Origin of the sequence: uncultured Draconibacterium sp. (assembly GCF_913063105.1) — a bacterium.
Classification (GTDB): domain Bacteria; phylum Bacteroidota; class Bacteroidia; order Bacteroidales; family Prolixibacteraceae; genus Draconibacterium.
Window position 1 is genome coordinate 115,343 of record NZ_CAJXYQ010000009.1, and the last position, 46,429, is coordinate 161,771.

At 41.2% G+C, this 46,429-nt stretch carries 38 protein-coding genes (1 of these 38 only partly in view); 21 read left to right on the forward strand and 17 right to left on the reverse strand.

The genetic code is table 11. From position 1 onward, the window contains the following. Together pta and QZ574_RS10965 are read left to right on the forward strand one after the other, a co-directional pair. Positions 1 to 247: the 3' end of a phosphate acetyltransferase gene (pta, locus tag QZ574_RS10960; RefSeq protein WP_297089527.1), read on the forward strand. 1,847 nt of this gene lie to the left of the window's left edge; the window shows 247 of its 2,094 coding nt (coding positions 1,848–2,094); its start codon lies off the left edge, out of view; it ends in the stop codon at positions 245 to 247. Positions 248 to 343: 96 nt separating this feature from the next. Continuing rightward, entirely contained in the window at positions 344 to 1,540 is a 1,197-nt protein-coding gene (locus QZ574_RS10965) for an acetate kinase (RefSeq protein ID WP_297089528.1), read from the forward strand. An 82-nt stretch (positions 1,541 to 1,622) separates the two neighbouring features. Here QZ574_RS10965 and QZ574_RS10970 read toward each other — a convergent pair whose 3' ends face one another. The 12 genes from QZ574_RS10970 to QZ574_RS11025 all read right to left on the reverse strand — a co-directional run bounded on the left by QZ574_RS10970 (position 1,623) and on the right by QZ574_RS11025 (position 20,164). Then, positions 1,623 to 4,688 carry a PAS domain S-box protein gene (locus tag QZ574_RS10970; protein WP_297089529.1) on the reverse strand — a complete coding sequence of 1,022 codons (3,066 nt, stop codon included), beginning with the start codon at positions 4,686 to 4,688 and terminating at the stop codon, positions 1,623 to 1,625. 123 nt (positions 4,689 to 4,811) lie between these two features. Next, positions 4,812 to 5,222: an STAS/SEC14 domain-containing protein gene (locus tag QZ574_RS10975; RefSeq protein ID WP_297089530.1), complete on the reverse strand. Its 411-nt coding sequence runs from the start codon at positions 5,220 to 5,222 to the stop codon at positions 4,812 to 4,814. Between the two features lie 127 nt (positions 5,223 to 5,349). Then, positions 5,350 to 8,493: a PAS domain S-box protein gene (locus QZ574_RS10980; RefSeq protein ID WP_297089565.1), complete on the reverse strand. Its 3,144-nt coding sequence runs from the start codon at positions 8,491 to 8,493 to the stop codon at positions 5,350 to 5,352. 188 nt (positions 8,494 to 8,681) lie between these two features. Further along, on the reverse strand, positions 8,682 to 10,697 hold the full coding sequence (locus tag QZ574_RS10985; RefSeq protein ID WP_297089531.1) for a transketolase: 2,016 nt from the start codon (positions 10,695 to 10,697) through the stop codon (positions 8,682 to 8,684). Between the two features lie 205 nt (positions 10,698 to 10,902). Further along, positions 10,903 to 12,075 (reverse strand): phosphoglycerate dehydrogenase, encoded by a 1,173-nt coding sequence (locus tag QZ574_RS10990; protein ID WP_297089532.1) that lies wholly within the window; start codon positions 12,073 to 12,075, stop codon positions 10,903 to 10,905. A 320-nt stretch (positions 12,076 to 12,395) separates the two neighbouring features. After that, positions 12,396 to 13,025, reverse strand: a complete 630-nt coding sequence (locus QZ574_RS10995) for a Crp/Fnr family transcriptional regulator (RefSeq protein WP_297089533.1) — start codon at positions 13,023 to 13,025, stop codon at positions 12,396 to 12,398. Between the two features lie 247 nt (positions 13,026 to 13,272). Continuing rightward, positions 13,273 to 14,436, reverse strand: a complete 1,164-nt coding sequence (gene dnaJ, locus QZ574_RS11000; RefSeq protein WP_297089534.1) for a molecular chaperone DnaJ — start codon at positions 14,434 to 14,436, stop codon at positions 13,273 to 13,275. 18 nt (positions 14,437 to 14,454) lie between these two features. After that, positions 14,455 to 15,045, reverse strand: coding sequence for a nucleotide exchange factor GrpE (locus tag QZ574_RS11005; RefSeq protein WP_297089535.1), 591 nt, complete (start codon positions 15,043 to 15,045; stop codon positions 14,455 to 14,457). A 168-nt stretch (positions 15,046 to 15,213) separates the two neighbouring features. After that, entirely contained in the window at positions 15,214 to 15,726 is a 513-nt protein-coding gene (locus QZ574_RS11010; RefSeq protein WP_297089536.1) for a TlpA disulfide reductase family protein, read from the reverse strand. An 85-nt stretch (positions 15,727 to 15,811) separates the two neighbouring features. Then, entirely contained in the window at positions 15,812 to 17,116 is a 1,305-nt protein-coding gene (gene murA, locus QZ574_RS11015) for a UDP-N-acetylglucosamine 1-carboxyvinyltransferase (protein ID WP_297089537.1), read from the reverse strand. 24 nt (positions 17,117 to 17,140) lie between these two features. Next, positions 17,141 to 17,722 carry a DUF4290 domain-containing protein gene (locus tag QZ574_RS11020; protein ID WP_297089538.1) on the reverse strand — a complete coding sequence of 194 codons (582 nt, stop codon included), beginning with the start codon at positions 17,720 to 17,722 and terminating at the stop codon, positions 17,141 to 17,143. Between the two features lie 117 nt (positions 17,723 to 17,839). Beyond that, positions 17,840 to 20,164, reverse strand: a complete 2,325-nt coding sequence (locus QZ574_RS11025) for a UvrD-helicase domain-containing protein (protein ID WP_297089539.1) — start codon at positions 20,162 to 20,164, stop codon at positions 17,840 to 17,842. Between the two features lie 322 nt (positions 20,165 to 20,486). Here QZ574_RS11025 and QZ574_RS11030 point away from each other — a divergent pair, with 322 nt between their 5' ends. Then, positions 20,487 to 21,776, forward strand: coding sequence for a gliding motility-associated C-terminal domain-containing protein (locus QZ574_RS11030; protein WP_297089540.1), 1,290 nt, complete (start codon positions 20,487 to 20,489; stop codon positions 21,774 to 21,776). Positions 21,777 to 21,786: 10 nt separating this feature from the next. Here QZ574_RS11030 and QZ574_RS11035 read toward each other — a convergent pair whose 3' ends face one another. Together QZ574_RS11035 and QZ574_RS11040 are read right to left on the reverse strand one after the other, a co-directional pair. Next, positions 21,787 to 22,074: a DUF1330 domain-containing protein gene (locus QZ574_RS11035; RefSeq protein WP_297089541.1), complete on the reverse strand. Its 288-nt coding sequence runs from the start codon at positions 22,072 to 22,074 to the stop codon at positions 21,787 to 21,789. Between the two features lie 44 nt (positions 22,075 to 22,118). Then, complete coding sequence (locus tag QZ574_RS11040; protein WP_297089542.1) at positions 22,119 to 23,033, reverse strand: hypothetical protein; 915 nt, start codon at positions 23,031 to 23,033, stop codon at positions 22,119 to 22,121. 372 nt (positions 23,034 to 23,405) lie between these two features. Here QZ574_RS11040 and QZ574_RS11045 point away from each other — a divergent pair, with 372 nt between their 5' ends. Then, positions 23,406 to 24,011 (forward strand): hypothetical protein, encoded by a 606-nt coding sequence (locus QZ574_RS11045; RefSeq protein WP_297089543.1) that lies wholly within the window; start codon positions 23,406 to 23,408, stop codon positions 24,009 to 24,011. Between the two features lie 145 nt (positions 24,012 to 24,156). On the opposite strand, the gene QZ574_RS11050 is transcribed toward QZ574_RS11045, so the two are convergent. Next, positions 24,157 to 26,313 (reverse strand): elongation factor G, encoded by a 2,157-nt coding sequence (locus QZ574_RS11050; protein ID WP_297089544.1) that lies wholly within the window; start codon positions 26,311 to 26,313, stop codon positions 24,157 to 24,159. Between the two features lie 578 nt (positions 26,314 to 26,891). Here QZ574_RS11050 and hemA point away from each other — a divergent pair. The 12 genes from hemA (at position 26,892) to QZ574_RS11110 (ending at position 37,934) form a co-directional block, all read left to right on the forward strand. After that, on the forward strand, positions 26,892 to 27,767 hold the full coding sequence (gene hemA / locus QZ574_RS11055; protein WP_297089545.1) for a glutamyl-tRNA reductase: 876 nt from the start codon (positions 26,892 to 26,894) through the stop codon (positions 27,765 to 27,767). Further along, positions 27,754 to 28,005: a DUF2061 domain-containing protein gene (locus QZ574_RS11060; RefSeq protein WP_297089546.1), complete on the forward strand. Its 252-nt coding sequence runs from the start codon at positions 27,754 to 27,756 to the stop codon at positions 28,003 to 28,005. Before hemA ends, QZ574_RS11060 begins: the two co-directional genes overlap by 14 nt. Positions 28,006 to 28,011: 6 nt before the next feature. After that, positions 28,012 to 28,461, forward strand: a complete 450-nt coding sequence (locus tag QZ574_RS11065) for a bifunctional precorrin-2 dehydrogenase/sirohydrochlorin ferrochelatase (protein ID WP_297089547.1) — start codon at positions 28,012 to 28,014, stop codon at positions 28,459 to 28,461. A gap of 9 nt (positions 28,462 to 28,470) precedes the next feature. Continuing rightward, positions 28,471 to 30,267 carry an assimilatory sulfite reductase (NADPH) flavoprotein subunit gene (locus QZ574_RS11070; protein WP_297089548.1) on the forward strand — a complete coding sequence of 599 codons (1,797 nt, stop codon included), beginning with the start codon at positions 28,471 to 28,473 and terminating at the stop codon, positions 30,265 to 30,267. Positions 30,268 to 30,389: 122 nt separating this feature from the next. Next, the gene (gene cysI / locus QZ574_RS11075; RefSeq protein ID WP_297089549.1) at positions 30,390 to 32,090 is read left to right on the forward strand and encodes an assimilatory sulfite reductase (NADPH) hemoprotein subunit; all 1,701 of its coding nucleotides are present in this window, start codon (positions 30,390 to 30,392) and stop codon (positions 32,088 to 32,090) included. Position 32,091: 1 nt separating this feature from the next. Next, positions 32,092 to 32,802 carry a uroporphyrinogen-III synthase gene (locus QZ574_RS11080; RefSeq protein ID WP_297089550.1) on the forward strand — a complete coding sequence of 237 codons (711 nt, stop codon included), beginning with the start codon at positions 32,092 to 32,094 and terminating at the stop codon, positions 32,800 to 32,802. Then, positions 32,771 to 34,078: a glutamate-1-semialdehyde 2,1-aminomutase gene (gene hemL / locus QZ574_RS11085; RefSeq protein ID WP_297089551.1), complete on the forward strand. Its 1,308-nt coding sequence runs from the start codon at positions 32,771 to 32,773 to the stop codon at positions 34,076 to 34,078. Before QZ574_RS11080 ends, hemL begins: the two co-directional genes overlap by 32 nt. Before the next feature lie 62 nt (positions 34,079 to 34,140). Continuing rightward, positions 34,141 to 34,980, forward strand: a complete 840-nt coding sequence (locus QZ574_RS11090; RefSeq protein WP_297089552.1) for an NAD(P)H-binding protein — start codon at positions 34,141 to 34,143, stop codon at positions 34,978 to 34,980. Further along, positions 34,962 to 35,702: a uroporphyrinogen-III C-methyltransferase gene (cobA, locus tag QZ574_RS11095; RefSeq protein WP_297089553.1), complete on the forward strand. Its 741-nt coding sequence runs from the start codon at positions 34,962 to 34,964 to the stop codon at positions 35,700 to 35,702. The genes QZ574_RS11090 and cobA overlap by 19 nt, the downstream gene beginning before the upstream one ends. Next, the gene (hemC, locus tag QZ574_RS11100) at positions 35,699 to 36,595 is read left to right on the forward strand and encodes a hydroxymethylbilane synthase (protein WP_297089554.1); all 897 of its coding nucleotides are present in this window, start codon (positions 35,699 to 35,701) and stop codon (positions 36,593 to 36,595) included. The genes cobA and hemC overlap by 4 nt, the downstream gene beginning before the upstream one ends. Continuing rightward, a complete protein-coding gene (hemB, locus tag QZ574_RS11105) occupies positions 36,595 to 37,581 on the forward strand; it encodes a porphobilinogen synthase (protein ID WP_297089555.1) in 987 nt (328 codons plus the stop codon). Before hemC ends, hemB begins: the two co-directional genes overlap by 1 nt. Positions 37,582 to 37,640: 59 nt before the next feature. Next, positions 37,641 to 37,934: a hypothetical protein gene (locus QZ574_RS11110; RefSeq protein ID WP_297089556.1), complete on the forward strand. Its 294-nt coding sequence runs from the start codon at positions 37,641 to 37,643 to the stop codon at positions 37,932 to 37,934. 70 nt (positions 37,935 to 38,004) lie between these two features. Here the strand turns inward: QZ574_RS11110 and QZ574_RS11115 are convergent, their stop codons facing one another. After that, the gene (locus tag QZ574_RS11115) at positions 38,005 to 38,508 is read right to left on the reverse strand and encodes a hypothetical protein (RefSeq protein WP_297089557.1); all 504 of its coding nucleotides are present in this window, start codon (positions 38,506 to 38,508) and stop codon (positions 38,005 to 38,007) included. A 48-nt stretch (positions 38,509 to 38,556) separates the two neighbouring features. Further along, positions 38,557 to 39,081, reverse strand: a complete 525-nt coding sequence (locus QZ574_RS11120) for a hypothetical protein (RefSeq protein WP_297089558.1) — start codon at positions 39,079 to 39,081, stop codon at positions 38,557 to 38,559. 181 nt (positions 39,082 to 39,262) lie between these two features. Between QZ574_RS11120 and QZ574_RS11125 the strand changes: the two genes are divergently transcribed. From QZ574_RS11125 to fusA, 5 genes are all read left to right on the forward strand, one after another. Then, positions 39,263 to 41,452: a peptidase domain-containing ABC transporter gene (locus QZ574_RS11125; protein ID WP_297089559.1), complete on the forward strand. Its 2,190-nt coding sequence runs from the start codon at positions 39,263 to 39,265 to the stop codon at positions 41,450 to 41,452. 6 nt (positions 41,453 to 41,458) lie between these two features. Continuing rightward, positions 41,459 to 42,763 (forward strand): HlyD family efflux transporter periplasmic adaptor subunit, encoded by a 1,305-nt coding sequence (locus QZ574_RS11130; RefSeq protein ID WP_297089560.1) that lies wholly within the window; start codon positions 41,459 to 41,461, stop codon positions 42,761 to 42,763. Positions 42,764 to 43,197: 434 nt separating this feature from the next. Continuing rightward, the gene (gene rpsL, locus QZ574_RS11135) at positions 43,198 to 43,572 is read left to right on the forward strand and encodes a 30S ribosomal protein S12 (RefSeq protein WP_297089561.1); all 375 of its coding nucleotides are present in this window, start codon (positions 43,198 to 43,200) and stop codon (positions 43,570 to 43,572) included. A gap of 134 nt (positions 43,573 to 43,706) precedes the next feature. Then, positions 43,707 to 44,183, forward strand: a complete 477-nt coding sequence (gene rpsG / locus QZ574_RS11140) for a 30S ribosomal protein S7 (protein ID WP_297089562.1) — start codon at positions 43,707 to 43,709, stop codon at positions 44,181 to 44,183. Between the two features lie 59 nt (positions 44,184 to 44,242). Then, positions 44,243 to 46,354, forward strand: a complete 2,112-nt coding sequence (gene fusA / locus QZ574_RS11145) for an elongation factor G (RefSeq protein ID WP_297089563.1) — start codon at positions 44,243 to 44,245, stop codon at positions 46,352 to 46,354. Positions 46,355 to 46,429: the final 75 nt, after the last annotated feature.

The following is a 46,429-nucleotide window of genomic DNA, read 5'->3' on the forward strand; positions in this document are numbered from 1 at the left end:
GAGTGTTGGTAAAAGCAAATTGCCCGATTCGCAGGTTGCCGGGCAGGCCAATGTTTTGATTTTCCCCGATTTGAATACCGGAAATAATACTTACAAAGCTATTCAGCGCGAAACCGGAGCGTTAGCCATTGGCCCAATGTTACAAGGCTTAAATAAACCGGTTAACGATTTAAGCCGTGGTTGCACTGTTGATGATATTTTTAATACAGTTGTAATTACTGCCATTCAGGCGCAGGAAGGGTTTTAAAAGCGTAAAATCAACTGATTTACGATAGTGGGCAAGGTGTTGGCAGAACGGTTCAACTGCTTGTTCATTACCAAACTTTTAACGATATATTTTAAAATGAATATTTTAGTAATTAATGCAGGTAGTTCGTCAATTAAATATCAGCTTATTGATATGAATACTGAGCTGCCATTATCGAGTGGAATTGTTGAACGCATTGGTCTTGAAATGGGGGTTATTAAACACAAAACCTTTACCAGTGGTGCAGAAGAAAAAACAATTGAAGAATTTCCGATTCCGGATCATGGTGTTGGTTTGAAACGTGTTTCGGAGTTACTTATGGATGCCGACAAAGGCGTAATTAGTGACCCTTCAGAAATTAAAGCTGTTGGACACCGCCTTGTACATGGTGGCGAAACTTTTACCCAAACCGTTGTAATTACCGACGAGGTAAAAGCTAAAGTTAAAGAATTGTTTCCGTTGGCGCCTCTGCATAACCCGGCAAACCTTATTGGCGTTGAGGTAGCAGAGAAAGTATTTCCTAACGCCACGCAGGTTGGTGTTTTTGATACTGCTTTTCATCAATCAATACCTGAGAAAGCTTTTCGTTATGCCTTGCCCGAAAAATTTTACAGCGAATTGCGCATTCGTAAATACGGCTTTCATGGAACATCACACAAGTTTATTTCCGAAAAAGCAATTGAATACCTCGGAAATCCTGATGCAAAAATCATTACTATCCACTTAGGCAATGGTGCATCAATGGCAGCAGTAAAAGGCGGCGTTTGTGTTGATACAACCATGGGAATGGGACCTCTGAGTGGATTAATAATGGGAACCCGATCGGGAGATATTGATCCGGCAATTATTTTTTACCTGGCACAGCAAAAAGGGTATTCTGTTGAGGAAATTTCTGATTTGTTAAATAAGGAAAGTGGCATGAAAGGCCTCACCGGTTTAACCGATATGCGCGATGTGGAAAAACGCCAGCGTGAAGGGGCACCTGATGCTGTTCTTGCCTTGGAGATGTATGCCTATCGCGTAAAACATTTTGTAGGAAGTTATGCCGCAGCAATGAACGGTGTTGATGCTATTGTTTTTACCGCCGGAATTGGGGAAAACGATACTTCTATCAGACGAATGGTGTGCGAAGATATGGATTACCTGGGAATAACCTGGGATGAAGAGAAAGATAAAAACCGTACAGACAGCCTACACGAGATTAACACTGCAGGTGCTAAAACAAAGGTGTTAATTATTCCAACCAACGAGGAGTTGGAAATTGCCAAACAATCGTTGGAGCTTGTAAAATAACCGGCTCATCAAAAAAAACAGAAAGGAAGGCGTGTTTACTAAGCACGCCTTCCTTTTTTTTAGCGTGAGCAAGTTGATAAGCTTACACCAGTTTTTTTATTATTTCTAATAAATCGTCTTTATTAATCGGTTTGGTTATGTAGTCATCACAACCAATTTGTATAGCCTTTTCGGCATCGCCGGCAAGGGCAAATGCAGTTTGAGCAATAACCGGGATTTTTGGGTTAATTGCTTTAATTTGTTTTGTTGCTTCAAAACCATCTAATACGGGCATTTTTATATCCATTAAAACCAAGGCAATTCCTGGCGTGCTTTTAAATATCGAAACAGCATCTAAGCCATTTGCCGCGTTAATTACCTTGTAACCGTTTTTTTCTAAAATTAGTTTTAAGAAATGAAAACTTGTCAGGTCGTCTTCGGCAATTAAAATGGTATTATTTGTTGTTTGAATGAGGTTCTTTTCTTCTGAAGATTTAGCCATTTCTTTTTTTGTTTCAGTTACTCTTTCTGCCGGTTTTTCTGTGTGCTGGTTATTAACCGTGAAATAAAAGGTGCTGCCTTTGCCGTATTCCGATTCAACCCAAATGCTACCACCCAGAATTTCGGTGTAGGCTTTGCAAATAGCAAGTCCGAGCCCCGATCCCTCGTAACCACGGGTAATTTCAATATGCCCCTGGGTAAATCGATTAAAAATGGCATTCAGTTTGTTTTTCTCAATACCTTCGCCTGTATCTTTTACCCAAAATTTTATTGTGTCGTTAAGGGGTTCACAACCAGCCTCAATTTTTCCGGTATGTGTAAACTTTATTGCATTTTTAATCAGGTTCGATAAAATAGATTCCAGTTTGTTTTTATCGGTATAAATGTGGGTTTTGTCGCTTATGCACGTTTCATAATTTAAATCGAGGCCTTTTTTATCTGCTTCTGGTTTAAAGAAATGAATTAAATCGCTAAGTATTTCGCGAAAATCGAGCCATTGAAAATGAGTAGGGGTATCGCCTGCTTCAATTTTTGAAAACTCGATAATATCGTTAATTGTTGAAAGTAAACGATTGCCACTTTTTTGCACAGTAAGCGAGTAATCCTCTCGTTGTTGGTCGCTTAGGTCAGGTGATTGCAATAACTCGATGAAGCCAATAATTCCATTCATCGGTGTTCTGATTTCGTGGCTCATATTAGCCAGAAAAGCCGATTTTAAGCGATCAGATTCTTCCGCTTTTTCTTTAGCTTGTTGCAGGGCTTTTTCTGTTTTTTTGATATCAGTCATGTCGCGAAATTCAACAACCCGTACCTGTTCTCCATGGTAAGGTATCATACGGGCTTCCAACCGGGCCGGGTATCTTTCGCCGTTCTTCTTTAAACCTGTTACCTGATAGGGTTTTTCATATTCACTCAGAATATTGTTCATTACTATTTCGCGCGATTCTTCAGCAACAAGAAGCTCAATGCCATTGGCACCAACAAGTTGCTCGTAGCTGTAACCCGAAATTCGTGACAAGCCATCGTTACAGTCGAGAATAATACCTTTTTTGTGAATGGCAATTCCTCCAAACGATGCATCATGCAACAGTTTAAAACGAGCTTCATTCTCTTCGGCCTCTTTTTTGGCTTTTATTAGTTCTTTTTCGTAATGCACACGTTTTGATATATCCCGGTTGTTCCCCCGTCTGCCCAGGTATTTCCCTTCTTCATCGTACACCGGAATACAAAAATGTTCAATCCAAACAGGATGACCATCTTTGTGAATAATCTTAAAATCACTGGTGTGTATTGGCTCTCGCGAATGAAGAATTTCTTCATGGTGCTCCTGTATTATTTCACTATCATCAGGATGAACTATTTGGTTTATTAAGTCGGGATTATCGTAAAATGCACTGGGAGGGTATCCGGTAATTTGCTCGCAGCCATTTGAAATAAATTGAAAATGGTTATCGGCATCTAACCAATATTCCCAGTCTTTGGTATTATCGGCCAGTATTTTAAATTTTTGCTCGCTTGCTTTTAGCTCATTCTCAGCTTGTGTTCTTGAGGTTATATCATGAAAAACACAGTAGGTTTGTTTGAAACTTCCGTCGGGTTTATAGCCAATGGTGCCATCTAATGAGATGTTGATGTAATGCCCTTTTTTATGTCGGAGTTTAAATGGTATGTTGTTCACATATCCGCGTTTTAAAAACATCGGAAAATTCAGGTCGTAATGGGCTTTCCAGTCAGGGTGCAGAAAATCGCGATAGTTTTTACCAATTACTTCGTTACGTTGATAGCCCAGTGTTGAAAGCCAGGCCGGATTTACATCGTAGAAATTTCCTTTATCGTCTAAACTTTGATAAGGGAGTGGAGCATGCTGGTATAAATTTCTGAACTTTTCTTCCCTTTTCTTTAAAAGCTCCTTTTCTTCGGTTTTTTCTGTAATGTCGTGAAACAATGTGGCAAAGTACCCTGGTTTTATTCTGGTAGCAGAGATGTGAAAATGCTTACCCATTGGTTCAAAAGAGGCTTCAAAATCGATTGGTTTGCCTGTTTTGGCCACATTTGCGTATTCTTTGAGATGAGGGGCCGGATTATACTTGTAGAGTTTACTGGCCAGTTGGCCTGCTGCCTCTTCCTGTTTGATGCCCAATATTTTTTCGTAAGCTTTATTTACCTCAAGTATTAGGTAGTCGTTTGGGTGCCCATCTTTGTCTTCAATTAGTTTATGTATGGCACAACCTTCACTCATATTTTCGAATAGAAAGCGAAATTTTTCCTGGTTCTCCCATGAATCTTCAAAAAGTGGCTTTTTATGTGTTACATCGCGTCCAATGCCCATAATACCTGATAAATTCTGGTTGGTATCGTATAAGGGATAAAAAGTGATCCGGAAATGATTTATATTGTTGTTTTCGAGCCTGGCTTCAACCTCTTGTTCCACAGTTTCGCCAGAACTTAATTTCTTAATCATGTGTTTTAGCCAATCTTGCTGAACATCAAGAGACAGTAAATCAAAAATATTTTTACCTAAAACCTGTTCTGCCGGGCATTGAAAGAGTAGCTCCGCGCTGGAATTACATGTGGTAATCTTTCCTTGCAAACAGGTTGCAATAATTGGCTGATTTATGGAGTTTAACAGGTAATCGGAAGGTACTTTAATGGGATCCTTTTTTGCCATAATTTAGGTTTTAGATATAACACAGGTGCCAATTCTTTTACAATGTTTTTCAGTGAATTAGAATTAGTTTATGAAGTTAGCTATTTTAATGATTGCACGGAAATAGAACTCATTATTTGATTGCTATTTTTCTTCATCTCCAGGCGAGTAAAATTTTCCTTTTTTTAACCACTCTAAAGCCGCTTTGTCAGTGGAAAAACAGCGGTATTTATAGCTTTTAAGCGGTGCCACCATTTGCTGAAAAATTACGCCCATTGCTGTTTCAAAAGGAGTATCTACCAGATCGGCATGCCGAACTTCTCGTCGGTTTCTGGTCAGTTTTTTTATTTCTAAAAAGAATTCCCGCATTTCACCTAATGAAATTTCCAGCTGCGAGTTGCGCGAATCTTCCAGGATGTAAACCGTATCAAATTTTCCAAATTCATTTAATAGCTTGTGCAATACCACTTTGGTTTCGGAGTGAGTAATTTTGCCTTCTTTGGTTATGTAAATAATACGGTCATCGGGATTGTATTTTATTTCCAGGTTCTTCATGCACCAATAAATTATAATCTGCAGTTAAAAAAGCGTAGATTAAAGCTAATAAAATTAACCGAAAATAGCGCAGCTATTTATATCTGTATTTATAATGCTTGCGAAAATGCCGTTTGTAAGCCAGTCGTTAATTGAATAATCTTTGAATGGATTCAAAAAGGCGGTGTTTATGAATTGGTTTCGAAACAAAATCGTTGCAACCCGATTTTTGTGCTTTTCGAATATCTTCGGGCTGGGCAAATGCCGATTGGGCAATAATTTTTACGTTATTGTTAAAGGCCCTGATTTTTTCGGTAGCATTGAAACCATCAAGTATTGGCATTTTTATGTCCATTAGTAACAGGTCAATATCCGCATTTTCCTGAACGAGTTGAACAGCCTCTTGCCCGTTGTTTGCAATTATTATTTCTGATGCAATTTCATTAACCAGAAGTTTTAATAATTCAATTGATATAGGGTCGTCTTCTGCTATCAGAATCTTTAGTTTTTTATTAATTAAGGTGCTGAAATTTTGCCGGAAGTCGTTCTCCGAAATTTTTGTTTCGTTGGTTGTGAGTACAATGGGCAACGAAACATTAAAGGTAGTGCCTTCTCCAACATTCGACTTTAAATTTATACTACCGTTTAACATTTCGGTGTACGATTTTGTAATTGAAAGTCCTAATCCTGAACCCTCAAAAACTCTAGAATCGGCTACATCTGCCTGTACAAATCGGTCGAATATGGCTTGCTGACGGTTTTGTGGTATCCCCACTCCTGTATCGTGTACGTAAAAATGAATGGATTTATTACTTAATGTATAGCCAAACTCTATAGTTCCGGAGGCGGTAAATTTATAGGCATTTTTAATGAGGTTGGTTAAAATAGAGTTGAGCTTGTCTGGGTCGGTATGTAAAAGACTAACCGGTACTCCATTGTTTTCATTTACCTTAAAATCAATCCCTTTTTTGTGCATTGATGGTTGAAAAAACACATAAAGCTCGTTGATTAATGCCGAGAGGTTTATGTCTTGCATATTCAGGTTAACCATGCCTGATTCAATTTTCGATATGTCAATAATATCGTTAATTGTGCTAAGCATACGGTCGCCACTGGTTTGAATTACATTAATAAATTCATGTTGCTGCTCTGTAGTCAGGTCAGGCTCTTTCAACAGTTCGGTAAAGCCAAGAATGCCATTCATTGGGGTGCGTATCTCGTGGCTCATGTTGGCTAAAAACGAAGATTTTAACTTATCGCTTTGCTCCGCTTTTTCTTTGGCTTCCCGAAGCTCTTTTAAGGTTTGTTTTTTTTCGGTTATGTCTTCTTTAACGGCAATAAATTGTGTAATCCGTTTTTGCTGGTCGAAAATTGGCGATATGTTGGCTTGCTCCCAGTAGCGTTCTCCGTTTTTTTTCTTGTTTAAAAACTCACCAAACCAAATGTTTCCTGCTTTTATGGTTTGCCACATCTCTTTATAAAATGCCTTGTCTTGCTCGCCTGATTTTAAAATTCTTGGGTTTTGACCAAGTACCTCAGCTTTATGGTAACCCGATTTTTCTTCAAAAAATGGGTTTACATACTCGATGTTACCATCGGCATCGGTAATAACAATGCTGGCGGGGCTCGATTCTATTGCCTTCGATAACATTTCGTTGGCACGTTCAAGCGTTTTTCTTCTGGTAATATCGCTAATAAATCCTTCGAGCAAAATTTCCTTATCGTTGTATATTGCTTTGCCCCTTTCCCAAACCCATTTCTCGGTATCGTTTTTAGTTTTTATGCGGTACTCAAGCTCATAAGACTTTTTTTCAGCAATTGAATCTTGAATCGTATTCCAAACATATTTTTTATCATCCGGGTGAATAAGGTCATCATATCTTACTGTGCCATTTGTTAATTCTTTCGGATGATATCCAAACAGGCTAAAGCATCCTTCGCTCATAAAATTCATGCTCCAGCTTTCGTCGTTTTTGCAATTGTATGCCACCCCGGGCAGATTATCGAGCAGGCGGTTCAATTGTTCCCTGCTTTCTTTTACAGCTTCCTGAAGAAAATAGCGTTCTGATATGTCGCGAACTGCAGCAATTCTAACATTTTTCCCTTTAAAAGGAATGCTGCGTGCTTCTATCTCAGCGTATCCAATGGTTCTGTCTTTTTTTCGCGCTGAAACCACAAATGGTTTGGGAATGTCTTTTTGCAAACTCTCTAATGCCTTAGGCCAATCTTTTTCGAGAATAAAATCTGATAAAAGATTTTTGCCAATAAGCTCTTCGCGTGAATAGCCTGTAATACGCAGTAAGGTTTCGTTTATTTCAAGAATTTTTCCATTATCGTGTATAATAATACCTTCAAATGAGGCTTCAGACAGAAACCTGAAGTGGGCTTCTCTTTCCTTTAGCTTTTCGAGCGTTTTTTTTAATTCCGAGTTGTCATGAAGCATTACCTGCAGTGCAGGACTGTCATCGAAACTGGTGCTAACTACGGTAACATCAACAGGCACCAAATGCCCGGGTTTTGTTAGGGCCACCGATTCGTAGTTCAATTGTTTTTCATCGCCATGTAGTCTTTTGGCGTGAATTTCTTTAACTTTTGCTCTTTCTTCGGGGGCAACAAATTTAGTAAAATCTTGTCCCAGAAGCTCTTCTTTTGAATAGCCTGATAAAATGCAGAGCGATTGGTTAACAAATTTTATCTCACCATCCTGTAAAATAAATAATGCATCGTTTAGCGAGTTAATCAGGTTGCGGTAGCGTATTTCACTGGTTTTAAGTTCATCATCCTTGTATATTCTGCCCAATGCCATACCAAGGTTGTTACAAATATCGGTAAAGGTAAGTTCCTCTTTTGGATGTTCAGCTTCTTTGGCAGGTATGGCAGCGCATAATAATCCATGTACCTTTTTATCATCGGCAATTGGTGCCAGAAAAGAAGTCCATACATTTGTATCAATATCAGCAGTAAATTCTGCCGGAATATTTGTTGTAACTGTTTGATTTAGTTGAGTAACACCGGCTACAAGTTTTTCGAAAAGTTGACTCTTATTTACCAGGCGCTGGATTTTGTTTATCTGATTGTTTTCTCCGGCACCGGCAAATGATGTTAACACTTTGTCATCGTCGAATAATGCTATCCATGCTAAGTGATAACCCCGTGTATTAACCAAAATACTGCACGTGTTAGTTATAATAGGTTCGGGCTTTTTTTCAGAAAATACCAAACGGTCTATTTCACGCGTTGTGTCAATAATTTTATGGAGGTGGATAATCTTTTGGTCAGCCTGGTTTATCATCACGTTTTCACCTTTTTTTTAAGAATTGAGTACTTCTTCCCGTTCTCTGAAGAGGGCACAATATAGTAAAATTGGCGCATAAATAGGTGGAGTAAATTCGTAATTGAAAGCAAAATACGGGATTATAAAAACCAAAAAAAAGGCGCCTCAATAAAGCGGCGCCTTTTACATTTTTATGTTTTTGCAAATTATGCTAATAGTTCTTTTACCTGGTTGTACACATTTTCTCCGGTGTAACCAAGTTTGTTATCCAAAACTCCAGCCGGAGCAGAGAATCCGAATGACTCAAGACCGAAAACTTTTCCATCAGGTCCTACAAGTCCTTCCAGGGTTACAGGTAATCCGGCAGTAAGTCCAAATTTTGTAACACCGGCAGGTAAAACTTCTGCCTGGTATGCTGCACTTTGTGTGCGGAACAAACCTTCTGAAGGAACTGATACAATGCGGCTTTTTACGCCATCTTTTGCCAGTAATTCGGCTCCGGCAACCAGGGTGCTCACTTCTGAACCACTTGCCAGAAGAATTACATCGGGTGTACCTTCACAATCCTGAAGGATATACGCTCCTTTTTTGGCTCCCTGGGCTGTCTCGTAAGTTGTTACGTCTTTTATGCCTTGTCGCGACAGGATAAGCGCCGTTGGTGTATCGGTGTTTTCCATAGCCATAGCCCAGGCCACAGTTGTTTCGTTACCATCGGCAGGGCGAAGCACCAACATCGAGTTTTTGTGGCTGTGGTTTTGTAATTTCTCCATCAAACGTATTTGAGCTTCCTGCTCAACCGGCTGGTGGGTTGGTCCGTCTTCACCAACACGGAATGCATCGTGTGTCCAAATAAATTTAACCGGAAGTTCTTGCAAGGCTGCAATACGAGCTGCCGGCTTCATATAATCGCTGAATACAAAGAAAGTTCCACATGCCGGAATTATACCTCCGTGCAGTGCCATACCATTCATTATAGAAGCCATGGTTAGCTCGCAAACGCCAGCTTGTAAAAATTGTCCGCTAAAATCACCTTTTTTAAAGGCTGTAGTATTTTTTAAGAAACCGTCGGTTTTATCAGAGTTCGAAAGGTCGGCTGATGAAACCACCATGTTTTCAACTTCGTTGGCAAATACCGAAAGTACAGCTGCTGAGGCACCACGTGTAGCAACACCTGCTTTTTGTTCTATTTTGCTGTAATCAATTTCAGGAATTTCGTTGGCAAAGAAAGCTGTAAGTTTTGCTGCTAATTCAGGATTGGCAGCAGCCCATTTTGATTGCTCTTCTTTTTTTGCCGCTGCCGCTGCAATTAATTCTGCTTTACGTTTCTCGTAAAGTTCTTTAACATCATCAAAAATTACAAATGGGTTTTCCGGATTGCCACCCAGATTTTCGATGGTTTTAGCGAACGATGCTCCCGCGCCACTTAAAGGCTGGCCGTGTGTAGAGCATTGACTTTCGAAACTTGCACCTTCTTCGGTTACTGCACCTTTACCCATAATTGTTTTACCAATAATAAGGGTTGGCTTTTCTGTTTCGGTTTGTGCTTCTTTTAATGCTGTGCGAATGGCATCGGCATCGTTACCGGCGATGGTAACAACTTTCCAGCCCCAGGCTTCGTATTTTTTTGCGGTATCTTCAGTAGTAACTTCTTCGGTTTCTGTCGACAGCTGAATGTCGTTTGAATCGTAGAACATAATCAGGTTGCTTAATCCCAGGTGACCGGCAATTCGCCCTGCACCCTGCGAAATTTCTTCCTGAATACCACCGTCAGAAATAAATGCATATGTTTTGTGTGCCATCCACTCGCCAAAGCGGGCTACCAAAAAGCGTTCGGCAATGGCAGCACCAACCGCCATAACGTGTCCTTGTCCGAGCGGACCTGATGTGTTTTCAACCCCGCGTTCAACATCAACTTCGGGGTGGCCGGGTGTTACACTTCCCCACTGACGGAAATTGGCAACATCTTCCATACTATAAAAACCTGCCAGTGATAAAATGCCGTAAAGCATTGGAGACATGTGTCCCGGATCAAGGAAAAAACGATCACGGTTACTCCATGTCATGTCTGATGGGTCGTAATTCAAGAATTCGGAATAAAGAATGTTGACAAAATCTGCTCCACCCATTGCTCCTCCGGGGTGGCCCGATTTGGCTTTTTCAACCATTGCTGCAGCTAATATTCGAACATTATCAGCTGCTCTTACTTCAATACTTTTGCTCATTTTTGTAATTTTAATTCAATTTACTTAGGCAGGACAGGAGTGCCAAAAATAGTAAAAAAGAAAGACTTAGAATGAAGGCTAAACGCTTATTAATGTTAATTTAGCAATAAGTGGCTGCTTCAATTATTAAAACAAAAAAAGGAGAATAAGATTTTTCATCCTATTCTCCTTTGTGGTTGTTTTATTTTGCTAAGTATTGGCCGGTTTAGGCATTTATGATGCGAACCATAAAAATACCATCGATAGCCAAAAGCTTTTCTTTTACGCTTTCCTCAACTTGCTTACTATCAACATCAATAATGTTGTAAGCGATGTCGTCGCGTTTTTTGTTGAGCATATTGTCGATGTTTAGTCCTTCAGCAGCTAAAACGCTTGAGATTTGACTAACCATATTAGGTACATTTTTATTTCCAATCAAAATACGGCTTCCTCCGTTACGCTCCAACTCGGCAGCAGGGAAGTTAACCGAATTCTTAATGTTCCCGTTCTCAAGGTAGTCGCGCATTTGCTCTACGGCCATAATTGCGCAGTTGGTTTCCGATTCTTTAGTTGAGGCTCCTAAGTGAGGAATTGAAATCACATTGTCCATTTTAAGGCAATCTTCATCAGGGAAATCGGTAATGTATTTTGCTACTTTTCCCGATGCAATTGCTTCTTTCAGGTCGGTATGATTTACCAATCCTCCGCGGGCAAAGTTCAGTATTTTTACGCCATCTTTCATCATGGCAAACTTGTCTTTATTGATGTAGCCTTTTGTGTCGGGAAGCAAGGGGATGTTTATGGTGATAAAATCGGCTTGTTGCAGCAGTACCTGAATGCCTTCAACCACTTTCACTTCGCGACTTAATTTTAACGCATGCTTAACCGACATGTATGGATCGTAACCAATAACATTCATGCGCAAGGCCGATGCTGCGTTGGCTGCAAGTACGCCAATGGCTCCCAAACCAATTACCGCCAGTGTTTTTCCTTTTATTTCTTCTCCTGCAAAGTTTTTCTTGCCCTGCTCAACAAGCGCAGGAACTTCATCGCCTTTCCCGATTAACGTTTTTGCCCAGTTGGTGGCTCCAATATAATCGCGCGAAGCCATTAGCATTCCGGCAATAACAGCTTCTTTTACGCCGTTGGCATTAGCCCCGGGTGTATTAAACACCACAATTCCTTTATCGGTACACTTGTCAATGGGGATATTGTTTACGCCTGCTCCGGCTCTGGCAACTGCTTTTAACGATGATGGTAATTCCATATCGTGCATTTTAAAACTGCGCAGTACGATGGCATCCGGATTAGGAAGTTCGCTTGCTATTTCATAATTGTCGAGCGGAAAAAGTTTAAGACCATCAGGGTCAATCTTATTCAGAGTTTGAATTTTAAACATGAAGCTTTCTTTTTAATTGATATTCTCTGTAGCTGAAAATAATATCCTTTCGACTATGGATTTGGATATCATTTGTTTTAGTGACAAATATCAGCATTATATCTATAAATTATAAGCTGTTGGCGCGATTAGTTTTCAATATGAAATTAACATTAATGAAATGAACAAAAAAAAGCCAGACTCTCCAGCCTGGCTCATCAACCTTCAACTACTAACCGATTTTATAACCCAAAAAATTATGAAACAATAGTTATGAACTATTTCATTAGATTTATGCTTACAAAAAAACGATTAATCTACCTACCGGTCTGTAATTTTTGTCACAAAAGACCCGAAAAATCAATAAAATTTCTTGAAAGTGAAACTTTACCTTCATTTTCCAGCTTTTTCAAGAGGCGAGAAATTACTTCTCGTGATGAATTGAGTTGAAGAGCCAGATCCTGATGAGTGCCGGAAAAGGTGTGTTCTCCTGATTTGTTATGCCTGTCGACGAAATATTTAACCAAACGTTCGTCGAGTTTTAAAAATGCTACCGCATCCAGCGTGTTAATTAATTCGCGAAAACGATTCTGAAAGGTCTGCATCACATATTGTTTCCACAAGGGATATTTGGTGGTCCAGGCATCAAGCATTTTTACCGGAATAAGGAGTACCTCGGTTTCTTCTTCGGCAACTGCGTTTACTTCGCTGGTTTGGCGAGCCATACAGCAGGTTAACGACATGGCGCACACTTCGTGTGCCTGCAAATAATACAACAGCAGTTCGTTTCCTGCTTCGCTGGTTCGCGATACCCGGATAAGGCCTTTGAGAACCAGTGGGAAACTGGAAATAAACTGTCCTTCACGAATTAAGGTCTCGTGTTGGTTAAACTTCTTCCGAACAGCAATTTGTATAATTTCTTCTAATAATTCCGGTTCAAGAAAATTGTATTGTGCGTAAAAATCTTCCATGTTAATAGTACAACTTTCAACAAATTTAGTGTAGTGGCTCATTATTCCAAAAAAAAATGATTAAATCCCACGCTTGCCTAACTTTTTTCAAAAAAATACTGACCATAAGCTCATTGTTGGTTTGCTTATCCAGGTGTCGCTGATTTTTTGTTGGGAATTATACTTCTTTTGCCAATTTTTATCAAAAAAAAAGATTCCATTTTGCGATATGGAATCTTTTTCTTTCAGAGCTATCTTGTGTATTTTTCTATTCAAACATGTCGCGCATTTTCTCGAAAAAGGACTTTTCCTGAGCAGATGGTCCTCCCTGGAAACCTGGAGAATCCTGTAGTTTTTCCAGGGCTCGTTTTTCTTCGTTACTCAGTTTTTTGGGTATCCAAACATGTACACGAACCAACAAATCGCCACGTCCGTAGCCGTTAACATCGGGAATTCCTTTTCCGCGCAATCTCAAAATCTTTTCAGGTTGTGTTCCGGCTTCAATTTTCACTTTCACCTTGCCGTCAACTGTTGGTATTTCGGCCGTGGTTCCCAGTGTAATTTCAGGGAACGAAAGGAATAGGTTGTAAATTAAGTTGTTACCGTCGCGTACCAGCTCGTTGTTGTCGTCCTCGGTAATAACTACCAGCAAGTCGCCGTTAATGCCGCCACGTCGTCCGGTATTTCCTTTTCCCGAAACATTTAACTGCATTCCTTCGCCAACACCTGCCGGTATTTTAATATTTATAACTTCCTCTTCACGAATTACGCCCTCGCCTGCACAGTGGTTACATTTGTCGGTAATCATTTTACCTTCGCCCTGGCATGTGGGGCAAGCCGAGGTGGTTTGCATTTGCCCAAGCAGGGTATTTTGTACACGTGTTACCTGACCTGCGCCACCACAAGTGCCACAGGTTGAGTACGATGAGCCATTTTTTGCGCCTGTTCCGTTACAATGTTGACAGGCCACATATTTTTTTACTTTTATTTTTTTCTCAACGCCGTTAACAATTTCTTGCAGGTTGAGCTTTACTTTCACGCGTAAATCCGACCCCCGGCTTACTCTTCGTCCGCCACGGCCACGGCTGCCGCCGCCACCAAATCCGCCAAATCCGCCAAAATGGCCGCCAAATATGTCGCCAAATGCCGAGAAAATATCTTCAATATCCGAAAATCCACCACCACTAAATCCTCCGCCTGCAGCACCACTCATTCCGGCATGGCCAAATTGGTCGTAGCGCTGTTTTTTCTCGGGATTACTAAGCACTTCGTAGGCTTCAGCAGCTTCCTTAAATTTCTCTTCTGCTTCCTGGTTTCCCGGATTTTTATCGGGGTGGTATTGGATAGCTTTTTTGCGGTAAGCCTTTTTTATCTGATCGGCTGAAGCATCTTTGCCTACTTCCAATACTTCGTAATAGTCTCTTTTCGCCATTTTTTTCCTCTCTATAGATTATTCTCCGATTACGACTTTGGCAAATCGGATAACCTTTTCATTTAAGCAATAACCTTTCTGAATAACATCAACCACTTTCCCTTTTAATTCCTCGTTTGGTGCAGGAATTTTTGTAATGGCTTCGTGTAAGTCTACGTCAAAATCTTCGTTTTGGGCTTCTATTTCTTTTACATTGTTTTGTTTCAGGAATTCCTGGAACTTGTTGTAGATTAGAATTGTACCCTGTTTGCCGGCATCGTCTTCCGCCAGTTCTTTCATCGAGTCGAGTGCACGTTCGAAGTCATCAACAACCGGAAGAATATTCACTAGTACCGTTTCTCCGCCCGATTTAATCAGGTCGGCTTTTTCTTTTAGGGTTCTTCTTCTGAAATTATCAAACTCGGCTTGCAAACGAAGGTGTTTGTCTTGTATTTCCTGAAGCTTTTGACCCAGCTCTTCCAGTTGTTCTTCTTTTTTATCTTTTTTAGATTTTTTCTTCTTCCCCTTTTTGTCTTCTGCATTTTCATCCTGCACTGTTGCAGTATCTTCTGGTGCTGAAGCGTTATCTGTAACTTCCTCAGTTTCCTGATTTATTTTTTCCTCTGCCATCTTACTTTATTTTTCAGTATAAATAATTAACTGTAAGCATTTTTTATGCTACGCTGACATAGCAAAAATTTTGCCATGCAAATATAAACGACAAATTGGCACCCGAATCAGATATCGAGTGCCAATTTGAACGATTTATATAATTTTTAAACTAGGGTTTACCCTAATCTACTTCAGGTATTTTTTTAGTGCCGCTTCAAGTGCCGGGCCGCGCAATTTTTTTGCGATGATAACCCCGTTTTCGTCAATTAAATAGTTGTCGGGGATACCTCGTACCTGGTAAACCATGCGGTATTTCGAGTTCCATTTTTTGAAATCGCAAATGTGCGAAGGCCAGTCCAGTTTATCTTTTTCTATGGCTGCTTTCCAGCTATCGGCCGAGCTGTCGAGCGATACGCCAAATACGGTAAAACCTTTGCCGTTGGTAAATTTGGCGTCTTTGTATTTATTGTAGTTGGCCACAACTGTTGGGTTTTCTCTTCGGCAAGGACCACACCAGCTGGCCCAAAAGTCGATTAATACAACTTTGCCTTGCAAATCAGATAGTTTAATGGTTTCGCCGTTTGGCCCCGTTCCGATTAGCTCGGGTGCTTTGTTGCCAATATTTAAACCAAGTTGCTGGGCATTTATAAACGTGGTGCCCATAAAAATGATTGCTGCCAGTAAAATAACTTTCTTCATATTTTGGATTTTGATGTTTCTAAAAATTCAAATATAAAATATTAAGTAGTAACACAATGCGCTGATGAATGTTTTAACACGGCGTTTACATTCTTGAAATGTTTGCTCCAAGTGCGTTTAGTCTGCCATCGATATTCTCGTAGCCACGGTCGATTTGTTCGATGTTGTCGATAGTGCTAATGCCTTTTGCCGACATGGCAGCAATAAGCAGGGCAATACCGGCACGTATATCGGGCGATACCATTTTAGTGGCTCGAAGGGCATGTTTGCGGTCGAGGCCAATAACGGTTGCCCGGTGCGGATCGCAAAGAATGATCTGCGCACCCATGTCGATTAATTTGTCGACAAAAAACAGGCGGCTTTCAAACATTTTCTGGTGAATAAGCACACTGCCTTTGGCTTGAGTGGCAACCACCAGGAAAACACTTAGCAGGTCGGGGGTTAAACCCGGCCATGGGGCATCAGCAATGGTCATTATTGATCCATCGATATATGATTCAATTTCGTAATGTTCGGTGTCTTTTACAAGTAGGTCGTCGCCTGCCTGTTGAACGTTAATGCCAAGTCTTCTGAATGATTCCGGAATGATTCCGAGGTGTTCGATACCTACATTTTTAATGTTGATCTCGGAAGCGGTCATGGCAGCTAAGCCGATGAAACTTCCAACTTCAATCATATCGGGCAATATCTGATGGGTACATCCTTTTAACGAGGAAACCCCTTCAATAGTAAGCAGATTAGAACCAATGCCAGATATTTTTGCCCCCATGGAAACCAGCATCTTGCACAATTGCTGCAAATAGGGTTCGCAGGCTGCGTTATAAATTGTTGTTGTACCGCTGGCTAAAACAGCAGCCATTACAATATTTGCGGTTCCGGTAACCGAAGCCTCATCCAGTAGCATGTATGCTCCGCTTAGTTTGTCGGCTAAAACGGTGTACCATTTGTTTTCGCGATCGAACTCGAAGCGGGCGCCCAGTTTTTGCAAGCCAATAAAATGGGTATCAACTCTGCGCCGTCCAATTTTATCGCCGCCCGGTTGGGGGATAAAACCTTTTCCGAAACGGGCCAGCAGTGGACCAATAATCATTATAGATCCCCGCAAAACAGCTGCCTGTTTGGCATACTCCGGGCTTTTTAAAAAATCGATATCAACCTGCGATGCATTAAAACTAAAATGGCCTTTGGCAAGGCGCTCTACCACAACTCCCAATCCCTTTAAGATTTCAATTAGTTTCAAAACATCACGTATCTCCGGGATGTTTTTTATAATCGTTTCATCAGGACTTAATAATGTGGCACAAATAATCTGGAGCGCTTCATTTTTAGCACCTTGTGGTTCAAGGTCTCCTTTTAATTGGAAACCACCTTCGATTTTGAAAGTTGACATGGGGAAGCAGGTTTATGGCTTAATCTATTTTTTCTTTTTTGTTTTTTTCTTTTTTGTGCCTACAAGCGACTTGGCATCGGCTAATTGCAATCCTTCTGCAGGTTTTAGCTTTCCGTCCGACATTTCTATCAGATCATTAAAAATGAACTCGTCTTCCACACCGTCTTTGTTCCACGACAGGTATGATTTTTTCATGTGATTTGCAATTTGCTCAATAATAATCTCGCGCTCTTCTCCTTCAAAGTTATCCGCTTCCTGAATCAGCAATTCCATTGTACGGCCATAGTGTTTGTATTTTATACGATGCTGATCGTAAGGAACCTTGTTTGGACGTTCGAGCAACGACTCGGGCGAAGGCGGATCGTAAGGGTAGTCGATATCGAGTTTAAAATCAGACATAATGGCGAGGTGATCCCAAAGTTTGTGTTTAAACTCATGAACATCACGCAGGTGAGGAAAAAGATTGCCCATAACATCGATAACCGTTTGGGCTGATTTATTTCGTTTGTCGCGGTCTTCAATAGTTAACAGGTAATCGACCATGTTTTGTATATTTCTTCCGTATTCCGGAAGGGCCATCTTTTTTCTTTTGGTATTATAATCCATTTGTAAATGTTTAATGCTAATAATCTAATCTTCAAGTAAGTTGGATTTATTCGCGAAATGATGTTGCAAAACTAATCATTTCCTGAAATATTGCGAATATTTATCAATAATCGGTTTTTATGTTTTAATTTTTAGCTTGGCAAACTTCAGCAAAAGCTGTTTTTGAGTTCCCGATTTAAAAATTACTGTTGCTTTAATATTGGGTGCCACGCCTTCAATATTTGTTACTTTTCCTTCTCCAAAACGCTGGTGCTCAACACGCATTCCCACTTGTATTTTTCCGGGGTCGTCTCCCTGGAACGTGTTTTGCGTTTTGCTGCTTTCTTTAAGCGAAACGAGTTTTTTATTAAAAAAGTTTTGCGACTCGCGTGTTTTAAATGACGATGGGGGTTGGCGACGGCTGAATTTTTGATGAAAACGTTCGGGCTGATCGGTGCTTTGCGCTTGCCGGGGTGATGAAGAAAAACCATCAGCACTGCTAGTGTCAAGAAACTGCTGATCAATGTCTTCAAGAAAACGGCTTGGTGTACAAAAATCAAGATTTCCCCATCGATAGCGCTGGTTGGCATACGAAAACCAGGCATTTTCTTCAGCGCGGGTTAGGGCCACATAAAACAGTCGGCGCTCTTCTTCCAGCGTTTCAGGTTTGTTGTCGCCATTTTGGTTCGATGGGAAAAGATTTTCTTCCAGACCAACAACAAACACATTTTTGAATTCGAGGCCTTTTGACGAGTGCACGGTCATTAATGTCACCTTGTTTTTGTCTTCCTCTTTTTCGCTATCCTGGTCGGTAAGCAAAGCAACATCCTCAAGGTAGTTCTCCAGTTTTTCGGGTTCGCCGGTTTCTTTGGCATTAATGCTAAATTCCTGGATTCCGTTCAGTAATTCCTGAATATTTTCGTGACGGCTCAGGCCCTCGGGTGATTTGTCGGTGTACAGTTCTTTTAAAATGCCGGTTTGTTCGGCAATGGTTTTTGCCGTGTCAAAGGCATCGTTTTCATCGGCAAATTGACGGAACTTTTTAATTAAGCCTACAAAGTTCAATATTTTTCCGGTAGTACCTTTGTTTAGTCCGGCATGGTTAACAGTTGGCAGATCAGAAACTATCTTCCATATGGAAGTTTCGTTGTTTATGGCGGCAGTTTCGAGTTTGGAAAGAGTTGTCGCACCAATTCCGCGCGCAGGGTAATTAATGATGCGTTTTAAGGCTTCATTATCTGCAGGATTAATGGTCATCCTGAAATAAGAGAGCAGGTCTTTTATTTCTTTTCGTTGATAAAAGCTTAAGCCGCCATAAATCTTGTAAGGAATATTTCTTTTTCGCAATGATTCTTCAAAGATTCTCGATTGTGCATTGGTGCGATATAAAATGGCAAAGTCTTCAAATTTGTAATGGTCGCGCAGTTGGAGCTGGGCAATTTCCTGTGCCACTAAAAAACCTTCTTCGTTGTCGGTTAATGCCGAAATTAATTTTATGGGTTTCCCGGTAGCATTTTCCGAAAATACTTTTTTGGGAATTTGCCGTTTGTTTTTGGCAATAATACTGTTTGCTGCATTAACAATGGTTTGTGTAGAGCGGTAGTTTTGTTCCAGCTTAAAAACTTTATGCTCGGGGTAATCTGATTTAAAATTCAGGATATTTTCAATTCTTGCACCACGGAATGAATAAATACTTTGGGCATCGTCGCCAACCACACAAATATTTTTATGTGCTGCAGCCAGCTTTTTTACAATCAGGTATTGCGAGTAATTGGTATCCTGGTACTCGTCAACCATCACATATCCAAAACGTTCCTGGTATTTTTGCAATACTTCGGGGTGGTCGCGAAAAAGCAGGTTTGTTTTTAGCAGCAGGTCGTCAAAATCCATCGCGCCCGAAAGAAAACATCGTTTAGCGTATTCTTTATAAATATTGGCAATTTGAGGCATGCGCATGCTTTTGTCTGCGGTTCTAATTTCAGACGAGTTGGCGTACACATTGGGCGTAATAAGGTTGTTTTTCGCCATCGATATCCGTCCGGCCACTACACCGGGTTTATAAATTTTATCGTCGAGCTGAAAACTTTTTATGATGGTTTTGATCAGGCTTTTACTATCGGCACTATCGTAAATCGTAAAGTTCGACGGGTAGCCAATGGTTTCGTGTTCGGTTCGTAAAATTCGGGCAAAGATACTGTGAAAAGTGCCCATCCATAGGTAGCGTGCCGTATTTTCGCCAACCACACTTGCGATCCGCTCTTTCATTTCGCGGGCGGCTTTGTTGGTAAAGGTAAGCGACAAAATACTTGATGGCCGCGCGCCTTGTTTCAGTAAGTTGGCAATACGATAAGTTAACACACGCGTTTTTCCCGATCCTGCACCGGCTATTACCAGGGCAGGCCCTTCCGTGCGAAGAACAGCCTCTCTTTGGGCATCATTTAAATTCTGAAGATAATCAAACACTATAGCTTTCCTTTTTTGCTTTGCAAATATAACAGACCGTTTAAAAAACTGATTGACAAAAATGTTGAGTTGTCAGTTTTATGCTTGCGAAATAAACGGTTATCTGGCATTTCGTAACAATTGCATTACACAACAATTGGCTATGCAACTTGTTTGGAGCAAAAATAAAGCTTGTGAAAAGTAATTCTGGTTATTTTTCGGCTCTTTTATTAACAAATTCTTTTAGCTTCCTGTATTTCCGTTGCTGTTCACTATTTTTGCCTGGAACAGGCAATTAAATAAAATTTATACGTTAATATTGTATCTCAAAGAGCAAACATTTATGAAGCACATTCTTATTATTGGTTTTATAGTGGTTTTGTCAGCTTTCTCGCTTCAGGCACAAATTACATCTCCCGAAGCCAATGCCAACGATGTAACCCAATACCCGGTTTTTCCGGAAACGGATGAAATTTTTATTTTTTGCAGCAACGATTCAACGCAGCAAAATGCTACGCTAACAGCAAGTACAGAATTGCAGGGGACTAAAACCTATTTGTGGGAAAAATATGATGAAATACAGGCTTCATTCCTTTTGTATTTTCAGGAAAGCACAGAGGCAAACACATCGCAAATAGTGGGTTTGGCTGATGGCTGTTACCGGATTTCGATTAGCCAGGGAGACAATACCGTTACCGACCGTGCATGGGTGTTTAATAACTGGATGTATGCCGGTGGAGAAGTGGTAAAATCAACCTGCGAATATTTTAGAATGGCCGGCGAAATGAATTCAGCGGTGTTAACTTATTTTGATTTAAGTAGTGGAGCCCCGGTTGATTTAGCAAAAAATGTGCAGGTGGAGTGGCTTAAAGACGACAGCCGTGTTGCCTCGGTTTTAAATCCAACGATATACGATCCGCCAACCGAAAATACCAATTATACTCTACGCGTTTACGATAAATACGACTGCGAGGCCCGGGCGACGGTGTTGTATGAGTCGGTAGTAACAAAAGCCGATTTTACTGCCGAACCTATGAGTGGAGAAGCGCCGCTTACGGTTACCTTTACCAATAATTCTGAAAACGGAACAGCCGGCTATTACGAATGGCATTTTTACCGTGATTTAAATGAGATTAAACGAGACTCGGAAAACTCAACGGAGCCGGTTGATAGTATAATGTTGGTAGCGTATGATGATGCACCTGTGTACACTTACGAAAATTCCGGTTCGTACATGGTGAAATTAATTTCGAAACATCTTTCAGACTCGCTGGTGTGTGCAGATACGATGTACATGGAAGATTATATTGATGTGGATACATCGTTTATTGATGTGCCTAACGTGTTTTCGCCAAATGGAGACGGAACCAATGACGAGTTTGTGGTGAAGTTCTGGTCGATGCAAAGCCTGGAAATAAGTATATATAATCGCTGGGGAAAACGTGTACATTACTGGGAAAGTGGCGATGTTAGGGGCTTTGAGGGAACCTGGACGGAGACCGTTTGGGACGGCCGTGTGTTCGGTGGCCGTTATGCAAGCCCGGGCGTATATTACTACGATGTGGTAGGGCGTGGCCGTGATGGTGAAAAACGAAAGAAACACGGGTTTGTCCACCTTTTTCGAAATAAATAGGCTTTTTAGCTTATTTTCCCAAAATTAAAATAGTATTGCATATTGCCCCTTTAAACCGATAGTTTAAAATTTCCTGGTATTCTGCCGAGTAGTACCAGTCATTAAAATCTTTCTTCGACGGAAACTCAATCAAAACAATACGCCCTTCATCCCAAAAGCCTTCAAGGCAAACCGGCGAGTCGTCAACGGCCAGATAGCGGCCTTTGTATTTGCTAAAAACCTCACCAGCCGAGTTAATGTATTGCTGATAGATATTCTTGTTGTTAATGTTAATTTGTGCGATAAAATATACGCTCATTGCAAGCTGTATTAATCTTGATGTAATTCTCAATTTTCATCATTCTATTTGTCTGTTACAATAGGAAATAAATTATATTCCTCTCCGAACTGCGATAGAAATTCAAGACTAAATGCCCTGAATGTATAGCTTACCGGAAGTAGAAGCACCGAGCCAATGTACGGAATGGCAATTACCAGCAGGCCTATACAGCAGGTAATTACCGCAAAAAATATGATGGCTATGGCAACGGCAATACCCAAAATAAAAATGAATAGTCCGTAAAAAATAAAAGGGAGTGCCTTTTTTGCAAATAGAACCAGAAACATACTCCAGCCTTTTGCCACGCCAACGCGGTTTTTGTACATTAGTGGTACAACAAAATCTTTTAAAAACATGGTGATATAGCCGAACACAACCAGGTAGCCCAAAAAAAGCAATACCATCTGTGCTATTCCCAAAAATATGGCTTCTTTCGATGCATCGGTTTCATAAAGGGTTTTGCCGGTAACAAAGCAGTAGCTAATAAACAGCACAAAAACCGCAAAGGCAAACCACCCAAACAAGAATTCGAAAATAAAAAGCGAGTTGCCTTGTTTCCGGAACTCATGCCAGGGTTTACTTATTTCGGCTTTGTTATGTACTACATTGTGCAAAAACATAAACTTTCCGCGCGAGCTCACCCAAATACACACCGAAATAACTATCACCAGAAAAATTAAACCAACCAATATCAGGTTTGCCCACAATGGATTGTTCATTAACCAGTCCCACGCGCTTTGCGGAAAATTAAAAAATTCGTCCCAGTTGGTATTACTATTCCCTCCGTTTCCCGAGCCGTTACCTCCACAGTCGGTAAGGCCGGCGAGCCAGGCGGTAAAACCTACCTTAAACCACTTGTTTATGTCAAAAGGTTGAAACAGGGCATTTTTCATGCGTCGAAAACCCGCGGAAAGGGGTTGGCTGTAGTTGATTTGCATGGCCTTTGTTTTTTTTGCTTAGTACAAGTTAGGGCATTCATCTCTTTTTGTCAAACTATTTTTCAGGTAAATAGGCTTGCTGTAGACTCAGGTGTTTTATTGTATCTGTGCCTGGTACCATCTTATTTTTCTTCTGTTTTTAGAAACGCTGAATGAAAAAACTGAAGCCCGAAAAATGTACATGAATGTAAAGATGTTTATATTTATCGTTTACTAAATGCAACATAAACGAAGTAGTCCAATTCATCTTTTAGTGCCAAAGCATAACATGATGGATATTTTTTCGTTTAAAATGTATTTGTAAGAAAAAGCAGTTGAAAGATATAGGTGGGCTGCATTAGGTAATTACGAAAGTAGATTTAATTGAAAGTTATGAAGAAAGTTGCCGTATTTATTGTATTGATGGTAGTTAGTGTTGTTGTTGTTGTTGCAAAAAAGGATATTAATGCATGGAAGCAGGAACCCACCCTTGAGCAGCAATACGAAGTTTTTAAACTAAATCTTAATTTCTGGAATGGTTCTTACTTTTTAAAAGAAGACCAGCTGAACGATTTTTATGGCGCTTTAACTGATAGTATTGCCGGGCTTGATAATAATTTGCAGCAAAAATTATCGCAAATACAAAAGCTAAACAGCGAGCTAAGTTCAAGAGACGGGCAAATTACCAGTTTGCAACAACAACTTGATGAAAGTTTAAAATTACAGAACTCAATTGGAGTGATGGGAATAAATATTAATAAAAGCGCCTATTCGGTTGGCATGTATTTGTTTATTGCAGCAGTTTTGGTACTTGCCGGCTTTGTATTTTTGCTGTATAAAAGAAGTATTGCTGTTACCAAACGCACAAAAAAGGAATACCTGGAGCTAAAAGAGGAATACGAGGTGCATAAAAAAAATGCACTTGACCGTTATACCAAAATTAATATGGAGTTGCATAAAACAAGGCTGGAATTGAAAAAAGGTACTACCAGATCTTAGTATTCTATGTTTTGCTTAAGGAGCAGTTGAAACTATGCTGCACTGGTATTTGGCTTTTTAACCTGCTACTGGTAAAAAAACAAAACCCCGGCCAAACAGCCGGGGCTTCAATTTTAGTTTATAGTAAAATGGATTAGAAAATGGTCTATTCCTCTTCCTGCTCAGCTTCGTAAGCTTTAAGCAGTTCGTCTTGTACATCGGCAGGCACTTTTTCGTAGCCATCAAAACTCATGCTGAATACGCCTCTACCTCCGGTAATTGAGCTTAACGAAGTAGTGTATTTATGCATTTCTTTTTGTGGTACTTTTGCGCTGATTTTTTCCATGCCTTTTTCCGAGCCCATTCCCATAATCATGGCTCTTCGTCCTTGCAGGTCACTCATGGCATCACCCATTCGGTCTGATGGTACCCAAACATCGAGGTTGAAAATTGGTTCCAGAATTTTTGGGCCGGCATTTTTGAAGGCCATGCTAAAGGCATTTCGTCCGGCTAATTTAAACGAAATTTCATTTGAGTCAACCGGGTGCATTTTACCGTCGTATACGTACACAACAATGTCGCGGGCATACGAACCGGTAAGTGGGCCTTCTTCCATTTTTTCCATAATCCCTTTCAGGATGGCAGGCATAAAACGGGCATCAATAGAACCACCAACAATACAGTTGCAGAAAATTAATTTTCCTCCCCAGGATAGTGGATGTTCTTCTTTTGCTCTTACGGAAAGCTTTTGTTCCTTGTCGCCAAATTTAAACATCGATTTTGGCTCAGCACCTTCGTTGTAAGGCTCAATAATCATGTGTACCTCGCCAAACTGGCCAGAACCACCCGATTGCTTTTTATGTCGGTAGTCGGCTTGTGCAGGCTTGGTAATTGTTTCGCGGTAAGGTATTCTTGGTTTTAAATAGTCAACTTCTATTTTATGTACATTATCGAAATACCATTTTAAAATGTTTAAATGGTATTCGCCTTGCCCATGTACAAGCAGTTGTTTTAATTCTCTTGAGTATTCAACAACATAGGTTGGATCTTCGTATTTAATTTTACTAAGTACTTCACCTACTTTTTCGTCATCCGAATCGTTAACTGCTTTTACAGCAACAGTGTGGCGCGACGATGGAAATTCGACTGGAGCAAACTTGGTGCCCAATTCTTTTGCTGCCAGGGTTTGGTTGTATTTTGTTTCTTTTAATTTAACTGTACAGCCCAAGTCTCCTGCATGCAGCTCATCAACTTTTTCGCGGCTTTTACCATCCGGAACAAACACCTGAGAAAGGCGTTCTTTATTTCCCGTTTTTGAGTTAATCAGGTCGAGGCCTTCTTTTACCACACCCGACATTACTTTGAAATAAGTTATTTCTCCAACATGCGGTTCAACAGCAGTTTTAAAAACAAAAAGACTTGGCGCCTGCGATGCATCCATGGTTACCTCTTTTCCGGCAACTATTTTGGCCATTTTCTTTTCGCTTGGTGCTGGTGCAATGTTGGTAATAAATTCTAACAACCGACCAATTCCAACGCTTTTTTTGGCACCGGTGCAAAATACCGGGAATAAAGTTCTGTCGAGCATTCCCAGTTTAATACCCTTACGCATTTCGTCTTCGGTAAGCGTACCTTTGTCGAAGTATAACTCCATCAGCGCTTCCTCGTTTTCAGCTGCTTTTTCAACCAGTTCGTTGTGCAATTCTTCTGCTCTTTCAAGTTCAGCTTCCGGAATGTCTGAAATCTCAGGTTTGCCACTGTCGTCTTTAAACGTGTACATTTTCATTTTCAGTACATCGATGATGGTAGAGAAGTTGGTTCCTGCGTCAACGGGATACTGAATAATTGTGGTTTTGTTTCCAAAAGATGCTTTACACTGGTCAAGTGTATTGTCGAAATTTGAATTGTCGTGGTCGAGCTGATTAAAAACCAAAATCAGTGGAGTTTCGGCTTTATCGGCATGACGGGCACCGGCTTCAGTTCCGGCTTCAACGCCATTTGCTGCATTAATGGTAAGCAGGCCAAGTGCCGTTACACTTAATGATGATACAACACCACCGCAAAGATCGTCCATCCCCGGGGTGTCCATAATATTAATTTTCTTTCCGTTAAATTCCGTATGCATTAGGGTTGAGAAAACAGAATTGCCGTAATCCTGTTCAATGGGGTTGTAGTCTGATACCGTATTTTTGGCACCTACATCGCCCTTGCGTTTTATAACTCCACCCTCAAACAGCATAGCTTCTGCAAGGGTGGTTTTCCCACTGCCGGCATTACCAATTAAAGCAATGTTCCGGACTTCGTCAGTTTTATAAACTTTCATAGTATGTAAGTTTTTTTGATTTATTGATTCTCGTTTTCTTCCTTTTTTGAAGCGAGGACACCAAAAATAGTAATAATTTGTTAACAATCAAGAGGTGGAAATCAGCTTCGGAAATTATATTATCCAAGCCTGTGTTGTTGTGCTGATTAATATGCATGAATCCAGCTGTTTAAGGGCGTTTTGTTAATAATTGTTATTGTCTGAAATCATTCCAAATAACAGGCTTTGGTAAATCATTAAAATAGCATAACAATTATATCAATTAAAAAACAGGGAGCACATATTAGGAGCTGAATTTTAGCTGTAGTCAATGTTAATTTATTTAGACTGAATAAAAAAAACTGATAAAAAGTCTTTTTTGTCTGAATATTTCCTTTAGCTTTGCCTCTGTGTGACAAAAGTCACTAACGAATGAGAATAAAATGATGATGAATTTTTCTGAAATAACAATGTGTAAAATGGCCTGTATGATGTGCATGTGCTGTGCCAAACATTTTGAGCAGAAGAATTGATTATGATTTAAAGTAAATAACTTAAATACAATGGCTCTTCTGCATGTGCAGAGGGGCCTTTTTTTTATGGTAGAGTTAGTAAAAATAGGTAAAGACAGTTCGTTGGAGCAGCGTGAACGGTTTCTTGTCGCGGAAGGCATACAGCATGCAGCGGGTGTGTTTTTACATACTTGTAACAGGGTGGAATGCTACCGTGGCCAAGGTAAAGTTGCCAACGAGGTAGTATTACATTTATTTAGGGTTGTGTCCGGATTAGACTCGGCCATTATTGGCGAAACAGCCATTGTGAACCAGGTAAAAACGGCCTATCAAAAAGCGGCCTGCACACAAAAACTTGATAAATCGGTGCATAAATTGTTTCAAACAGCTCTGGCGGTTGGCAAGCGGGTCCGACGCGAAACCGGAATCTCCGAAGGGGCCATGTCGCATAGCCAGGCGGTTGTTGATTTGCTGATAAAGCAAAATACCGATTTTAGCAACTTGCGCATCACTATAATTGGGGTGAATAAGCTTAACGAGAAAATTATTCAGTTTTTAATTAATAAAGGTGCCACAGCCATATTTATAGGAAACCGCACTTTTGAAAAGGCAAGCCTGCTGGCCGAAAAGTACCAATCAACCGCCTTGCGTTTTAACAGGCTACCCGATATTCTTAAGCATACTGATGTGCTTGTTTCGGCAACAAGTGCGCCCCATTATATCCTTAAAAGTGATGCGTTTGCTGCCACTCAGCCAATTACAATTTTTGATTTGGCAGTGCCACGTGATATCGACCCAACAATTGCCGAATTATCGAATGTACAGTTGTTTAATATCGAAACCATCGAGCAAAGCCTGGAGCACAATTTAAAAGCAAGAAAAAATAAAGTAAGGCTGGCTGAAGAGATTATTCAGCGAGAGCTTGAGCGCTTTCAAAAACAGATGGCTTATGGCACAAAATAATGGAAAAACAACAGAAAGAAAACGAAGGAGCATTGTAAAAACTATCTCCTGGAGGGCTATCGGAACTATTGATACCATAATTATATCGTGGATTGTGGTAGGTAACCTGAATTTTGCAGTAACCATTGGTGGGGTTGAGCTTTTTACAAAAATGCTGTTGTACTTTTTTCACGAAAGGGCCTGGAACAAAATAAATTTTGGCCGGGTTAAACATACACCTATTGAATACGAAATATAAATAAATATGGCAAACAAAAACTTTTTACCCATTGCAATTGATATTGCCAACCAAAAAATACTAATAGTTGGCGGCGGGCAAAGTGCCTTTAACAAATTGCAGATTTTGCACCGACACAATGCCAAAGTTGAGATTTTGGCAACCGAAGTGTGCGACGAAATAAAAAATAGTGGTGTGAAATACATCGAAAAGCCTTACGATAAGAAATATATAAAAGACTATTTAATGCTTTATTCGTGCACAAATAACGACGAAGTAGACCGCCAGATTGAGGAAGATTGCCGTGCGGCAAAGGTTTTAGTTAATATTCATGATAAACCAGAACGCTGTCAGTTTGTTTCTCCTGCTATCTACCGTACTGGAAATATTTCGGTAGCCGTAAGTTCGAACGGAGAAAATGTGTACGAATCAATTCGGATAAGAAATTTAATACAAGATAAGTTGCAACTTAATTAAAACGCAAAAATGAGTTTAAAAACAAATCCATTAAATGATGCACAGCTAAGTGCTTTAGGTCAGTTGGTGGAAGGATTGACAAAAGATCAGGCCCTTTGGTTAAATGGCTATTTCGAGGGGAGGCTTGCCGCATTCGGAGGGCTGGAAGTTCCGATGGTTGAAAGTGCTGCCGCAGCTGCCCCGCAAAGTTCAATTAACCTTACAATTTTGTACGGAACTGAAACCGGACATTCGCAGGGGCTAGCCGAAAAATTGGGAGAAAAGGCGTCTTTTAAAGGTATTAATACCCAGGTATTGAGCTTGTACGATTACAATTACAAAAAGCTGAAAGAAGAAGAAAATGTAGCGGTAATTGTAAGTACGCACGGTGAAGGAGATCCGCCGGATATGGCCGAAGATTTTTATAAATATGTAACCGGAACAAGAGCGCCGGAGCTTGATGGGGTAAGTTTTTCGGTGCTGGCACTGGGCGATAAAACCTACAAGCATTTCTGTAAAACAGGCGAAGAAATTGATGAGGCCTTAAAAAGCCGCGGGGCCTATCGGGTGGCACAGTTGGTAAAGTGCGATGTGGATTATGAGCAGCCTGCCGAAATGTGGATGAATAACTTTTTGTTGAACCTTACACCAGCAGAAACTGCCGATCCGCTTGCCACAGAGTCGCCTCTTGTAGAGTCGAACGGAGGCTTTGGAGAAGAATTCTCGAAGGCAAACCCATACATGGCAACGGTTTTAGAAAAGGTGAAAATTACCGGAAGTGATTCAGACAAAGAAGTGTACCATGTTGAGTTGTCGCTCGAAGGCTCGGGGCTGGAATACGAACCCGGCGACTCTCTGGGGGTTTTTACTCAAAACCCGGAAGACCTGGTGGAAGACATCCTTGCTTTTACCGGTTTCGATCCCGAGCAAAAAGTAGATGTTCAGGAAATGGAAATCGGTATACGCGAGGCGCTGTTGCACCACCTGGAAATAACGCTGTTAACTTTTGATTTGCTTACAAAATACCAGGCGAAAACCCAAAATGCTGAGCTGGCAAAGTTGCTGGCCGACGATAAAGCACTTGATGAATACCTCTATGGTCACGATGTGCTCGATTTGCTGGAAGATTTCCCGTTTAACTGGAACGCCAACAAACTGGCAGAGGTGCTTCGGCCAATTCCTCCGCGCTTGTATTCCATTTCGTCGAGTATGGAAAGTGTTGGTGAAGAGGTGCATGTAACCGTATCAGTAGTGCGCTACGAGCGGAAAAACCGAAAACGAAAAGGAGCCTGTTCGTCACACCTGGCGGATGGTATTGAAATAGATGAACAAGTACCTGTTTACATCGATAAAAATCCATCGTTTAAACTTCCGGCCAACGGTTCAAAAATAATTATGGTTGGCGCCGGAACCGGTGTTGCTCCGTACCGTGCTTTTATGCAGCATCGCGAGAGTTTAGGTATTAAAGGCGAATCGTGGTTGTTTTTTGGCGACCGTAGGTTTAGCTCCGATTTTCTGTACCAAACCGAATGGCAAAAGCTGTTGAAAAATGAAATCCTAACAAAAATGGATGTGGCTTTTAGTCGCGATCAGGATGAAAAAATTTATGTGCAACACAAACTAATGGAACACCAGCAGGAAGTGTTTGAATGGCTTGAAAATGGTGCTCATTTCTATTTGTGTGGCGATATGAAATACATGGCCAAAGATGTGAATAAAACCTTGCTTGAAATTATTCAGGGGCAGGGTGGTGTTACCGAAGAACAAGCTGAGAAATATGTAAAGAACCTGAAACGGGAGAAACGTTTTCAAACCGATGTTTATTAGCGGGATTCGATTGTAGATTTTTTATTCTCGCTGCTCCCGGTGATGTTGATCATCGGTGAAATTTAAGGGGTGCGTGGCCTACTCAACCACAATACACCCCGTAACCCAAAAAATTATGAAATATGAGCGATGCTATTAACTGGCTTGAGCTTTCAGAAGTTGAAAAGCTGAAGTATGAAAGTAATTACCTGCGCGGAACGCTGGAAAAAAGCCTGGCCGACCCGCTTACCGGGGCCATTGCCGAGGGCGATACACAACTGTCAAAATTTCATGGAATTTACCAACAGTGGGACCGCGATGTGGATAAGGAGCGGAAACGGCAAAAGTTGGAACCGGCCTTTTCTTTTTTAATTCGTTTGCGCATGCCCGGCGGAAAATTTACTCCCAAACAGTGGTTGGCTATGGATGAACTTTCTGAAAAGTATGCCAATCAAACGTTGAAGCTTACAACGCGTCAGACTTTTCAGTTGCATGGTGTATTAAAAAAGAACCTGAAAGCAACCATCAGCGAAATGAACAGTTATTTGATGGACACCATAGCTGCCTGTGGCGATGTAAACCGAAATGTAATGAGCCATGCCAATCCGGCGCAGTCGCCTTTGCATGCCGAAATTATAGATGTAGCTAAAAATATCAGCGAACACCTTTTGCCAAAAACGGGTGCATACCACGAAATTTGGCTCGATAAAAAGCTTGTGGCCAACAGCAAAGAAGAAATTGAGCCGCTTTATGGAAAACGTTACCTGCCCCGTAAGTTTAAAATTGGTATTGTTATCCCACCCCACAACGATTGCGATGTATTTTCACAAGATCTTGGGTTTATCGCTATTGTAAACAATGAAAAAATTGTTGGTTACAACGTAGTGGTTGGCGGTGGGCTGGGCTCCACTTTTGGCATGCCCGAAACTTATCCGCGAACAGGCACAGTAATTGGTTTTTGCACCCCGGAACAAGTGCTTGATGTTGCCGAAAAAGTTGTGCTGGTACAACGCGATAACGGCAATCGTAAAAACCGAAAACAAGCCCGTTTAAAATATACGATTGACAGAATGGGGGTTGATGGTTTTGTTGAAGAGCTGACAGAACGTTTGGGATACGCTTTGCAGCCTCAGCGCCAATACGAGCTTAAAACCACAGGCGATTCGTTTGGGTGGATAAAAGGCACCGACAAAAAGTGGCATCTTACTTATTTTGTTGAAGGAGGACGTGTAAGCGATACCGGCGAACGAAAGCTAAAAACAGCCTTGCGCGAAATTGCAAAAATTGGCGATGGCGACTTCATTCTTACCGGAAACCAAAACCTGATAATTTCAGGAGTTAGTGCAGCCGTTAAAAAGCAAGTTGATGCATTGCTGAAAGAACATGGTGTGTCTGCAGAAGCTATTTCCGGCTTGCGAAAAAATTCGATCGCCTGTGTGGCATTGCCAACTTGTCCGCTGGCCTTTGCCGAGGCCGAACGGTATTTGCCAACGCTGGTAAGCAAAATTGAAAAGATACTGGCAGAATATCAGCTGGATAAAGAGGAAATTGTAATTCGGATGACCGGTTGCCCTAATGGGTGTGGAAGACCTTACCTCGCCGAGATTGGCTTAATTGGGAAATCACCCGGCTATTACAACCTGTACCTTGGCGGCAGTTTTAACGGAACAAAGTTAAACACACTGTACCGGCAAACGCTTAATGAAGAGCAAATTTTAAACGAGCTGCAACCCATTATTGCCGATTTTGCTGCAAACCGAAATGGCGGCGAGCATTTTAGCGACTTTGTGTTTCGCAAAGAATATGTAAAAGAGCTTACAGAGGGAAAACTTTTCAGGCATTAAAATGGCAGTTTTTATTGGTAGAACGATTCAGCCCCAGTCAGAAAAACTTTTGAGGGAACATGGGCTTGAGTTTAAAGCACAGCCTTTAATCGCAACTGATTACTGCTTGCCTGGTGACAGGTTCTTTCAGACCAGGAAAAAGAAACCGGGCGCCTGGATAATTAGCAGTAAAAATGCGGCTTTGTGGTTGTTGCAGTATTACCAACAGATCGGATTTGCCAAAACCGACACCATCTTCTGTCTCTCGGAAAATCAGAAGACGTTACTTAAAAAGCTTGGGGTAAAAATACTGGTTTCAGAAAAAAAGAACAGCAAATCGTTGGAAGACCTGGTGAAAAAAAAATACCGTGAAAATTGCCTTGTTTTTTTAAAGGGAGACCGTGCAGAAGGGTTTCGATACATCCGGCCGTTAGAAATAGTGGTGTACAGAACAACACTTTTAAAGCCTAAAATTGATAAAACGTATCAGCTCTATTTGTTTTTCAGCCCCAGCGGAATAGAGAGTTTTTCGATTGCCGGCAATAGGCTTGAGCCGCAGGCGCAAATTATTGCTATTGGCGAAACAACAGCACAAAAAGCACGCTCGGTATTTTCAAACCAAGTAAAAACATGTTTTAATCAAACAGAACAAGAGATGGTGAAAATGGCCATTTACGAAGCGCAAAAAAACAATTGGATTTATGAAAACAGCACAAAGCAAACAGTTATTTAAGCGAGCACAACAAAGCATTCCGGGAGGAGTGAATTCGCCCGTGCGAACTTTTGCCGGGGTAGGAGGTACACCACGTTTTATAAAAAGCGCCAGTGGGAGTTTGTTGCTTGATGCAGATGGAAATGCATACATCGATTACCTGGGATCGTGGGGGCCAATGATATTAGGACACGCCTGGCCGGGAGTTGTAAGGGCTGTGCAACAACAGTTGGCGCATTCATCGAGTTATGGACTGCTTACCGAAAAAGAAATTGAATTGGCAGAACTGGTGGTGTCGATGGTGCCGGGCATTGAAAAGGTTCGTTTGGTGAATTCGGGCACCGAAGCCTGTATGACTGCTGTCAGGCTGGCCAGGGCTGCCACCGGACGACAGAAAATTATAAAATTTAACGGTTGTTACCACGGTCATGCCGATACTTTTTTGGTAAAAGCCGGTAGCGGTGCACTTACCCTTGGGAATCCTTCAAGCCCCGGAGTATCGGTCAATGCGGTACAGAATACCTTAATTGCCGAATTCAATCAGCTACCTACGGTGGAAGAAATTATTGCCTGTAACCCCGGCGCGATCGCGGCTATAATTGTTGAGCCGGTAGCTGGTAACATGGGCTGTATTCCTCCCGATGATAATTTTTTGCGTGGACTTCGCAAGTTGGCTACAAAAAATGGCATAGTTCTGATTTTTGATGAGGTGATGACCGGTTTTCGACTGGCGCCCGGTGGAGCACAGGAGGTATTTAACATTCGTGCCGACCTGGTGACTTACGGAAAAATAATTGGCGGAGGATTTCCGGTAGGGGCTATTGCCGGCCCGGAATCAATTATGGACTTACTGGCACCTGCCGGGCCTGTGTACCAGGCCGGAACCTTGTCGGGTAACCCGGTGGCTACCACCGCCGGAATTGCCATTCTTTCTGAATTAAAAAGCAATCACGGAATTTATGCGCAACTCAACCAAAAAAGCGAAATATTGCAAAATGGCTTGCAACAGGTTTTTAACTCATTTGATTTGCCACATCGCATCAATCGGGTAGGTTCGATGTTAAGTGTGTTTTTTACCAATAAGCAGGTGCATTCTTTCGCTGATGTACAAGAGGCAGATATGGATTTGTTCGCCCGATTTTTTCAGCAGATGTTAAACCACGGAGTGCATCTGCCACCATCGGGTTACGAAGCCTGGTTTATTGCTGCAACTCATACCGAAAAACTACTGCTGGAAACCATTGCGGCGGCTAAAAGTAGCTGCCACAGTTTAATGAAGAAACCGGTTGTTCGCTAAGTGGATAAGTGGTTTGATGGGCACATTTTTAATCGATTACCAAATAATTTAAACGACTACTCATGAGAAAGACAATTTCAATATTAGGTTGCGGTTGGTTAGGTACCGCCCTGGGGAAATCGCTGCTAAGGCAGGGATGGAAAGTAAAAGGATCGACAACAACTACGCAGAGTTACAATAAGCTGGAGTTATCGGGTATAAGCACCTTTTATGTTAAAGTAAAAGCCCGGTCGCTTGAGGTGGATTATAACAGCTTTTTTAATACAGATGTTCTGGTTGTAGCATTTCCTCCCACGCGTACCAGGTGTGTTGAAGATTCATTCCCCCCAAAAATAGAACAGCTAATCGCAAAAATTAAAGAAGTAGGTGTGAAAAAAGTACTTTTTGTTTCATCTACTTCTGTTTACGAATCGGTAAACGCAGAAGTTGTTGAAGGGCAGGAAGGTTCGCCGGAGAAAACATCGGGAAAGGCATTGTTAGCCGCCGAGCAACTGCTTTTATCCTGTTCCGAGTTTAAAACCACCGTATTACGGTTTGGCGGGTTAATTGGTTACGATCGTAACCCGGCGCGTTTTGTGCAGAACAAAAAAGAACCCTTGTTCGATGCTCCTGTAAACCTTATTCATCGCGATGATTGTGTAAATATAATTACCCAAATTCTTGAGAAGAATATCTGGGGCGAGGTCTTTAATGCTGTTTGTCCGGAACACCCCGGGCGAAACGAGTTTTATGCCAGGGCAGCTAAAATAAGCGAATTGCCGGTGCCGGTGTTTTCAAAAGAACATGGGCCTTTTAAAATTGTAAATAGCAATAAACTCATTCAGCAATTACAATATTCGTTTGTATACAACAGTCCGATGGATTATTTAAAAGAGGTGGAAGAATGGGCTTATCGCATTTGATATCAATTGTTGGAGCCGGGCCCGGCGATCCGGAGTTGCTGACCATGAAAGCGATGAAGCGATTAAGTTCGGCCGATTTGGTTTTGTATGATGCTTTGTTGGGAGCGGCTATTCTTGATTGTGCTAAACCCGGAACTGAGCTGGTTTATGTGGGCAAATTATACAAAGATGGCCAGGATCAGACAGCGCGACAAAACGAAATTCATCAGCAATTTTTAAAAGCCGCCAGGCAGGGCAAACGGGTGGTGCGATTAAAAGCCGGCGACCCTTTTATTTTTGGCCGCGGATCAGAAGAAGCACGATTTTGCAAGGAGGCCGGCTTGTGTTACGAGGTTGTTCCGGGCGTTACCGCAGCACTGGCGGGTGCTGCCCGTTTTGAAGTGCCGGTTACCGAACGCGGAAAAAATGCACTGGCCTTGTTTTCTACGGGCCATCGTGTGAATGGTAGTTTTTCCGATATTGAAGCTGTTGTGGCCGTGTTACAAACCGGCTCGCCGGTAATGGTTTACATGGGCTTGAATAATCTGGTAGAGCTGGCCGAAACACTGGTGACACGCGGTATTAGTGTACAAACGCCGGTGCAACTGATGAGTAGGATTGGCCAGATAGATGAATGTTTTTTTTCCACCAACTTGGGTGAAACGGCAGTTTTTCTTCAGGAAAATAGCCCACCAATGCCCACAGTAATTGTAATCGGAAAACATACAAATCCCGTAGCATGAAACAGAAAATTACCATAGCAACCAGGGGGAGTCGCCTGGCTTTAAAACAAACCGAAATTGTTCGAAGTCTTCTGCTGAAAGAGTTTCCGCAGTTAAGCATTGAGGTGCTTGAAGTTACCACTCGCGGCGATATTGACCAGACTACGCCGCTTCAGGCTTTCGGGAATACCGGTGTGTTTGTAAAGGGGTTAGAGGAAAAGATTTTGCTTGGCGAGGCAGATATTGCCGTGCACAGCCTCAAAGATGTTCCTTCTGATGCGCATCCCGATTTGGTGTTAGCTGCCTATCCCGAGCGCGAAGATGTGCGCGATGTTTTGATTTCCCGCAATAACGTCCACTTTTCCGAGCTGAAAAGGGGAAGTGTAATTGGCACAAGCAGTCCGGCACGCAGGATGCAGTTGCAGTTACTTCGCCCCGACCTGGTTTTTAAAAACATAAGAGGAAATGTTGATACACGTGTAGAAAAAGTGAAGAATGGCAATTACGATGCAACAATTTTGGCTGCTGCCGGATTAAAACGACTCGGCTATTCCATACCTCAAAACAGCTTTTTTTCACTGGATGAGGCCGTTCCTTCACCCGGACAAGGCGCGCTGGTGGTGCAGTCTCACCGGCAAAATACCACTGTTTTGGCTTTGCTCGAAAAAATAAATGACCCTGGCGTAGAAAAGCAGGTAGCTGCCGAACGAAAATTTATGCAGCTTATTGGTGGCGGCTGTCGTTATCCACTGGCGGCACACGCTGAAACGGATGCGGGCAAAGTTACCTTTCGTGCCATTGCGCATAAACCCGGTTGGTGCAATATCGAAAAAGTTAAAATAGAAATTCCTGTGGCAAAGCTAATGCCCGGGGTCGAAGAAATCGCAAAAAAAATAATAGACAAAAACTTATAATGATGAATAGACCACAATTTCCAACAACTCGCCTGCGAAGATTAAGATACAATGCCCAGATCCGCGAGCTGGTAGCCGAAACTAATGTTTCTTTAAACGACCTGGTAATGCCGCTTTTTGTAACATTCGGAGAAAATGTAAAACAGGAAATTACCTCGATGCCGGGGCAATACCGTTTCTCGGTTAATACACTGGTTGAAAAATGTAAACTACTGTGTATGAAAGGGATAAAATCTGTTTTGCTTTTCGGAATACCCGAGGAAAAAGATGAACACGGACATTTGGCTTGTTCCGAAAATAGCATTGTTCAAAAAGCCATGGTAGCCTTAAAAAAGGAGTTGCCAGGGCTTTTGATTATTGCCGATGTATGCAACTGCGAGTACACTACGCACGGGCACTGCGGAACCATTGTTGATGGCGATGTGGAAAATGATTCAACCTTAAAAACTTTGGCTGCCCAGTCGGTTTCGCTGGCGCAAGCCGGAGCCGACATTATTGCCCCTAGCGACATGATGGACGGGAGAGTGAAAGTTATTCGGGAAGCGCTGGATGAGGCCGGTTTTTACAAAGTACCAATAATGGCCTACTCGGCAAAATTTGCATCCGGATTTTATGGGCCGTTTCGCGATGCTGCTGATAGTGCACCCGCATTTGGTAACCGTAGCACTTATCAAATGGATATTAGAAACAGCAACGAGGCCTTACGCGAAATAGAACAAGATATTGCCGAAGGTGCCGATATGGTGATGGTAAAACCAGGGCTGGCCTACCTTGACATTGTGGCACGTGTAAAAGAAAACTTTAATATACCGGTTGTGGTTTACAACGTAAGTGGCGAATATTCGATGGTGAAAGCAGCCGCACAAAATGGCTGGATTGATGAGCAACGGGTTGTAATGGAATCGATGATTTCCTTTAAACGTGCCGGAGCCGATGTTATTCTTACCTATTGGGCAGAAACGATTGCCGACATACTGAAAGAGTAGCCCTTGGTGAAATAAATGATGGTTTTTATAGATTTGTGAGTACTTAAAAATAGAAAACCATGCCCGAAAAGAAACTATGCTGTCGCATTTTCCCAATCATTTTAATCCTTATTTCTGCTGTAATAAATGCCGGTTTATGGTATTTTGATGAGGGAAATCACGGATTTAAATTCTTAACCGACAAAGACGAATTCTATAATTACCTGGGATTTACGCTTGCGGTTGCTTTGTTACCTATTGCCATATTTTATTATTTCAGCGGAAAAGAAAAGTTTTTCGAAAAGGCACGCCCGCTGTCTTTGCTTGGTTTTGTTCCGGTAATTATTTTTCTGCTTGTATTGGCGCTTTGGTAAGGCAATTCTTTCGGGAAATTGGGTTGACCCAGTTCCCCGAAAAAATTTAAAAAAACAAGTGATGCGAGGTTTATTCCTCATTCATCAGGCTGTCAAGATTAATGGGATTGTTCTGTTTTATACGTTTAAAAATATATCGTGTAATAAAAATGCCGTTACTGTCGTCGGAGCCGCCATAGCTTTCAACTCCGGTATTTACAAAGGCAAGTTCCCAGCCCTGGCTCAGCATGTCGTTTATTTTTGAGGTAAGTAAGGCATCATTCGAAGCGATGTTCTGAAAGCGAATTCCTCCAACATTAAAAAAGTTGAGCAGTTTAGTTTCGTCGTAATCCTTAATACGTATTTCCTGACGGTCGCTTTTATTTCGGTCTCCGTTTTCTGCTGTTTGGCGGGTGGTAAATTCTTTGTAGTCTACTTTATGGTCGGTTGAGAGTAATCGGGAGCGACCCACCCCGCTTGGAATAATCGACTCGATTGATGTTATTATTTTTACTTCGTATTGCGGCGCCTCCTGGCCTTTGCTCAGTGGTACAAAAAACAGCACCAGCAGTGTGAAAATAAGTAAGTGTTTCATTTTTATTTGTTTTGTGAATTTTAGCTTGAAAAATTGATGTTTATGGGATTATTTAATTTCTTTTCTGAAATAATACCGGGTAAGAAACAGGCCGTTTGGATCGTTCGGACTCTCGCTGTTCTCATCAAGTATGGCTTTAAGAAGCTCTTTTTTTATACTTGCGTTTGCCATTTTGCTTTCTACATCGGTTTTAACATCAAACAGTTCCCACCCGTTGGCAAGCATTTCGTTTAGTTTTGATGTTACCAGAGCATCGTTCGAAACAATGTTCTGAAAGCGAATTCCTCCTTCGTTATAAAAATTTAGCAGTTTGGTTTCTTCGTAATCTTTAATACGAATGTTTTTTCGCTTGCTTTTGTTTTTGTTTTTCTTTTCGCCTGTTTGTTGCGAGGTAAAATCACTATAATCTACCTTTACCACCGGCGATATCATTCGCGATCTTCCCAAACCTCCCGGAACCAGCGATTCAATGCAGCTAACAATCTGTATGTCGTACTTTGGCAGTTGTGCCCGGCTTACTATCGGAAGGCAAAAAATAATCAAAAATGCTATTCGAATTTTGAGGCTCATCATGTATTAAATTATGTTTATTGCTAACAAATATACCTAAAAGTTTTAACCGGCTCAGGCTAAAACAAAAAGCATACCGAACTACTTTGTTAAATAAATTTAATCTATCGCAAATGGAATCAATTTTGCAATACAGGCGCGACCAATAATAATTTTTTTTATCTTTCCGCAACAAAACCTGATTATGTCAAAGTTCCCGTTTTATCAACAGTTTGATGCGATGGATTGCGGCCCTACCTGCTTGCGTATGGTGGCTAAATATTACGGGAAACATTTTACCACCGAATTTCTTCGCGAGAACTCATATATTACCCGTGAGGGAGTCTCGCTGCTTGGAATTAGCGATGCGGCTGAGGCTATTGGAATGCGTTCGATGGGCGTAAAAATTACTTTTCAGCAATTAAAAAACGAAGCACCGCTGCCGTGTATTGTGCATTGGGGGCAGGATCATTTTGTTGTGGTTCACCAGTTTAAAAAAGGGAAAGTTTGCGTGGCAGATCCGGCATTTGGGCGGATTGAATACACCGAAAAGGAGTTTTGTGAAAAGTGGATTTCGACAGTTTCTGGCGGAGAGGAAAAAGGAATATGCCTGCTTTTACAACCTACGCCCGATTTCTACCAGAGCGAAGATGATAAGGTGAAGCGTACCGGGTTTCAATTTGTATTTAATTACCTGAAGCCGTACAAAAAACTGGTAATTCAGTTAATTCTTGGTTTCTTTTTGGGAAGCTGTATTCAACTGGTCTTGCCATTTTTAACGCAGAGTGTTGTTGATATTGGTATCAATAACCAGGACATTGGTTTTATTTACCTTGTACTTATTGCTCAACTCGTGTTGTTTATCAGCCGAATGTCGGTAGAGTTTATTCGCTCATGGATATTGTTGCACATCAGTACGCGCATTAATATTTCCATAATTTCCGACTTTCTGATCAAATTGATGAAATTGCCGCTAGGCTTTTTCGATTCAAAAATGATTGGCGATATTTTACAACGCATTGAAGATCACGACCGGATTGAGCGTTTTTTAACAGCGCAATCAATTGGGGTATTGTTCTCGGTTTTTAGCCTGGTGGTTTTTGCCATTGTGCTGGCCATTTACAGCTGGACCATATTTTTTATTTTTATACTTGGCTCGGCGCTGTATTTTGTCTGGATTTATGTTTTTATGAAACGCCGTCGCGAGCTCGATTTTAAACGTTTTAGTAAACTTTCGGAAAATCAGAGTAAACTTATCCAGATTATTAACGGCATTCAGGAAATTAAGCTGAACAACTACGAAAAGCAAAAGCGCTGGGAGTGGGAGCGTGTTCAGGCCGGGCTGTTTAAAGTTAGTGTAAAAAGCCTTTCGTTGCAGCAATATCAAGATGCCGGCTCGGTATTTATAAACGAAACAAAAAATATACTCATCATAATCATATCTGCCACAGCGGTAGTAAATGGCGAATTAACACTTGGTATGATGCTGGCCATACAATATATAATTGGGCAGCTGAATACACCCTTGCGCCAGCTCATTAGTTTTATGCATACCGCACAGGATGCTAAAATTAGTTTGGAGCGTTTGGCCGAAATTCACGATAAAAAGGATGAAAGCGAAGCCGGAAAATCGTATGTGAGAAACCTGCCCGAAAACAAAGGAATTGTTGTTAGCGATTTGGTTTTTCAATATGAAGGGCCACGTTCGCCAAAGGTGCTGAATAATATCGATCTGGAAATACCGGAAAAGAAAACAACAGCCATTGTTGGAACCAGCGGCAGCGGAAAAACGACATTAATAAAATTGTTGCTTGGTTTTTATCCGCCCGTTGCCGGCGATATTAAAATTGGAGGATTACGATTGGCCAACTATTCCCCACAAATGTGGCGCGACAACTGTGGCGTGGTAATGCAGGATGGTTTTATCTTTTCAGACAGTATTGCAAAAAATATTGTGGTAAACGACGAACTTATCGATCAGGAACGTTTATTGAATGCCGTAAAAATGGCTAATATTCAGGATTATATCGAAGCATTGCCCTTAAGTTACAACACAAAAATAGGGCAGGAAGGCGTGGGGTTAAGCCAGGGGCAGAAACAGCGAATTCTGATTGCCCGTGCCATTTATAAATCGCCGGAGTACCTTTTTTTCGATGAGGCAACCAATGCGCTTGATGCCAACAACGAGAAGATGATCATGGAAAATATGGATAAATTCTCGGCGGGAAAAACTGTTGTTGTGGTGGCGCACCGTTTAAGCACGGTAAAAAATGCCGATCAGATTGTGGTGCTCGACACCGGCGAAATTGTTGAACGCGGAACACACGAAGAGCTGATTGCAAAAAAAGGGAAATATTATCAACTGGTTAAAAATCAATTGGAACTGGGAAACTGATGACAAATGACTGACGAGCAAAATAAAATAGAAATTCGTTCCGGCGAAGTACAGGAGATACTTGGCGGAGTACCATCGCGCATTGTTCGTTACGGTATTCTGGTTTTTGTTGCCATTTTTTCGTTTATCATCATTGGCAGTTTCGTTTTTTACTATCCCGATATTTTGCGCTCGAATATTGTGGTTACTACCGAAAATCCACCGGCTACCTTGGTTGCCCGGGCAACAGGTAAAATCGATAGGTTGTTTGTTGAGGATAAAGATCATGTAGCCGCAGGGCAAACTATCGCTTTAATCGAAAATCCGGCAGAATATAACGATGTTATTGAGTTGGAAAAAATGATAAATGCAGTTCAGCCAGATTTTGATACGCTTCATTTCACCGTTTCGCAGCGCTTTAATAAAAGTCTGCAATTGGGGGCAGTGCAAGAGTATTATTCGCAGTTTTTAACCCGATACGAGGAGTTAAATGAATTCTATCAACGTAATTATTATATGTTGAAAGAGGAGTCGTATAAGGAGCAGTTAAAAAATGCACGGATTTTATACGACCGCCTTTGGGAGCAAAAAGTTGCCATCGATAAAGAATACCAGATTAAACAACGCAATTACGAACGCCAGAAAAAATTGCTGGCCGGAGAGGTTGTTTCTTCCACTGTTTTAGAGCAAGCTGAATCGGATATGTTGAGTAAAAAATCGGAACTCGATGGTATTCGTTCCACCTTAGCCGAGCGACAAATTGATATCAGCGAACTGGATCAGAAAATTATTGAAAACGAAAAAGAATATCACGATTATAAAATTCAATACGAGTCGGCACTGATTGAGGCTTTTAATAACCTGAAAAGTCAGGCCAGTGACTGGTTTCTGACTTATGTTTTACGATCGCCTATTGATGGGGTGGTTACCTTTAATAAGTTTTATGCCGAAAACCAGAATATTACCGAAGGCGACCGTGTTTTAACCATCGTTCCCGAAGATGTTGGTGAGGTTGTAGGCAAAGTTGAGTTGCCTGTTCGTGGATCGGGAAAAGTAAAAGAGGGGCTTGATGTTAATGTGAAATTCGACAATTACCCGTACATGGAATATGGTTTGGTTCGTGGCAAAGTAAAAAGTGTTTCGCTGGTGCCCGAAGATAGTTTTTATATGGTTGAAATCGTTTTTCCTAACGGATTGGTTACCAATTACGATAACGAGCTGCAAATGCAAAGCCAGTTAATGGGACAGTCCGAAATTATCACCGAGGACCTGCGTTTGATTCAACGTATCTTTAATCCGCTTAAAGCACTCTGGAAAGAAAGGGTGCGGTAGGTAAAGAGTAAAGTTTAGATTAAGTCAATACAAGGCTGCTAAGGTTGATAAAAAAATGAACTTATTTCCCTTCGCTAAACTTAAATGCCTATAAAACCTTATCTTTTCTCAAATCTTTGTAGCGAAAAAATACCACACCCATCGAATAGACTATATTAACCTTGTTTAGCCTGTTTCACATTTTGCAATTGTCTTTTGCCAACTTCTCAACTTCATGCTTCCAACCTTTTCAATCTCAATCCTTTTCAATCTTAATTATTTCAAAAAAAAACTCAAAACTTATTGTACTTTAATTAAAATTCGTACTTTTGCGAGCCGTTTTTAGGGGAAAAGTGCGCTTTTTCGTCTCGAAACGATTGATAATTAAGGATTTTTGCATAATTTTGCAGTCCGTTTTGAGAAATGATTATTAACTATATAAAAAACAGGTAGTTATGCCAACTATTTCACAGTTAGTTAGAAAAGGAAGACAAACTAAAGTGGAGAAAAGTAAATCTCCGGCTTTAGATTCATGCCCACAACGTCGAGGGGTATGTGTACGTGTTTATACCACTACGCCTAAGAAACCTAACTCAGCAATGCGTAAAGTTGCAAGGGTAAGGTTAACTAATGGTAAAGAGGTGAATGCTTATATTCCAGGAGAAGGCCACAACTTGCAAGAGCACTCGATTGTACTTGTTCGTGGTGGTAGGGTAAAAGACCTTCCGGGTGTACGTTATCACTTAATTCGTGGAGCACTCGATACAGCAGGTGTTGAAGGTCGTCTTCAGCGTCGTTCGAAGTACGGTGCTAAAAAACCGAAAAAATAAGCAGTAAAAAAGAGTAATTAACTACGTTATTTTCAGTGGTTTGGTTGAGTAAAGGATCCTCTCTAATGTCTTCCGGAGGAGAATTGAAGACCGCCTTAGGGCAACCGATTTAAATAACACTAAAAAGTTTTAAAATGAGAAAGTCAAAACCAAAGAAGAGGCATTTGTTGCCAGATCCAAAGTTTAATGATGTGCTGGTAACCCGCTTTGTAAACGACCTTATGGTGGATGGGAAAAAATCTACCGCATACAGTATTTTTTACGATACCATGGATATGGTAGAAAAAAGAATGAAAGATGCTGAGCAATCTCCACTTGAAGTGTGGAAAAAAGCATTGGAGAATATCACTCCTGCTGTAGAGGTTAAAAGCCGCCGTGTTGGTGGTGCTACTTTCCAGGTTCCGATGGAAATTCGTCCGGAAAGAAAAACCGCAATCAGTATTAAAAATATGATCTTGTTTGCCAGAAAACGTTCTGGAAGATCTATGGCCGATAAGTTATCTGCTGAAATTATTGCTGCATTTAACGAAGAGGGTGGAGCGTATAAGAAGAAAGAAGATACCCACAGAATGGCCGAAGCAAACCGTGCATTCGCACACTTCAGATTTTAGTTTAGAGAGAACAAAATATAGTTTAGTAAAATTTGGTAATAGAAAATAGGTAATTTAAAATGGCTAAACAAGATCTGAAATATACCAGGAATATTGGTATTATGGCGCACATCGACGCCGGTAAAACCACCGTGTCAGAACGAATTTTGTTTTACACAGGTATGACTCACCGTATTGGTGAAGTGCACGATGGTGCTGCAACCATGGACTGGATGGAACAAGAGCAGGAAAGAGGTATTACAATTACTTCTGCTGCAACTACCACCTTCTGGAAACACAAAGAGCAGGAGTATAAAATCAATATTATTGATACTCCGGGACACGTTGACTTTACCGTAGAGGTTGAGCGTTCGCTGCGTATTCTTGATGGTACTGTAGCTCTTTTCTGTGCTGTAGGAGGTGTTGAAGCACAGTCGGAAACGGTATGGCGTCAGGCTGAAAAATATGGTGTTCCGCGTATTGCATTTGTAAATAAAATGGACCGTCAGGGTGCCGATTTCTTTAATGTATACAATGAAATTAAAGAAAAATTAGGTGCGAATCCTGTTCCAATGCAAATTCCTATCGGTGCTGAAGAAACTTTCGAGGGAGTTATCGACCTTGTTGAGATGAAAGCAGTGCGTTGGGAAGACGACGCAACAATGGGAACTAAATATGTTCTTAGCGAAATTCCTGAAGAATTAAAAGAACAGGCTGACGAATGGAAAGAAAAATTAGTTGAATCGGTTGCCGAAGTTGACGATGAAATTTTGGAGCGTTACTTCGAAGATCCTGATTCAATTACTGCTGAAGAAATGATGGCTGTAATCCGTAAAGCAACTTTGGAAGGAGTAATCATTCCGATGATGTGTGGATCAGCATTTAAAAATAAAGGTGTTCAGCGTTTGTTGGATGCGGTTTGTGAGTTCTTGCCTTCTCCGCTTGACAAAGGCGAAGTTAAAGGTAAAAACCCGGTAATCGATAAAGAAGTAACACGTATGCCTGATGCAGATGAACCTTTGGCTGCACTGGCATTTAAAATTGCTACCGACCCATTCGTAGGTCGTTTGGCATTTATCCGTGTTTATTCTGGTAAAATTGAGGCGGGTTCAACCGTATACAACTCACGTACAGGTAAAAAAGAGCGTATTTCTCGCTTATACCAGATGCACTCTAACAAGCAAAATCCAAAAGATGTTATCGAGGCAGGTGATATCTGTGCTGCAGTAGGTTTTAAAGATATTCGTACAGGTGATACACTTGGCGATCTTAAAAATCCAATTGAGCTGGAAAGCATGGATTTTCCGGAACCGGTAATTGGTATTGCTATTGAGCCTAAATCTCAAAAAGATGTTGATAAACTTGGAAACGGTTTAGCAAAACTGGCTGAAGAAGATCCAACATTCGTTGTTAGAACTGACGAAGATTCAGGTCAGACAGTAATTCGCGGTATGGGTGAGCTTCACCTTGAAATTTTGATCGACCGTTTGAAACGCGAGTTCAAAGTTGAATGTAACCAGGGAGCTCCTCAGGTAGCATACAAAGAAGCTATTACTCAGTCAGTTGAGCTTCGTGAAGTATTCAAGAAGCAAACTGGTGGACGTGGTAAATTCGCCGATATTATTTGTCGTGTTGAGCCTACAGAAGTAGGAAAAGAAGGACTTGAATTTATCGACGAGGTAAAAGGTGGTCGTATTCCACGTGAATACATCCCATCGGTAGAGAAAGGTTTTAAAGATGCATTGGCCAATGGTCCGTTAGCAGGGTTCCCTGTTGATAGCCTGAAAGTAACACTGCTTGATGGTTCATTCCACCCGGTGGATTCAGACCAGTTGTCATTTGAAATCTGTGCACGTCAAGCATTTAAATCTGCTGCATCGAAAGCAAAACCTGCACTGCTTGAGCCAATTATGAAGCTTGAGATTGTTACTCCGGAAGAGTATATGGGTGATATTATCGCCGATCTTAACCGTCGTCGGGGCGAGGTAGCCAGCATGGATTCAAAAGGTAATGCCAAAGTAATTGAAGCAAAAGTTCCGCTATCAGAGCAGTTTGGTTATGTTACCGTATTACGTACACTATCATCAGGACGTGCTACTTCATCAATGGAGTTTAGCCACTATGCCGAGGTTCCGCGTAACCTGGCAGAGAAAGTGTTAGCAGATGTACAAGGAAGAATTGATTTATTATAATAATTTATAACAATTTTCTCTTATGAGTCAAAAGATCAGGATTAAGCTTAAATCGTACGATCACAACTTGGTAGA

Excerpts from the sequence above, each read along its gene's own strand:
- QZ574_RS10995 (WP_297089533.1), bottom strand. The coding sequence starts at position 13,025 with ATGGAAGATTTTTACGCACAATACAATTTTCTTGAACCGGAATTATTA.
- QZ574_RS11060 (WP_297089546.1), top strand. The coding sequence starts at position 27,754 with ATGGCACAAAATAATGGAAAAACAACAGAAAGAAAACGAAGGAGCATT.
- QZ574_RS11005 (WP_297089535.1), bottom strand. The coding sequence starts at position 15,045 with ATGGCAGAGGAAAAAATAAATCAGGAAACTGAGGAAGTTACAGATAAC.
- hemL (WP_297089551.1), top strand. The coding sequence starts at position 32,771 with ATGAAAACAGCACAAAGCAAACAGTTATTTAAGCGAGCACAACAAAGC.
- QZ574_RS11080 (WP_297089550.1), top strand. The coding sequence starts at position 32,092 with ATGGCAGTTTTTATTGGTAGAACGATTCAGCCCCAGTCAGAAAAACTT.
- QZ574_RS11030 (WP_297089540.1), top strand. The coding sequence starts at position 20,487 with ATGAAGCACATTCTTATTATTGGTTTTATAGTGGTTTTGTCAGCTTTC.
- cobA (WP_297089553.1), top strand. The coding sequence starts at position 34,962 with ATGGGCTTATCGCATTTGATATCAATTGTTGGAGCCGGGCCCGGCGAT.
- QZ574_RS10970 (WP_297089529.1), bottom strand. The coding sequence starts at position 4,688 with ATGGCAAAAAAGGATCCCATTAAAGTACCTTCCGATTACCTGTTAAAC.
- QZ574_RS11010 (WP_297089536.1), bottom strand. The coding sequence starts at position 15,726 with ATGAAGAAAGTTATTTTACTGGCAGCAATCATTTTTATGGGCACCACG.
- QZ574_RS11040 (WP_297089542.1), bottom strand. The coding sequence starts at position 23,033 with ATGCAAATCAACTACAGCCAACCCCTTTCCGCGGGTTTTCGACGCATG.
- QZ574_RS11050 (WP_297089544.1), bottom strand. The coding sequence starts at position 26,313 with ATGAAAGTTTATAAAACTGACGAAGTCCGGAACATTGCTTTAATTGGT.
- hemB (WP_297089555.1), top strand. The coding sequence starts at position 36,595 with ATGATGAATAGACCACAATTTCCAACAACTCGCCTGCGAAGATTAAGA.
- hemC (WP_297089554.1), top strand. The coding sequence starts at position 35,699 with ATGAAACAGAAAATTACCATAGCAACCAGGGGGAGTCGCCTGGCTTTA.
- QZ574_RS10965 (WP_297089528.1), top strand. The coding sequence starts at position 344 with ATGAATATTTTAGTAATTAATGCAGGTAGTTCGTCAATTAAATATCAG.
- QZ574_RS11110 (WP_297089556.1), top strand. The coding sequence starts at position 37,641 with ATGCCCGAAAAGAAACTATGCTGTCGCATTTTCCCAATCATTTTAATC.
- hemA (WP_297089545.1), top strand. The coding sequence starts at position 26,892 with ATGGTAGAGTTAGTAAAAATAGGTAAAGACAGTTCGTTGGAGCAGCGT.
- QZ574_RS11130 (WP_297089560.1), top strand. The coding sequence starts at position 41,459 with ATGACTGACGAGCAAAATAAAATAGAAATTCGTTCCGGCGAAGTACAG.
- QZ574_RS10990 (WP_297089532.1), bottom strand. The coding sequence starts at position 12,075 with ATGTTTAAAATTCAAACTCTGAATAAGATTGACCCTGATGGTCTTAAA.
- QZ574_RS11120 (WP_297089558.1), bottom strand. The coding sequence starts at position 39,081 with ATGATGAGCCTCAAAATTCGAATAGCATTTTTGATTATTTTTTGCCTT.
- QZ574_RS11020 (WP_297089538.1), bottom strand. The coding sequence starts at position 17,722 with ATGGATTATAATACCAAAAGAAAAAAGATGGCCCTTCCGGAATACGGA.
- rpsG (WP_297089562.1), top strand. The coding sequence starts at position 43,707 with ATGAGAAAGTCAAAACCAAAGAAGAGGCATTTGTTGCCAGATCCAAAG.
- QZ574_RS11035 (WP_297089541.1), bottom strand. The coding sequence starts at position 22,074 with ATGAGCGTATATTTTATCGCACAAATTAACATTAACAACAAGAATATC.
- fusA (WP_297089563.1), top strand. The coding sequence starts at position 44,243 with ATGGCTAAACAAGATCTGAAATATACCAGGAATATTGGTATTATGGCG.
- murA (WP_297089537.1), bottom strand. The coding sequence starts at position 17,116 with ATGTCAACTTTCAAAATCGAAGGTGGTTTCCAATTAAAAGGAGACCTT.
- QZ574_RS10975 (WP_297089530.1), bottom strand. The coding sequence starts at position 5,222 with ATGAAGAACCTGGAAATAAAATACAATCCCGATGACCGTATTATTTAC.
- dnaJ (WP_297089534.1), bottom strand. The coding sequence starts at position 14,436 with ATGGCGAAAAGAGACTATTACGAAGTATTGGAAGTAGGCAAAGATGCT.
- QZ574_RS11045 (WP_297089543.1), top strand. The coding sequence starts at position 23,406 with ATGAAGAAAGTTGCCGTATTTATTGTATTGATGGTAGTTAGTGTTGTT.
- QZ574_RS11070 (WP_297089548.1), top strand. The coding sequence starts at position 28,471 with ATGAGTTTAAAAACAAATCCATTAAATGATGCACAGCTAAGTGCTTTA.
- QZ574_RS10985 (WP_297089531.1), bottom strand. The coding sequence starts at position 10,697 with ATGAGCAAAAGTATTGAAGTAAGAGCAGCTGATAATGTTCGAATATTA.
- QZ574_RS10980 (WP_297089565.1), bottom strand. The coding sequence starts at position 8,493 with ATGATAAACCAGGCTGACCAAAAGATTATCCACCTCCATAAAATTATT.
- QZ574_RS11065 (WP_297089547.1), top strand. The coding sequence starts at position 28,012 with ATGGCAAACAAAAACTTTTTACCCATTGCAATTGATATTGCCAACCAA.
- rpsL (WP_297089561.1), top strand. The coding sequence starts at position 43,198 with ATGCCAACTATTTCACAGTTAGTTAGAAAAGGAAGACAAACTAAAGTG.
- QZ574_RS11125 (WP_297089559.1), top strand. The coding sequence starts at position 39,263 with ATGTCAAAGTTCCCGTTTTATCAACAGTTTGATGCGATGGATTGCGGC.
- QZ574_RS11115 (WP_297089557.1), bottom strand. The coding sequence starts at position 38,508 with ATGAAACACTTACTTATTTTCACACTGCTGGTGCTGTTTTTTGTACCA.
- QZ574_RS11090 (WP_297089552.1), top strand. The coding sequence starts at position 34,141 with ATGAGAAAGACAATTTCAATATTAGGTTGCGGTTGGTTAGGTACCGCC.
- cysI (WP_297089549.1), top strand. The coding sequence starts at position 30,390 with ATGAGCGATGCTATTAACTGGCTTGAGCTTTCAGAAGTTGAAAAGCTG.